A 57,308-nucleotide genomic window follows, 5' to 3' on the forward strand; every position below is an offset into this window, starting at 1 on the left:
CACACCTACGGTGACGATCTGCTGCGGCTGGTGTTCTTCGACCCGGACGCGCGGGACTTCTATCCGGACTGGGACCGCGTGGCGCCGACGCCGTCCCCGCGGACAGATCGCAGACGCCATCTCCTACGCCATCGGCCAGCCGAACGACGTGGACGTCAACGAACTCGTCATCCGCCCGACACGCCAGCGCTAGCCACTATCCGGGCCCGTCGCGCAGTGGCCTTCCGCTCTCAGCGGGGCGGGCCGACGACGATCTGGCCGTAGAGGTCGGCGGCTTCGGCCATCTTGGCGGGGTCGAGGGCGAAGTTCTCGGGGCGGGGGGTGGTGATGTCGCGTCCCGCGTGGCGGAACATGCCCTCGATGCCCGCGGGGGTGGCGATCATGAGGAGGTCGGCGGTGTCAGAGGTGATGCGGTAGCCGTGGGGGATGTTGCGGGGGAGGTAGACGATGCCGCCCTCGGTCATTTCCATCCGGTCGTCTCCGACCCACAGCAGGGCGCTGCCGCTGATGAGCATGAAGACCTCGTCCTCACGCGTGTGCATGTGGAAGGGCGGAGCCTCGCCCTTCTCGACGCGGAACCGGCCCACGGTCAGCTGTCCATCGGTGGCCTCGCTGTCGAGCAGGACAGAGAATGTGCTTCCGCCGATCCACTCCAGGGTCTGCTGCTCGTCCGCTTGCGCCAGGAACGGCATGCTCATGGTCATCATCCTCTTCCCAAGGCGAGTCGACTGCCTGTCGCCGGCTACATTGATTGTTCGAGCAGGTAGTTCGAGGATAGGAAGGCGTCTTGCGCAATACAAGAGGGAGAGGCAGGGAAGTTGCTCGGACAAGCTTTGTCTACTGCTGCTCCTTCTGTAGCGGGCTCAGGAGGAGCTGACCGGCACCTCGCCCTTCTCGTCCGTGACGCCCACTTCCAGGAGCGCGGTCTTGGTCGTTCCGAGGTAGGAGAGGCTCGACGAGTCGAAGACCCAGGCGTAACCCTCCGGGGAGCCATCGAACGTCAGGCCGACACCCGCACGCCCCGCGGCGTCCTTGGCGTGGTCCACCACGCGCGCGCCCGGGAGTTCGGCCATGGCGCGGTAGATCGCGGCACTGAGGTCGGCCAGCAGGGCGGCGCCATCGATGATGGCTCCGATGTTCTCCATGGCCACTTCCGCGCGGCGGCTCGGTTCGACGTTCTTGGCGTCGCCGTAGAGCCTGTTCAGCAGGGCGTCCGGATCCGTGGGCACGGCCTGGAGCTGCCGGTAGGTCAGGTATCCGACTTCGTGCATGGTCATGACCATCTGCTGGGAGGGTCGGCGATCGCGACGCCCTTCCGCAGACCGGCCCGACTGCCGTCCACCGACCGCCACTCCTCCTGGCGGACGGACCCCTTGTGCTGCGGGACCGTGGCGTCCGCGCCCCACTCCTCCTGCTGTCCGACTTCCTCGGAACCGGTGAAGTCGACGCCCAACTCCGCAGCCGATCCTTGGGACTTGGTGTAGATGTACTGGTCGTCACGTACCGTGACGGCGGGTCGTTCGGCCGCCGCCAGGGCGATCCGGTCCAGTAGCCGCGTGGCCTCGCGAGCGTCGTCCGTGGTGGCCCCCGCAGCTGTGTCGGCCTTGCCGTTCCGCGCACCGTCGACCGCCACCGCGCCCAGTCCCACCACGGCGACCAGCGCCAGCGCTGCCGCGACGAGGACGGGGCGCCGCCCGGGGCGGCGGCGTTCGGGGACCGTGGGGGAGGGGTGCGGCGAGCCGGACCGTTCAGGGCGGGACTCTTGGGTGATGTGTGCCATCAGGTGTTCCCTCAGAACGCGCCGGGCCGCCCGGTCCTGCGCGAGCACCGGGCGGCCCGGCGCGGGCAGCATCTCGGCCAGATCGTGGTCGTCGGTCGGCCGACCGCGTCGTCGCGGGTGGGTGTTCATTGCTTCTTCTCCTGCGTGGACCGAGCCGCCTGTTGGCGGCTGCACAGTGACTGTCCGACCGCGGCAGGGCGTTGCACGTCCCGCTGTCCGGCACCGCCTTCGGCACACCGCATGTCGCCTGTGCCGCACATGCCACCCGTGTTCGATCGTTGCCGTTGCCGTTGCCACTGTCGGTGCTCCCGCCACCGCCACCGCCGCCGTCGAGTTCCAGCTCGGTCAGCTTGCGCAGCCGTTTCCTCGCCCGCGAGAGCCGGGCCCGTACGGTGCCGACGGCCACGCCCAAGGCCCGGGCCGCCGTGGCCGAGTCCAGGCCCTCCCACACGCAGAGCGCGAACACCTCCCGCTCCCCGCGGCGCAGCCGGTACAACGCCCGGTGCGCGGCGGCCAGTTCCTCGGCGTCCGTAAGCCGCTGTGTCACGTCTTCGGCGAAGTACGGCACCGGGTCGGGGGGAGGGATTCTGCTGAGCGCGGCCTGGTGTCTTCGCGCCGCCCGCGTGGTGTTGCGCGTGACGTTCGTCGCGATACCCAGCAGCCACGGGCGCAGGCTCTCCTCGTCACCGCCCGGAAGCATCCGTTCGCGCAGCCGCCAAGCCTCCAGGAAGGTCAGCGACACGATGTCGTCGGCCACCACCCGGTCGCCGGTCAGCCGGAAGGCGTGCCGGTGGACCACCGAGGCGTGCTCGTCGAAGAGTTGCCCGAACGCATCCGGATCCCCGGCTCGCACGCGGGCGCGCAGTGAAAGCTCCACACTCCTTCCCTGCCCTCGGCGCCGACGGCGCTTCAGTGACCCGCGTCACACGCGGGCGAGGTGGTCGGGGGCGGACAGAACTGCTCACTTCTGCGACTGCGAAGCGTGACGCCTTCAGGAGCGGGACGCGGAGGAGGCGGGGGCGCCGGCACGGGAACGGTTGGCGCGGATCTCGTCGTGGTGGTCGGCCGCCCAGCCGATCATCTGCTTGACGATGTCGTTCAGGCCGCCGCCGAGCGGGGCGAGCGCGTACTCGACGCGCGGTGGCACCTCGGCGTAGGCGGTACGGCTGATCAACCCGTCCTCCGTGAGCTGGCGAAGGGTGTGGGTCAGCATGCGCTGGGAGATGCCCGGGATCTGGCGCTGCAAGTCGGTGTAGCGCATCGGGCCGCCCTCCAGGACGGCGATGATCAACATGCTCCACTTGTCGCCCACCCGGTCGAGCACCTGGCGGATGAAGTCCATGTGATCGGCGGGGATGCTCGCGCACGGCCCGACCGAAGCCGCCATCCCGATACCCGCGCTGTCCTGCATGGCGCCCGTTCCTCTCCGTCGCGCACACCGATGTGCCTTTTGTATCGCCTCCCATACTGGCTCACAATGGCGTTACGAACAAACAGTAGGAATTGGAGGTCAGGGCGTGAAGGTGGAGATCTGGTCTGAGGTCGCCTGCCCCTGGTGCGGTCTGGGCAGCCATCGGTTGGACCGGGCCGTGGAGCGGTTCGAGCACAGGGGCCACGTAGAGGTGGTCCACCGCTCGTTCCCTCTGGGCAGTGGCCTCCCCGAGCACCGCACGCTCGGCGTCCGAGACTTTCTGCCGGCCAAGTACGGCGTCATCCCCGGGCAGGCCGGCGCACCGGACATCGAAGGCATGGCCGCCGCCGAGGGCCTGACCCCCTACCGGGTCCTGGACAACCGAATCGGGAACACCGACCTCGCCCACGAGTTCCTGGCGCACGCCTCCGCCGAAGGCAAGAACGGCGAAGCCTGGAACATGATCTTCCGCGCCTACTTCGGCAGAGCCGCGTCGATCTTCACGCTCGACGACCTGCTCGGCCTGGCCGACGAGATCGGCCTGGACCGCGACGAGACCCGCCAGGTGCTCGCCGACCGGCGCTACCGCCGTCAGGTACGGGAAGACGCGCACGAGGCGCAGCGACTCGGGGCAACCGGCGCCCCCTTCACCGTCATCGACGGCCGATACGCCCTTGCGGGAGCGCAGGGCACCGACACCCTGCTCGGCATCCTGCGCCAGGCCTGGGACGAGACCCACCCGACCGTTCCCGACGCCGACGACGACGCGGCGATCTGCGGCCCGGACGGCTGCGCGGTTCCCGCCGCCCACGCCTGATCCGGACACCTGACCTAGACGCCTGACCCAGAACCTGACCCAGACACCTGATCCATACGCCGACCGGGCATCCAACCTCGCATGTCCCGGCGGTCACAACACGGAAGAGATCTCACTGTGCCCACTCTCGCCATCGTCGGCGCCGGCCCCGGCATGGGCCTGGCCATCGCGCGTACCTTCGGCAGCCGCGGCTTCGACGTCGCCCTGATCGCCCGTACCAAGGAGAAGCTGGAAACGCTGGTCGCCCAGCTGGGCCAGGAAGGCATCACGGCCGCCGCGTTCCCCGCCGACATCCTCGACCGCGCCTCCCTGACCGATGCCCTCGACGCGGCCAAGGACCGCTTCGGCGGCATCGACGTACTGGAGTACTCGCCGGCCCCGCACTCCCCGGTGCCCGGCCTCGCCATCGCCCCTCCCTCGGAGGTCACGGTGGACAATCTGCAGCCGTTGATCGAGTACGCCTTCTACGGCGCCGTCACGGCGTCCCGGACGGTGCTGCCCGCGATGCGCGAGGCGGGCGCCGGGACCCTGCTGTTCACCAGCGGCGGCGGTTCCGTGGACCCGGTGCCGATGTTCGGCAACGCCAACGCGGCGCAAGCGGCTCTGCGCAACTGGGTGATCAACCTGAACAAGGAACTTGCCGGCAGCGGCGTGCACGCCGCCCACGTGGTGATCAACGTCTGGATCGGCGGGGGCGGCCCGGAAGGCAGCCCGACGGCCACGCCCGAGCAGATCGCCCCCCTGTACTGGGACCTGCACGAAAACCGCGACCGCTCCGAGGCCGTCTTCAACGCCTGACCTTTGCTGCTACCACCCTGCTACCATGCTGTCATGGCTTCCTCGAAAAAGCAGACGCAGGTCCGGCTGGAAGAAGACGTGCTCGCGGCCGGAAAGGCGGCTGCCGCCGCCCGCCACCTGGACTTCAACAAGTACGTGGAGCGGCTGATCATCGAGGACACCACCGGCGCCCGCGCGGCCGGCATGGCAGCCGCCCAGCGTCTCATCGACGAGCACGGCGCCTTCCTCGACGATCTCGAGCAGCAGCTCGACGCCCCGTACACCGCGCGGCAGCCGGGCGCCGCCGCGTGATCCTGTACGTCGACGAATCCTGGATCCTCGAAGTGGCCGAACGGGCCGGGCACCGCGACCCGGCCCCCGACGACTACGGCGTCCCCATCGCCGCCGTCGCCCGCCACCGGGGCGAACTCCTCGACCACCCCGTCTACGACGGCCCCTACGCCCGCGCCGCCGCCCTGGTGCACACCCTGGGCCGCTGCCGCTGGCTGGAGCGTTCCAACCTCACCGTCGCGTGCGCCGTCGCCGTCATGTACCTCGAGGCCAGCAACATCTCCGTCAACCCCACCCGCGAACAGCTCACCGCACTCGCCCACGAACTGAGCAACCCACGCTGCACCACCGACCGGATCGCCGCCTTCCTGCACACCTGGAAACCCTGAAACCCCCGACGAGACACCGCGCTCCAGCCATCTGACCGTCACCCGGTGAGGGAGCACGGGCCGTCATTGGTCACCCCGCCCTTGGCTCTGGCCGCAGCATCCCCCGGTCAGCGCCCTGTCGGTGTCAGCCGGCCGGCCGCCGTCACAGCGGTGTGGCGCGACGGCGGCGTACCACGGCAGGCACCCATGGCAGGGCACCAAGGACGGCCAGGAGTGACAGCAACGGGACGCGCCACCACACCGGGACGGTCGCCGGCGGTGGGGGCGGTGTCTTGGTCACCCATGGGCGGGCGGTCTTCGACCAGGCCAGGAACGCGTCACCGACCGGAATCAGACCGAAGGCGTACCGTTTGCTCCACGGTGTGTCGATCGGAGCCCCGGCCAGTTCGCTGAGGCCTGCCAGGGCCGCGGCGAGTGGGGCGTCGCCGTGTACCTGCGCCGCGCCCAGGGTGACCACGCTCGCCGACAGGCTCACCCCCAGCGGCAGCGGGCCGGAGTCGACGTCGGCCGGGCCGTCCGTGCCGTGCGGATACTCCCGTACGGCCGGTCCGAGACCGAGCGGCTCGGTGAGGTACCACTCACGGAAGCGGAGGTACTGCTCACCGGCGAAGGCGGGGTCCACGTCGATCAGGAAACGCTGGATGAGGCTCTGCGAGGTGCCCCTTGCCACCTCGACGGGTTCCCCTGTGTCCGGGGCGGCCCGGTGCGGGAGCAGCCCGGTGCCGGGATCGAGCCGCCCGCGCACCTCCCGCAGCCACCGCTGTACGGTCCCCGCGAACCGGTCGGACAGCAGGCTGTCGTGCAGCCGCAGCGACGCGATCGCCACGGTCGAGTCGACCGGCCATGCCTGCCCCGGGTAGGCCTCCAGATAAGGCGACGCCGAGGCGTCGAAAGCCGCGCCCAGCTCGGCGGAGTCACGGGCGAAGCGGCGTACCTCCGCCGGATTGCGCCGCCCGGCCGGTTGCAGGCCGAGCACTCCGCCGCGCAGCCAGTTGCTCCAGCCGCGGTGGAAGACGCCGTACGGCGGGGTGAGGTCCGGGCTGAACGGGGCGCGGCCGTGGGGAGATTCCAGCCGCGCCAGAGCCCACCGTGCCTCGCGCAGCGCCGTCGACCGCTCGTCGGCCGGAGCCCGCATCCCCAGCTCGACCCAGCTCAGACCGTAGAGCGCGTGCAGGAAGAAGTAGCCCTCGGGGAACATGCTCTGCGCCTCGTCGCCGGCCCCGTCGTCCAGCGCCTCACGCAGGAACGCCAACTGGCGTGTCACCCCGGGCGGTTCGCCGTCCACGCCGGCGGTCGCGGGCACGACCAGCCGCACCGCACCCAGCAGGGCACAGACGCTGGCCAGAATGGCGGCCAGCTGACGCGACCGACGCAGCACCCGACTCCGTACCGACGGGGGTGCGGGACGGCCGGCCGTGCCGCCCGTGCCGTCCGTGTCGAACTCCGCGCCCGGGGCCCTGGCGACCACGGCATCGCTCTCCAATTCCTCGGCCTCCTCGTCACTGGCGGTATCCAGCACGACGCGAGCCACTGCACCCTGGTTCACTTGGACGGAGGTGGAGCCGCCGGTGTCCGATGCGCCGACGACCCTGACCTGTGCGGCGTGCACGCTGTCGCCGCCGCCGTGGTGCTCGCCTCGGACCGGACTCGGACTCGCGAGACCGCCGTTGCGCCGCCCGACAGTGACCAGCGCCGTGATCGAGGGCATCAAGGCCGGAGGCCGGTGCGTTCTCGCCGCGGTAGGGGCACGATCATCGGCCGGGCCGCGGTTGAAGCCCATTCCTTCCTATGGCCGCGGTGTGCTGACCCAGCGCCACGTGGTGAGACGAGGGTGCCCCGGCAGTTCGGCGCGGCCGGTGGCCCACAGCAGAGTGGGCCAGGGATCCGTGCCCTGGGGGGCTTCCGGGAACAGCCGGGCGAGCACCCGTGAGCAGAGAGCGGAGGGCGGGGTCCAGGCGAGCCCGAGGCCTTCCGCCACATCGTGCGTGTGGACCAGCGTCTCCACCACCCCCATCGCCGCGAAGCCTTCCGGATCCGACACCCCGGCGGCGTGGTGGGCGCGGACCCGGGGCGGTGTCGTACGGACCATGGCGACCAGCAGCGCGCCGCACGCCTCCAGCACCTGCACCAGGCCGGCCGGGCCCGCGTCACGCTCCGCGAAGAGGAAGTACGCGGGTCCGTCCGGCCTCTTCCGGCGCAACGCGAACGGCACATGGGTGTCCAGCGGCGGGCGCTGGGGCCCCAGCTGGACGGCGTAGTACAACAGGTCGTTGGCGAGGTGCTCGACGGTCTCCCAGCAGTCCCACTCCAGCGAACCGGCCTTGCCGCCCCACTCCTCCGGGGGTGCGTCCCGAAGGACGCCCACGGCGAGCCGCACGGCAAGGTCGACGTCGTCCGCGGTGACGGGAGACAGGACCGATCCGGTTTCGACTGATCGAGGCATGACAGCACCGTATCGCGGGGCGAGACGACATCCGCGTCACGGAGAGCTGTTCCGGCTCGGGTGAAGGCGCTGCTCAAGCCCCTCATCAGCGGTCCGTCGATGCCTTCGAACCGGGTGACACCGGATCATCAACAACTGCGGACGGCAAGGGCTTCGAGTTCCCTGAAGCACTCTCTGATGTGCTGCGTGAACTCTCGGGCGTCCGCATCGCCGAGCCACCGCTCGTAAGCGACCTTGAAGACGGCCAGCCCGGCCTCGGCGGCGAGGCCGGCGGCCGGTTGTGGGACTCCGCGGTCGCGCAGGGTGTCGGTGAGCGCCGAGGCGACCGCGGCGAGCTTGGTCAGCTCGCGCTCCTGGAGTTCGGGGTGCGCGGCGATGACGGCCTGCCGCCGGCGCACGAACTCCTGACGTTCCTGGAACTGTTCCGCGGCGGTCTCGAGGGTGGTGGCCACCGCTTCGAGCGGCGCCGTGCCGACGGGGATGGCTGCGAGGGCGGTGGTGAGCGCGTCCTGGAGGGCGTGCGTGGGGAAGAGCACTTCGCGTTTGTCGGCGAAGTGGCGGAAGAACGTGCGCTCCGTGAGGCCGGCGCGAGCGGCGATGTCCTTCACGGTGGTCTGCTCGAAGCCGCGCTCGCTGTACAGCTCCAGTGCGGCCTGCGCGAGTCGTCCGCGCGCGTTCGGCTCCCATCGTCCCATGCGCCGATCCTACGTGATGACAGTCTCTGACATCACGTGTTAGGTTGTTGATGTCAGTCACTGTCATTGGATTTGTCCTGCTGCCGCGTCCGGCGGCTACGGCAGTGGATCTACGAGGAGGTCACTTCCATGCGTGTCTTCGTCACGGGTGCATCCGGCTGGATCGGCTCCGCACTCGTCCCCGACCTGATCGACGGGGGACACCAGGTCCTCGGGCTCGCCCGCTCGGACCGCTCCGCCGAGGCACTCACCACCGCCGGGGCCGAGCCGGTCCGCGGCAGCCTCGACGACCTCGCCGCCCTGCGCGCCGCGGCCGCCGCGGCCGACGGCGTGGTGCATCTTGCGTTCAACCACGAACTCGCCTTTCAGCACGGCAACTTCAAGGCCGCGGCCGACGCGGACCGTGCCGCCGTCGAGGCGATGGGTGAGGCGCTCGCCGGCACCGGCAAGCCGTTCGTCCTCGCCTCCGGCACGCCTGTGGAGGCAGGACGGGCGGCCACCGAGCGCGACGGGCACCAGGTCCCGCCGCTCGACGCCGTGCCCCCGGAGGCCGCCGGCCCGATGACGCGGATGGCCACCGCCGAGTACGTGCTCTCACTCGCCGACCGAGATGTCCGCTCCTCGGTCGTGCGGCTGCCGCGAACCAACCACGGCGAAGGCGACCACGGCTTCGTCGCCACCCTGGTCCAGATCGCCCGCGAGAAGGGCGTCGCCGGCTACTACGGTGACGGCGGCAACCGCTGGCCGGCCGTCCACCGCCTGGACTCCGCCCACCTGTTCCGCCTCGCCCTGGAGACGGCCCCCGCCGGCTCCACGCTCCACGCGGTCGCCGATGAAGGCGTGGCCCTGCGCGACATCGCCGAGACCATCGGCCGCCACCTCGACGTGCCCACCGCCGCCGTACCGCCCGAGCAGGCGCAGCAGCACTTCGGCTGGCTGACCATGGTGCTCACCCGTGACCAGCCGGCCTCCAGCGCACAGACCCGCGAGCTGATCGACTGGCAGCCCACCCAACCGGGCCTGATCGACGACCTCGACAAGGGCCACTACTTCCGCACCGCGTGAAATCCGGCTCGTCTGTCTGTCCTCCCGTGGCGGGCAAAGAACTATGAAGGTCGGTGATGACCTGCACGCCGCGGATGCCGTCGACCTCGACGACAACAGCCAGGAGGTGTGAGCGGCGCATCCGCCGTTCTGGGCGGTCGTTGTACTCCGGCGGGCCCGCCGCCGACCGGCGGGGAGGGGGCACGTAGGTCGCGGCAGCTCAGGCGGCGGACATCTTTTCAGGCTCGGTCTCTCGGTACCTGCATAAACCGCCTCTCAAAGGAGCGTTTTGTCCCGGCAAGGCTGTTTGGTGGCGGCCTCCTGCCGTGGTTCGTTCGTTCTGATCGGTGTCCAGGACGTTGAGCTGGGCTGATCAGTTGGCTGGATGGGTTCGGCGGTGTGGTGTGTGCTGGCGGGATGCTTGGCGTTGCTTGCGGGTTCCGGCTGGGCGGGCCTGTGAACTGCGGAGTTCCTGTTCTGGACCGGTCCAGTGGGTGTTGATCAGTTTGGTTGGCTGACTGGTCTGGTTCGCTGGGCGGCTGTCGTAGCGGCATAGGGGTGGGGCCGTGGATGCCGATGGTGGTCATCAGGTGTTGTTGGTGGGGGTGGAGCGCCCGAAGTCCGGGACAGGCAGCCAGCTTCGCCAGACGTTCGTCGTCGGGGTCCTCGCTTAGGCCGTGTGAGATGTCGATCAAGGCAGGTCTTGATCGACATTTCGAGCACCGCATAGCGTCAGGACGGTGGAATCAACGCACCGGCCCGCCGCTCGGGTCATCTGCTTGGACGCTGCCTACCGCCTGCTTCTTCTGCACTGGCGGGATCCTTTCGACGGGACCTGGCTCTGGGAGCCGCCCGGTGGTGGCATCGAGCCAGGCGAGACACCGCTGGTGGCGGCGCGACGTGAACTGGCCGAGGAAACCGGACTCGACCCGGCTGCCGTCCTTGACCGGTCGGTGCTCGTCGACCGTGATGTGCAGTGGAACGGCAAGCGGTACACCGGGACGGAGCATTTCTTCGTCGCTCAGTTTGCCGACGAGCAACCATCCCTGGTGCGGACCGGCCTGCTCGCCGACGAGCAGGCCAACCTGGACACGCATGCCTGGATCGCGTGGTCGGATCTGGACTCGCTGCCGGACCAGGTTGAGCCGCCGCAGTTGCTGAGCGTGCTCGGCGCCCTGGTGCCGGACGGCCCGTGGTGTGATCGTGTATGAGGTGCGGTCACAGAGATCGCCGTATGAGGGTGAGTTGGACGGTCGCCTCGGAGCGGACGGCGAGCTTGTCGCATCTCGCGGCCACAGCCGGACGGCGCTCGAGCCGGTTCAACCCGCACTCAACGGCAGCCGCTCGCGGTAGCCGGTCTCGTCGGACGTCGGCGGCCGTCCGCCGCGGCAGGCGAGATCCTGGCGGTCGCGGACGCGGCCCGCAGGGAGGCTCGCCTTGATGCCGCGTCCGCGTAGGAAGGAGCGATTCCAGCGGGAGTCGTACGCCTTCTCGGCCCGCATCCGGTCCGAGAAGCCTGCAAGGCCGGCCCCGACCGAGCCAGCGCGTCGTCTCCTGCCGGAAGATGGATGTGCCCTGCTGGGACGCGATCGTCACCGCCTGGGCCAACAACGGCCCCCGCGCTCTCGAGGAGGCCTGGACCACCGGCGTCCTGCCCGACCTCGGCTGCCATTGGGGCCGGTACGCATACGTCTTGAGGTGATGTTCGTTAAGGCGGTGCTCGCCACCGCCTCCAGCCCCGCGCGTGGGCTTCCGGCGCGAAGCGAAGCCGAGCCCGGCGGCGTCCCCCGGTTCGTTCGCCAAGGTGAGCCGCGTTCGTGGACCGTACCGAGTTCCCCTCCCCGGTGACGAGGTCGCCGAGGCGCACCGCCGTCGCGGATCGAATGCGCGGCAAAGTACTCCTCATGCCGCGAGGCCTGTCGTCACGGCGAGGGGTTGTAGAACTCGAGTCCGCCCCGGTCGGTGAGGCGGACCTCCAGGTTCTTGCGCACGAGGGTCCCGTCCGACCCGCGCTCGGCGTACTGGCACTGGTAGCCGGTGGCCTTGCCGAGTTCGGCGAGCGAGATGTGCGGGATGTCGCTGCACCGCAGGTCCTCGTAGTCCTTCTGGTGGCCGTTCCAGAAGCGACCGTGGACGGCGCGGGCGAGCAGCAGGCCCTTCAGCGGCGCGGTGGAATAGGCGACGATGAGGTCGGTATTGCTGCCGGAGTCCACGTTGACTTGCCACGGCACGGTCACGTTGTCGTAGGTGACGTGGCACTTCGTGATCGCGTTCGGCTCCGTGCTCACCTCGCCGCCGTCGCAGTCGGCGCTGGTCGTGCCCATGATCGCCGCGTGCCTCACGGTCTCCACACGTATCTCGTGCAGGACCTTCTGGGTCAGTGACGGGTTTTCAGGCAGCCTCGGCAGCGTCTCCTCGATCTCCTCTTCGTCGAGGACCAGGTCCGACTCGGGCCCGGTGACTGGCACCGGGAGCGGATCGGGGTTGGGCGCGGGCGGCGGCTCGGGCGAACTGCCGCAGCCGACCAGAAGAAACAGGACTGGCAGCACCATGGCGACGCGCATGCACCCAGCATGACAGGTTGGCGGCGGGGATCGGACCGAGGCGAGGAACGTCCGCACGCGCTCCGGCAGCAGCCTGCACGCCTCCGCGTCGAAGTCCTCCCCGAACCCGGTGAGGGGCCGACCGCCACGACGGGGTTCACCACAGGGGACGGGTGCCGAGTCCCGCGACGTCCGGAGCGAGTTCGGCGTACATCGCGTTGGCCCAGGAGAACCACGGGCGGGTGAAGCGGCGGGGGCCGTCCTTGCGGAACGGCTCGTGCATCTGACCCGTGCCCGCGTCGGTCGACAGGAGTGTCCGCAGAGCCGTGCCGCGCTCCGTGCTGTCGTTGCTGGTCAGACCCTGCACGGCGTCGTCCTGGCCGCGCGCGCCCCAAGCCCTGGCTTATGGCCAGTTGAAGCGGTGCTTATCGCCTTGACCAGGTTGGTTGCATGGCGGACGTGTCCTCCACGGGGCAGAGGGAGGGGCGCGGCCTTCCTCCCCCTGCCTTCGGAAGGTGTTGAGGTTGAACTCGTCTGCTATGAACTGGTTGCGCTGTTCCACAGTTCGGTGCTGTGGGCATCGATGAGGGTGCTGATGTGGGTCAAGACATTGTTGGCCGGCTGCGGGTCGAGTCGGCGTCCGTCCCGCAGTCGCAGTGCGACGAGGTTGTCAGCCGCTTCCTTGGTGCCGATGACGGCTTGGTAGGGAACCAGGCGGGCTTCTCGGATGCGTGCGCCCAGACTGCCCCGTTCCGGGCCGGCAATCTCGGCGCGCAGTCCGAGGCCGGTGCAGCGTTGGACGAGCTCCGCGGCGTTCGGCATTTCGGTGTCGGAGATGGGGAGGATCGCCAGTTGAGTGGGGGCGAGCCAGGCGGGGAAGGCGCCGCCGTGCTGTTCGATGAGATGGGCGACGGCTCGTTCCACGCTGCCGATGATGCTGCGGTGAACCATGACCGGGCGGTGCTTGGCGCCGTCCGCGCCGATGTAGTGCAGGTCGAACTGTTCGGGCTGGTGGAAGTCGACCTGGACGGTGGACAGGGTGGACTCCCGGCCGGCCCCGTCGGTGACCTGGACGTCGATCTTGGGGCCGTAGAACGCGGCCTCCCCCTCAGCCGCTTCGTAGGGCAGGCCGGAGTGATCGAGGACGTCGGTCAGCAGGGCGGTGGATCGCTGCCACTTCTCGGGTGCGGCGACGTACTTGCCGCCGGGGCCGGGGAGGGAGAGCCGGTAGCGGGTCGCGGTGATGCCGAGTGCCTCGTAGGCCCGGCGGATCATCTCCAGTGCTGCCTGAGCCTCCTCGGCGACTTGGTCCAGGGTGCAGAAGATGTGCGCGTCGTTGAGCTGGATGGCCCGGACACGGGTCAGCCCCCCGAGCACGCCGGAGAGTTCGGAGCGGTACATGCCGCCGAGTTCGGCCATGCGCAGCGGCAGTTCGCGGTAGCTGTGGGAGCGGGAGCGGTAGATGACCGCATGGTGAGGACACAGGCTCGGCCGTAGGACGACCTGCTCGGCGCCGAGGTCCATCGGGGGGAACATGTCGTCGCTGTAGTGCGCCCAGTGCCCCGAGATCTCGTAGAGCTCCCGCTTGCCGAGCACTGGCGAGTACACGTGCTGGTAGCCCGCCTGCCGCTCGGCGGCACGGATGTACTCCTCCAGGGTGTGCCTCACGGCCGCGCCGTCGGGCAGCCAGTACGGCAGGCCGGCGCCGAACAGGGGATCGGTGTCGAACAGGCCCAGTTCACGGCCGAGCTTGCGGTGGTCGTGCACGGTGGTCATGGCGGTCTCCTTGCTGGTTGCGGAGCAAGTGACCGGGCGTACGACGAAGCCCCGGGGCACTTGCCCCGGGGCTTCGGATCAGGTCGTCTGTCAGCGCGCCGGGACACTCTCCGGCGTCGTCGTCATGGCAGCGCGCTTCATGTCGATCACGGTAGCAGGGGCCCCGGTCTCAGGACGGTCTTTTCTCGACCGTCGTGTGACGAGTTCAGGAAGGGACGTTGTTCTTGTGTTTCTCAGGCTCGAGCCGGCCGGAGTGGGAGAGGCCGCGCAATCTGCGGATCTCCCCGTAGGCCGTTTCCAGGCGGGTGGAGAGGTCGCTGCTCTCAGTCCGTAGCTGGAGCGAGGCGCCGCGCTAGCGGGGTCGCTGCCGCGGGTGCCGGTAGTGAGGCTGCATCTGTGCGCGTGCGAGTTGCGTCAGTGTGACCGCCGCAGCGACAACCCTGCCGACGGCCTCGTGGCCCGGCTCGAGCCTGCGAGACAGGCGATCCAGACCGTCGTCGATGCCGTTGGTTGCGGAGGCGACGTCGCGTGTTCGCGGAACCGGCTCCGCTCCGAGAAGCGTCCCGTGGTGGCCTGATCACGGGGTGGAGGACGGTCAGTGTCACTACGCTGAGCGCTTCGTACCTCGGGAGGTTCGGTTGGTACGGCGGAGCACGCTCGGGCAGGACTTCCGTGGTTGTGGGTCGGCTACGCGGTGAGCGCCGCGGGCAGTGCCGTCGGCATGGGGGCGTTGCCGTTGATTGCCCTTCTGGTGCTGGATGCCTCGGCGTTCCAGGTTTCTGTGCTCGCTGCGTTGTCTGCGGTGGCCAGTGCGGTGATCGCTCTGCCGCTCGGTGTGCGTATCGAGCACCAGTACAAGCGGCCAGTCATGATCACCGCCGACCTGGCCCGCTGTGTGCTGCTGGCGAGCATTGCCGTCGCCATGGCCTTCGACGGGCTCACCTTCACCCAGCTGTGTGTCGTCGGCGTTCTCCAGACGGCGGCTTCTGTCGCGTTCGACGCGGCGAGCGGCGCGCACCTGAAGGCACTTGTCCTGCCCGAGCATCGTCTTCGCGCCAACAGCCTGTTCGAAACGACCAACTGGATCAGCGTCAGCGCCGGCCCGCCCGTCGGCCGGAAGTGTTCCCGGGGGGTGCGGCCGCCGGAACGGAAGACCTCGAGCGCCTCGTGCGGTGGGGCGGCCGAGCCTGCGAACAGGACGGTCTCGTCCGCGGCGACGTATACGCGCCCGCCGCCACGCACGGTATGGGCGACCATGACGGCATCGTCCTCGGGCAGCGCGGTCACGGCGAGCGGCGCGTCGGGGCCCGCCGCCGACCGCATCAGCGCACGGCCGAGGTCGGCGAGCCGCCGCTGCCTGCCTGTGAGTGCCGCGGCAGCAGCCTGTGTCCGAAGCCAGGCGGGGCGTGTGCCGGCGTCCCGCGGGAACCGTTGCAGGTCACGCACGTACGCCTCCGGGTCGAGCGGCGGCGCGAACCGCGGCTCGCCGTCATGGTCGAAGGCGCTCTCGGCGTCGCCTGCCGCGGTGATGGTGAGGGCCATGCTGGACCATGTCCCGGCGCCGGGGGAGCACATCACGGACCGCAACTCACCGAGTACGTCCGACACCGCGCGGGATGTGGACAGGACCTCGCGGCCCGGCCTGCTGTCGCGCTCCACCTCGCATCGGGTCGCCGTATGCCCGCCTACCACGGATGCCTTCAACAGGATGCGGTCCCACCCGCCCGGGACCGCCGCCACCAGTTCCAGCCGTAGTGCTTCGGTCAGCCGGACCTGGGCACGCCCTGACGGTTCGCTCATGCTCCTATGGCCTCCGTGCTGCCTTCAGGCGACGCCTGCGAAGCCGAGGCTACCAATGAGCTCGAGCGCCGAAACGCGCACGGTGCGGGCGTCACTCCCCTCGGCGGCGCCCTGGCGGGCGATCGCGGGCCCGACGGTCCGAGTGGCCGGGCCGCGCCACTGGCTCGAGGCGTGGATGCGGCACTCGACGGCGTTGCGCTGCTTGTTCACCTCGCTGTCCAGGCGAGGTCGGGTGGGTGGCCACTGAGTCGGCCTCCCCGCAGAGGGGCGCCGACTCGGCCGGAAGGCTGCGGGATGGCCCGGCGCCGCTGGTGGCTGCGGTCGGCGCGCGAGGAACGCGCACGGTCGGGCGGAACGGCCGGGGCCTGCACCGACATGTTCGTTCTGACATGTCCCTGCTGGCTCCTGGCATGTTTCTGCGTACAGCCGACCCGGACGCGTCGGTCCTATCGATCAGGATCGAGCGCGACTACATCCGGGAGAAGACCCTCGAAGGCCAGGTCATCGCCGCGCCCAACGGCAACCACGGGCAAGTCCCCGTCGGTCGCCGCCCTCTACCGCGCGCTCGCCGAAGCCGAGCAGGCCGCCGCGGACGACGACGCGCCGCGGCGGCCCAGGCCGCCCGCATCCGCCGGCCCGAGGACCCGCTCACCCCTGAAGAGATCGGCCTCCGCGACCGGCTCCAGGCCCAGCCCCACCCAAACAGCGAAGTCGGCCCCCGTGGATGACGTGGCACGGCCTCAGTGAGCTACCGCTGATTGCTGTTGCGATACTTCCCGGAGGCCGAGCGTACCCGTGCGGTGGGCACTGCGACATCGGACGGCTCCACAGTCGAGATCACTCACGGTCCGGTGACGGCGCTTCTGTCACTTTGTTCCCGTGGTTTGCCGCGACCGGCCGAGGCTCCGTCGCGTCCGCCAAGTGGCGAACAGCCCACCACCCGTGCTGACGATGGCGGAGAAACCCGCTGGCCCGGCGAGTACGTACACCGCAGCGGCGACTGCGATGAGAAGCACCAGGGCAGCCAGTTCCAGGACCTCAGGCCTGAGCAGGTGTCGGGAATAGGACTGTGCGTTGCGGTCTGCCGCGCGACGGCTGGGCTTGTACATCACGGCGATGCCTCCCGTTCCGGCACACACACGGTGCCGTGACTGAGAGGATGGAGTTCGCAGTATTTGTTCCACCAGGAGAAAGAGAAAGAGGACGGGGTTCTTTCGCAGTGCGGGCAACTTGCCACCGGCGCAAGAATCCAGACGCAAGGGCCACACGGAACGGGGGGACATGATGGCTACGGAGCCGGACGGTTCCACGGCTCGCCGCCGTGGGCGCTCCATGGCGCCGTTGGACCCGAACATCTCGCCCGCCGAACGCGAATTTCTGGAACGCCTGCGTGAGGTGGCCTCGTCCATCGGGACCCGTGCCGTGGCGAGCGCTGGTCTCAGCCGTCTGGTTGACGAAGGACACGCCTCGGCCATGAGAGCCAGCGAGTCGGCCCTGTCCAAGATGCTGTCAGGCAACCAGCCCACTCGTCCCGCTGTGATCAGGGGCCTGCATATCCTCGCCGCACCGCACGCCAGCCCTGTGGAACTCAACCGGGAGATCGCGCTCACCACAAGGCTCTTCTACGGCTGGCTCCAGGCCCGGCACCCCGACCGGCTGCTCCTGTACCGGACGCAGGAGGAAGTGTTCCATCTCCGGGACCGGCTGGCAGACGCCGAACACGAGGCCACACGCCTCGCGGCGGAACTGGCCGACGCTCACCGTCGGCACGCCGTGAAGGTCGAGCAACTCAATTCCCTTCGAAAACAGGCCTTGGCGGCGCTCGGCCTGAGGCAGGAGGAAATACGTCAGCTCACCGAGGAGGTGAAGGGCCTGTCCCGCCGCATCGAGTGGCTGGAGGAGGCATTGCGGGAGGCGTGGATTGCTGTCGGCGACCAAGTGGCTGCCCTCGCCTCGGCCGTGGATCTCGTCGTTGACCTCGCTGGCCGACTCGTGGACACAGACGACGCAGATCCGGCCGTCCCGCCCGCGCACTGACGGAGTGGAGCTGCGAACAGCACAGGACTCCAGTGGCCCATCGGTTCAGGACGGTGAGCTCGGCGCGCACCTGGTTGAGATCCTGCTGCGCGCCGAGGAGATCGTCGGGAAAGTCGTACGTTACGACTTCCGCCGTCGGGAGCCCGACGTGTCGGGCCGCCCTGAAGGGTGTTGCAGAAGGCCGTGTTTCCGCAGGCCGGAGCGGTGGTCGGGCGTGTGCGGTCATGCGGCGAGGGCGAGGTTGTGCATGTGGGCGACGGCCTGGACGGCGTGGTGGAGGCCGTCGCCGCGCTGCCGGCGGTCGCGGAGGATCTTGTAGGTCTTCATGCGGGAGAAGGTGTGCTCGACACGGGCGCGGACCCTGCGATGCTGCGCGTTGTCCTCCTCCTTGCCTTTCAACAGCGGGCGTCCGGGGCCTTTGCGGTGCGGGACGATCAGTCGGGTGTTGATGCAGGCGCCGTCGCCGAGGACGGTCACGCCCTGGCAGTACCGATCGCACGTCGCTGCACTCACCGACACCGCGCCGCTCGGCCCCGACCGGCACACGCCGGTCGGGGCTGGTTGTCGGCGTACAAATGGACGTGCGTCGGGCGGCCAGTGCCGCACCGAGCCGTGCTCGCACCTGTCTTCCGCGAGGCGTCCAGTCAGCGTTTCGTCAGTACGAGGATGATGCCGAACACGGTGACGGGGACCGTGATCACGGTGGCCGCCGTTCCCAGGGGGATGGCCAGTGACGGGTGCTGCCAGGCCAGATACAGGACTGTGAAGTACCGCTGCGGTGTCACCAAGGAGATGTCGTTACCGTGCCAGCGTCAGTTCCTGGTGGCCAACCGTCTGACCGGTGCATGAGAAGCGATCCCGACTGTCGGCTGGTGACGTCTATCGGTGACATCACCTGGCGTTATTGCTGGAAAGATTGATGGCATTTCCCAGGCGGCACCCGCGCTCGCAGACAGCGGAATTCTCGCCTTGCACCTGTAGCGGCTGCTCTCTGTGTGGCCCGCCGTACCTGGCGCTGGCTGGCCTCCTGACTGTGCTGCGTGGCGGGGCCGGCGTGCGGCACAACAGCCGCGCGACCGTTACGGCAGACCCAAGGTCACGTCGGTGGTGTCGTCCAGACTGCGGCCGTAGTGGCCGGTGTGCGGGCCGGTCTCGGCGCCGTCGTTGGTGACGAACACCCCGCCGTGCTGGAAGGGGTTCATCGTCCCCGGTGTGACGTTGAGGTACGAGGCGAGCTTCTGCATCACGACGCGCAGACCGCAGCCCTTGAGCAGCATGCCCAGGCTGGAGCGATAAGCCCCTTACCGAGCGAGGAGGCGACACCCCCGGGGGCCTGCGGCGCGAGGTCTTCAGCCTTCGCCCTGGTCACGCCCGCTATTCGCATCTCAGCGCTGTTGAGCCGGTGGCTCACGGCTACTGTCCGCGCGTCCCGGACGCGCAGGCTGGAACGTCGCTGTTTCCTCACCCGGCGGTCACCCATTCGGCGGACCGGGGTTGTCCGGAGCGGCACACAGATCATCTACAGGCGTCGTACTCTTCTCGGCGTCAGCGGGCCCTTCGATATGACGAAGGGAGACCCGTAGGAGGCTCTTGCTTGGCGGCTGGCCTCTTTCAGGTCTCCCTCTCGTCTGTCGTGGGGTCACACATCCGATGGCGAGGAGAGCAGAACCCATGACATCTATCGACCGTACCCGGACGGAACCTGAGACGAGGCGTTTTCTCCGCTGGATCACAGCCGTCACGAGCTTACTGTCTGTTGCTACGGTGGCCCTCTTGGTGCTCATCGGCCAAGTCGAGGCGGCGGTTGTCGTCGCGGTCGCCGGCGGCACCGCTGCCAACGTGACGGTGAACATCCGCCGGTGAACCCCAGCAGGTCTCCGGCACTGGGATCTGTTTCGGCCAGGACCGCGGCGGCGCCCCATGAGAGATCGTCTTGCGTCATGGCTGTGCCGTGGGCCAGTTCCCACAGGCCTGCCGGCCCGAGGTCGTCGACCATGCGCCGGATGCAGAGGACGGCCGTGTCCGACGGGGCTGGGATTTCGGCGTTCAACAGGCCCGCGCGCACGTCCGTGGCCGCGCACACATCACCCGGCTCCAGCACGCCCGGCGGCACCGACCCCACTGCCTGGAGGACCAGCTCGTGGATGCGCCGCACGGGATGCGGCCCGCGGGGAGGTGCCGGTCGTCCAACCAGTGCGCACAGGGCGTCGGGTAGGTGCACCGGCGGAACCCGCAGGTTCGTGCACGCCCTCGTCAGACGACCGGCCATCGTGATCAGTCGTCCAGCACGGCCAGGGCGTCGATCTCGACGAGCAGTCCCGGTGGCAGCTGCATGTAGACGGTGATGCGGGCGGGGAAGGGCTCGCCGACGGCCGCCGCGTACACCTCGTCCATCTCGGCCATGTGGGCCGGGTCGGTGAGGTACACGCGAAGCATCACGACGTTCTCCAGGCTGGCGCCACCTGCCTCGAGGACGGCGGTGACGTTGCGCAGGACCTGCGCGGTCTGCTCGGCGACCGTGGTGCCGACGACCTCGCCGGTGGCCGGGGCGAGGGGGAGCTGCCCGGAGACCTGCAGGACGGGGCCCTTGCGGATGCCCTGGGACAGCGGGGCCGGCAGGGAGGGTGCGTTCTCGGTGAATATGACGCTTCTGGTCGTGATGTGTCCTTGAGAAGGGTCGGCCGGAGCGTCAGCTCCAGGCCTGTCGTTCCTGGCTGCGGGGGTCGTCGAGCTGGGTCCACTCCGCGTCGATGTGCATCGTGGCGCGGCGCTCGGTGTCGTACGGGTCCCAGCCGGGGTCGCCGGTCCTGGCGAATCGGATCCAGGTCTCGTGTACGCGGGTGGCGAGGTCTGCGGGGGGCTTGTCGGGGCCGAGCAGGGCGTCGGGGCCGTTGAACTCGGGCCGGTCAGCGAGGCCGAAGACGAAGGGCAGCTCGACCGCGTGGGTGGCGCCGAGTTCTCCATCCAGGGCCTGGGAGCGCCAGGCGAACTCGTAGGCGTAGGTTGCGGACTTCGGGTGGGCGGCATGGGCTCCGGCCAGGGCCCGGCTGCCCGCGCCGAACAGGGCGTCGGCCATGATGGCGGACCGCAGCTCGGCGAAGGACGCCTCGGGACGGGACTTGCGGTACGTCTCGACGAGCTGCGCCGGATCCGGGTGCGAGCGCGCCGCCGCGTCGTCGACGTCGGCGGCCGTCGAGGTGGCGTACTTGCCGACGGGGACCAGGTAGAGGTTGCCCTCTTCGGTGTTGGTGCCGACGAGCAGGTCGACGTCGGCGCTCAGGCCGGCGGCGACGGATTCGGCGGGCTGGGTGTTGAGGACGAGGCTGAAGGGGCTGAGCCCGATCAGCGGGTCGTGGTGGGTCTCGGTCCGCAGATCGATGCCCGTGAGGCGCGAGGCGGCCTCGACCAGGCGTTCGTCGGAGATGTCCGCGAAGGCGTCGACGTGGGGTTCGATGCCCAGGGTCTCGGCCGCCGTCCGGGTGACGCGGGCGGCCTGCTCGGTGGTGAACGCGCCCAGGCCGCTGCCGCTCTGGACGATCGCCCGGTGGAACAGGCCGGCGGCCTGGGGCGTGGCGAGGACGCTGCCGACGATGGTCGCCCCGGCCGACTGGCCGAAGAGGGTGACGTTGTGCGGGTCACCGCCGAAGGCGGCGATGTTCTCGCGCACCCAGCGCAGCGCGGCGACGACGTCGAGCAGGCCGCGGTTGGCGGGTGCGCCGGGGATGTCGAGGAACCCGGCGATGCCGAGCCGGTAGTTGAGGGTGACCAGGACGACGCCGTCACGGGCGAAGGCGGAACCGTCGTACATCGTGGACCGGGTCGATCCGGCGACGAATCCGCCGCCGTGGACGAACACCATGACCGGCAGTTCGTCACCGCCGACGGCAGGCGTGAAGACGTTGACGGTGAGGTAGTCCTCGCCCCGGCTCCAGCCAGTGCCGAAGTAAGGGGTCATCTCCACGTTGCCGAGCTTGCGTTCGGACTGTGGCGCGTTGGGTCCGGGCGCGGTGGCGTCCCGTACGCCGTCCCACGGCGCGTGCGGCTGTGGAGGCGCGAAGCGGCCGGCGCCGCTGGGCGGGGCGGCGTACGGGATGTTCAGGAAGGTGAGGGTGCCGTCCCGGCGCAGACCGCGGACGGCTCCTTGAGCGGTGGTCACGACGGGTTCGGGGTAGTGGCTCATGTCTCGTGTCTTTCCGCGGGCCTTCAGGCCTGCTCGGTGTACGGGGCGAAGGGCGCCCAGCCCTTGATGGCGAACTTGTTTCCCTCGCGGACGACTTCCGCGGCGCCGTAGCCGCCGAGGTGCGCGGGGAAGACGAGGGCGTTGCCGTCGACCGCCGAGCCCAGGAGCTTGCGGCGGGTGGCCCGGGCTTCGGCGGGGTCCTCGCAGAAGCAGCTGTTGGCGTCGGGCTCGTGGATCTGGATTGGGCTGTGCATCAGGTCGCCGACGAACATGGCCCGTTCCGATCCGGACTCCAGCCGCAGTACCGACGAGCCGGGGGTGTGGCCGGGTGCGAGGTCGAGGCGCAGGTTGCCGTCGATCTGGTAGCTGTCCTCCCACAGGTGAGTCAGGCCGGCCTCGTGCACGGGGGCGACGCTGTCCTCGAAGACGTTCTGGTTGCCGCGGCCGAGCAGCGTCTTGATCTCGTTGGCGGGGTTCCAGTAGTCGAAGTCCGCCTTGGCCATCAGGTAGGTGGCGTTGGGGAACGTCGGTACCCAGGACCGGCCGTCGAGGTAGGTGTTCCAGCCGACGTGGTCGATGTGCAGGTGCGTGTTGATCACGATGTCGACGTCCTCGGGGCGGACCCCGGCGCGGGCGAGGTTGCCCAGGAAGTCGGTGTTCAGACGGCTCCACACCGGCGCGTACGGCCGGTCCTTGTGGTTGCCGACGCCGGTGTCGACCAGGATGGTCTTGCCCTCGCTGCGCAGCACCCAGGTCTGGATCGCGGAATTCACGATGTTGGTCTCGCCGTCCAGGAAGTGCGGAACCAGCCAGGAACGGTGCTCCTCCCACGCCTCGGCCGGGCTCTCCGGGACGAATACTTCGGGCGTCATGTCAACAGGACCGAAGTACTCCCAGACACGGGTCACGGTGACGTCGCCCAGGGTGATGGTGTCCACGCTTCTCTCCAGTTCGATCGGTTCCGCGTGCCGGGCCGCAGGCGCGGGCGGGACACGGATGAGCATCTGCTCATGACGGGTACGAGTTGCTGCTGCGCCCCTGCAGGGCCGGGCACTGGTGGTGCCGTGACTGCGGTCGCGGCGTCCTCGGCCTCGGGGCGGTCCCGCTGCCGAGGCTGGTTTCGGGCATCGGACCGTGGGGTCCGCGTCGGTGGAAACGGGCCGCCCGGTACGCGTCCGTTCGGCGACGACCCCGCTCAGCCATGGTGCGTCTTGCCGGGTGTGGCGCGGTATGCGTCACGTGACTGCACCTGGACAGAGCGGCCCCTGCGCTGATCCGGCCTGAGCGAGCGTGGGAACAGCCTGCGGTTCATCACCGGCCGGCACCAACCGCTCAGGAGGCGACTGCTCGTCCCGGGCTGGGCGGCGAGGAGACCTCGCCGCCTGCGGACGGAGCCATGGTGTCGTCGTCGGCCGGTGCGGGCGGGTCCAAGGCCTGGGCGAGCGCGGTCAAGGTGAGGTCGAGGCGGTCGATGTGGAGCAGCAGGCGCCGTTGCGGCGACGGTCGTCCGTGACTCATGCGTCGTTCGCCGGAGAGCAGGGACAGTGCCCTGGTGACCTTGGGGCGTGCCGAGTGGGAGGCAGTGCCCGGCCGACGACTCGCGAGGCGGACCAGGTGCGTCACCCTCTCCTGGGCACGGTCGGCCGCCACGGTGACCTGGGTGGCGTATTCGGTGTCGTCATCCTGCGGGAGGCGCCCGGCCACGGCGGCCAGACTCCGTGCGTGGTAGGCCCCGGCTTCCAGCAACTCCAGCAGGTGGCGGGCGCGATCACGACGGCCGCGCTGGGGATTGAGCGGGTGGGTGAGCGGCAGACAGGCCTTGCGGAAGGACGCCAGTGACTGGTCGAGATCACGGGCCGCGCGTATCAGGCTCGTCGTGGTGTCGGTGCTCAGGCTCCGTGTCGTCGCATCCAGGAGGCGCCTGAGGACCAGCAGGAAGTGGACCAGTTCCTCGTCGCTGGCCTGGCGGACCGTGAGGGGCACCACGACCACGGTGGCAAGGACGCCGCAGGAGACTCCCAGCGCGGTCTCCTGCACGCGCAGGACGAGCACGTCCGTCGAGAAGGTGTCCAGCAGCGCCAGCAGCATGCTCAGCCCGCCGGTGATGAAGAACGTCACCACCCAGTAGGCGCCGGGCGGAGTGTAGAAGATCCCGAACATGCACAGCAGCAGCAGTACCAGGAGCAGCGGTCCGTGGGGTCCGGCCAGAGTGGCGAGGCCGTAGCCGAACACCGCGCCGAGGACTGTGCCCACCAGCCGGCGGACGCTTTGCAGCAGGACCTCGCCGGTGCTCTCGGTGTTGATGAACACGACCCAGGTGGCCACGACCGCCCAGTACCAGTGGTCCGGGGACAACAGGTGACCGCCGAGGATGGACAGCGCGGAGGCGGCGGTCACCTGGACGGCCTGCCGGGTCGTTCCTCGCCTGCGGTCCTCGGAGTCCGCTTCGCAGTACCGCCTGATACTGAAGGCCCGTGTCCGCGGTGTCGCGGGCGGGTGCGGAGCCGTCCCGGTCGACGTCGGGGAGCTGACGCGCGGACCGAGAGGGCGCATGGCCGCGGCCAGTTCGTCGAGCCCTTGGAGACAGTCCTGCAATGGCGCCGACGCGGTCGGCGGGATCGCCGGGGCGTCTTCCCGTGCGGTGACCGTTCCCGGGGTGAGCCGGCGCTGGAGAACTCGGATCCGTGCCGCGAGCTGGTGCCGTGCAGCCAGCTCCGCGAGATCGTTGGCGGCCGGTGGTGTACGGGCCGCGCGGACCGCGAGTACGGTGAGCCGCTGGGCAGCCACCTCCGCGCGTGAGACGTGCCGCAGGATCTGGCCATCGGTGGCCTCGTCGACCGCGCGCTCACCGAGAAAATCCTCGATCAGGAGCACGGCCGCGTGCAGCCTGTCCAGACGGCGCTCCAACGACAGCCTCAGCGTGTCGGCGTCCTGTCCGGCGGTGAGCAGGGCGGCCGTGTCCCGCAGGACGTCGCGCAGATGCCCGTCGAAGGTGCGCTGCAGCCGGGCGAGAACACGGGACGCCGTCATGAATCCCGAGCAGTAGCAAACGGCCACGACGGACCCGAACGCGACGAGGACGGCCGCGCCCATCTGCGGCAGTTGGACCACTCGTGCCTCGGTGAACTGGGCCAGGAAGAAGGCCATGAAGCCGAAGATGCCCACGCCCTGCCCCCTGGCGCCGTAGCGGCGGGCGTGGACGGCGACGTAGATCAGCAGCAGGAACGCGATCCCCGCAGCGACCGGGTACGGCGTCAGCACGGCTCCGGTGGTCAGGGCCGCGAGGGACAGCGGAGCCCCGAGGCCCAGCGTGATGAGCTGGTTGCGCGGGTGCAGGTCGCTGATGGCCAGCGAGGTCACCATCGCGGTGAACCCGCCGACCAGCAACGCTGTGTCGGACTGCCCCAGGGCCGCCAGGACAGTCAGCGACGCGGTGGCGCCGAGGACGGCGCGCATGGCGGAGGCCAGACGCATCAGCCCGGGATCGACAGCGGCGAAGCGGTCCCACAGCCACGCCGTCTTCCTTGCCACCATGACGGTCTCCGTACGTCCTTCCTTGAGCGGACGCGGCGATCGCCGGCCGACGGCGTGGAGCCGACGCCCCCGTGATGTCCGCCCGGGGTCCTTCGTCGCCGCGGCAAACCGAGTGCCGATGAGGGGGAAGCACCGGAGGCCCGACGGGCCGATGCCGCGTCACCAGTCTCGACCGTTCGGCAATCCGTCCGGTATGCGTCAGGTGACTGCTCTCTAGGAAGCCATCTCAATTGGTCCGGCATCGCGCCTGAATGTGGGTGGTCTTGAAGGAGGGCTGTGCCGCATGATCACGCCATGACGAGTCCTGCCGCCTTCCGGGACCAGACCAACTGGTCCGGTGGCTACTACGAGTTGGCCATAGAGGTCGGGTCGAGTGACGATGCCCAGATCCAGGCCGTCCTGAGTGCTCTGTGGTCCGCCGCCGACGTGCACGGGTGCTTCGGGCAGAGAAACCATGAACCTGAGGAACAGGATTCCGTGCCCTGCACAGTTGGATCACTGGCCGAGTTCGGACACCTCCACGGTCAGGTCCGCCTGCCGACAGGCCAACTGGTCGTCTGCGGTTGTGTGGCTATCCGGGGCGGTGATGAAAGCAGTGACTGGCTGGACTTTTACGTCCCCGTCGGTGCGTTGGACAACGCCGGTCTGGCCTACTGGGACGGCCGGCCCTTCTTCAGATCCGACGTGATGGACGACTGGCTGGCTGCTATCGGCAAGGAGACGTTCACCAGAGCGGCCTTCAGCTTGGGGGTCGTCGGGTTCGAGGTCTCCGGCTGCTCGGACGCTGCAACCCTGGCAGGCCAGATGCCGCAGGAGCGAGACATCGGATACCTGCTTCCCGTAGATGGCACCCTCCACTACGGGGCTGCCAACACCTGAGCGCCCGCGCAGCTCCTCCTGGACTCGAGTCTGCGGTGGCAGATGATGGTGCAGGCGATACTCGCGAAGGCGAGGAAGTGAGCGGCTTTGCGTTCGTAGCGGCGGTGGAGCCGGCGGTAGCCGGAGAGCCAGGCCATAGTGCGCTCGATGTCCAGCGGTGTCGGCCCAGTCGCTGCGAGGACTCGACACCCTTGCGGGCGATGCGGTGGGTGATGCCACGCTCGCGTAACCATCGCCGCAGATGGTATGCCCTTCACCAGCGAGATCAGCGTCTGGCTGTCATGCAGGTTCGCCGCCGAGATTCCGACAGAGACGGGCAGTCCGGTCCGCTCGGTGATCAAGTGAATCTTTGAGCCGTACTTGCCCCGGCCGACAGGATTCGGATCTGTCAGATCCCCCTTTTCAAGGCCCGCATGTTCGCCGAGTCGATCGCGCAGCGAGACCAGTCCAGCTCACCCCGAGACCCGAGTGGTCCCGGATCGCGTCCTGATCTGTTCCGCACGCGGGTGATCTTGCTGGTGTTTGGTCGCCTCTGAGGTTCCAGAGACCAAGCACAGATCACCGGTCCAACCTCGGTTGAGGGCCCGGCCGACTGGGACCGGTGGGTCGTGCTGTCGGCGATGGTGCTGGTGGTGGCTCGTGGTGGCGCGCTATGGATGGTAGTGATGGGCTTCTGTGCCGAGGATGTTCAGCAGGGATAGGGCCTGGGCGCTGGGGGATCCCGGTGGCGCGCTGTAGAGCACGAGGTGCTGGTCGCGGTCTGTGAGGGTGAGGGTGTCGCAGTCGACGGTGATTTCTCCGACGGCCGGGTGGTTGAAGGTTTTGGTGAGCATCGGCGCGGCCTGTACGTCGTGGTGGTCCCAGAGCCGGGCGAAGTCGCGGCTGGTGTCGCGGAGTTCGTCGACGAGGCCGGTTATCGCGGGGTCGGTGGGGTAGCGGGCGAGGGTGGTGTGGAGTTGCATCACGACGCTCAGCCGGAACTCGGCGGCGTCCAGGATTCCGTAGAGCGTCTCATCGGCGGGCTGCGGCCCGGGGAAGGCCCGGCGGGCGAGGTTGCGGTCCTTCGGGGCGAGCGGGGCGAAGTCTTCCATGAGGGCGGCTGCGAGGTCGTTCCAGGCGAGGACTTCGAACGCGGCGGACATCACGAAGGCGGCCGTCTGCGGCAGCCGCTCGAGCAGGGCGAGGATGCTGGGGCGGACGTCGCGCCGGTGCAGCCGGGTGCGGTTGGGTGCGGTGCCGGCGAGGACGTGGAGGTGGTCGGACTCGGTGTCGGTGAGCCGCAGCGCGCCGGCGATCGCGGCCAGGACGTCGCCCGAGGGGCGGGGCGCCCTGCCCTGCTCGAGGCGGATGTAGTACTCGGTGGAGATGTGTGCGAGGACGGCCACTTCCTCGCGGCGAAGACCTGGTGTGCGGCGTCGCGGGCCTGAGGGGAGGCCGGCGTCCTGCGGGCGGAGGCGTTCGCGGCGGCTGCGGAGGAATGCCCCGAGTTCCTGTTTGTCCATACGCCCAGTGTGCGCGCCGCCGGGCGGCGGATCCTGGTACAGCCTGTGCCTGTATCCGGCCGGCAGCCGGTCGGACGCTGTTGCCATGACGAACGACACGAACACCACCGGCAGCGCACCCGTCGGCCTGCTCATGGGCAAGGTCCTTTTCATCACCGGCGCCAGCCGCGGCATCGGGGCTGCCGCGGCCCGGCTTTTTGCCGCCGAGGGCGCCACTGTCGTGCTCGCCGCCCGCAGCACCGGCGCACTCGGCCGCATCGTGAAGGAGATCCGCGCCGACGGCGGCGTCGCCGACGCCGTCACCATGGACCTTGCCGACAGCGCGAGTATCCGCGCCGCGGTCGCCCACGTCGAAGAGCTGCACGGACGGCTCGACGGCGCCTTCAACAACGGCGCGGTCCCCCAGCGGCAGTTCGGCCCGGTCGATACGACCCGCGAGCAGGACATCGACGAGCAGTTCGCCGTGAACTTCCGCGCGCACTGGACCGCCATGACCGCCGAGGCCGCGCTCATGCGGCGGGGCGGCGGCGGGGCGATCGTCAACACCTCGAGCATCGGCAGCCGCCGCGCGAACCCCGCCCTGCCCGCCTACGGCGCCATGAAGCGCGCGCTCAACAGCCTCACCGAGACCGCCGCGGTGAACTGGGCCGGTGACCGTATCCGGGTCAACGGCATCACCCCCGGCGGCACCTCCACGGAGATGATCGACACCTGGGAGGCGGCGACTCCTGGCATCGTCGAGCAGATGACCGCGCAGATCCCGCTGGGGCGGATGGCCGATCCCCGGCAGATCGCCGAGGCCGCCGCGTGGTTGCTCAGCGACCGGGCCTCGTACGTGACCGGCGCGATCCTCCCGGTCGACGGCGGCGCCGGCGCCTGACAAACGCGGCCCGGTTCCTGATCCGCGCTCCACTGCCGACAGCCGCTGACGCGGAGGTCATGCGGCCGTGGCCGGGGTGGTGCCGCAGCAGTGTGGGCGTCCCAGGTCCGCCGTGCCTGTCGCGGCGGCCCGGTGGGCCCGGGCGCGCTTGCTGCGCAGGAAACTCCAGGTGAGGTCGAGTCCTTCGACCTCACCGCGCCGGCCTTCGTCGCTCGCGCGTCGGCGGCGGGCCGGCGAGCGGGCTTCCAGCTCAATCGGACAGGTCACTTGGATACGCGCGGCGCCTGGCCGTGACCAGGTGATACAGGCGGTCAGGGGCCGTGCGCCCCGGGCGTGTGCCCCGGGCGTGTGCCCCGGTGTTGGGAGCCTGGCCCAGGTGGCCTCGTCACAGTGCTCCTGCCGCGGTCTTCGGACGGCCACATGGTGAAGTCCCGGCTTGACGGGAGCTCGATTTGAGTAGCCGTACTCAGGCGCGTGGCTGTCTGCCCGCTTCAGCATGGTGCACATGGTGACGTGGGTCCTGGACCTTGGCCTGGCGGTCCTGTGGTCCGGGCTCGAAGTGGCGGCGCTGGTTGCCTTCTGGTTCGTCGAAGGCATGAAGAAGTGGGCTGTCAAGGGAGGGCCGGTTCCCGGGGAGACGGGTCGGCGCTTCCTGGTACTGGGCGTGGGGTCGACATCCTCGGCGCTGATCAGCTACGGCCTCTCGTGGGCTGATCTGCCGGTGGCCTGCGCGTCTCAGGCGGTCATGGCGGCACTTCTCACGCTGCTGCTCATTCTGGGCGCAGGAACTGAAGGCGGCGTGCGGATCAGCAGATACCGGTTACGGCGCCGTCTGCGCCGAGAACGTCGGCGCCGGCATGAGTCCCAGCGCGAAGGCAGTGGACACACATCGGCTCCGGTCCGCCGGTGGCGGTGGCGGTGGCGGTGGTGACCCGTCGTGCGCTGCTCTGCCTGCAGGGCCTGTCCTGCGGCGATTTCGTCCCGGCCCTGGAGCGGTACCTCGGCAGCTCGGCCGGGCTCTTGCCCGCCACCGTCACCCGGATGACGAAGCAGTGGCAGGCCGACCACGCCGCGTTCATGGACCGCGATCCCGCGGAGGCCGGCTACGTGTACGTGGGGGCCGGCGGCATCCGCCTCAGCGTCCGCCTGGAGGAGGCCGAAGCCTGCGTCCTGGTGCCGATCGGGGTGCGCGGCGACGGCTTCCAGGAGCTGGTGGCGCTCGAGGACGGCTACCGCGAGTCCGCCGAGTCCTGGGCCGACCTGACGGGCGACTGTGCCCGCCGGGTCATGCGCGCCTCCGTCCTGGCGGCCGGCGACGGCGCCCCGGGTTTCTGGAAGGCTCTGGCCGAGGTGTTGCCCGAAACCCGCGAGCAGAGGTACTGGATGCCCAAGACCGCACATGTGCTCGACTCCCTGCCGAAGGACGCGCAGCCCGGCGCGAAGAAGACCATCCAGGACATCTGCAACGCCGAGGACCGCGACCACGCCGAGGCGGCGGTCAAGACGTTCGCCGAGCTCTGCGGAGCGAAGTGTCCCAAGGCCGTCAAGAAGATCACCGACGACCAGGAGCGGCTCCTGGCCTTCTACGACTACCCGGCCGAGCACAGGAGCCACCTGCGCACCACGAACCCCATCGAGTCCACCTTCTCCACCGTCCGGCTGCGGACCAAAATCACCCGCGGTGCCGGCTCCCGCACCGCCGCCCTGGCCACGGTCTTCAAGCGCGTCTCCTCCGCCCGGCAGCGGTGGCGGGCCGTGAACGCACCCCACCTCGCCGCCCTCGTCCGCGCCGGAGCGCGCTTCGAAGACGGCCGGCTGACCGAACGGCCCCAGGAGCGGGCGGCGTGACGGCCATCGGCCTGCGGCCGGCCACCTCTGCGGACAGCGAGTACTGCTTCCAGCTGCACAAGGCCGCCATGGGCGCCTACATCACGGCCATCTGGGGCTGGGACGAACAGGCCCAACGCGACTTCCACGCCCGTGTATTCACTCCGGACCGATGGCAGATCATCACCGTCGACGGCACGGAGGCCGGCATGCTGCACGTCGAGCACCGGCCCGCCGAGACCTACCTGGCGCGGATCGAGCTCCACCCCGACCACCAGGGACACGGCATCGGCGGTCAGCTCATCCGCGGCCTCCTGCACCAGGCCCGCCAGCAGGGCCGGGACCTCACCTTGGACGTCCTCGTCGTCAACCAGCGGGCCCAGGCCCTCTACCGGCGACTGGGCCTGCACGAAGTCAATCGTCACGGCGAGAACAACATCAAGATCAGGATGTCCACCACGCCGCCCCGGCCCGGCCCGATCCACAGATCTTGACGATGACTCGCTCCGTAACCGGGTTCTGGCCAGGCTGTTTGAGGCAGGAGTGTTCCTGGTCTCGCCAGGTTGCGCAGGTGAGGCGGCACAGTGGGTGTGGGAGAACTCTGGTACCTGCGCGGCTCCGATCCGAGGCTGCTGACCTGCAACTTCCTCGGCAGCCCAGCTTGAACGGCACTCAGGCCGCACCCGGTCCGGTAGGCCCCGCACACGGTTGATGGGGTGTGTTCAGGCGCGGGGGCGTTGTCGGCTGCTGCCGGGCTCGGCGCCGGCCTCCCCGGAGTGTCAGGTCAGCCCTCTTGACCGCATGGCCGGCCGGCAGCCGGCCGGGGGCACTTCAGCGGGCGGCCTGCGGCGCCGGCACGCAGTACGGCGTGAGCCGTACGACGGTCCGACGCCGCCGGAAGAACAGCGGACTGCCCGGGGCCGTGCTCGAGACGACCGCGGCCGCCTTATCCCGTGGACGGCCTGCTTGCCGCCGGGTTCCGGCTCAACGCCCCCGTCCCGCCCGGCGAGAAGGCAGCCGGCGACCGGGCGCGAGCCCCGGCCGCGGCCGGACACCGCTCCCTCGGCGAGGTGTACTTCCGTGACGGCGGTCGCCGCGCGCACTGCCTGGTAGTGCGGTTCACTGACGTCGAGCACCTGGAGTTCGACCTGTAGGGCGTCGGTGTGGTGAGGCATGGCCCCTCGCCTGTGACTGAGCATTCGACAGAGCGAGTGAGCGCGTGTGCTGGCGACGTGTGTGGATGCTTCGGCTCGTCCTGGAAATCGCGTGTCAGCGGTGTGGATGGGTCGGTTGGCGTGGGCGTCGAGCAGTGGCTTCTTCTGCCGGGGAGTAGGACTGCTTGTTCTGCTTGAGCCGGTGGACGGTGTCGTGCCGGTCCTGGCTGGATGTGCGCCGGCCGAGCCTCTGCTGCATGTGCGGCGACCGTGCGCCTGGCCGTCGCCGCCTGCGTCTGCGCCACGGGCCGCCCACGGCGAACCGTGATTCTCCCCATGTCCTTCCGGAGCCCGGCGCGGTTCCGGCCACGGGGTGTCAACGGGCCGCTGCGGGTGCGTGTGTCGGTGGGATGACCGATGTGCGGGAGGCGGGGGCGGGGCCATAGTCCTCGGGAGATCGTTCGTGGGTGGCCGTGGTGCGCCCAGTTGTCGAAAGGGACCTTCTGTGGACGTGTATGCGGATCTGGTGTTTGTTGGCGGGCGGGTGGTCACGGTCGATGCGGAGTTCTCCGTCGTCTCGGCCCTGGCGGTGACCGGTGGGATCATCAGCGCCGTCGGCGGGCGGGACGACGTCGCGCCGCTCGTCGGACCGGGCACCCGCGTCGTCGACCTGCGGGGGGCGACGCTGCTGCCCGGCATCAACGATTCCCATCTGCACGGATGCGCTTTCGGCATGGCGACGCCGCCGCTCTCCCTGGACCTCGGCCATCCCGCCGTGTCCTCCCTCGCGGACATGACCGAGGCGGTACGGGAGGCCGTCGGGCGGGCTGCGGGCGGGCAGTGGATCACGGGGCACGGCTGGGACACCGGTTACCTCGACGAGTGCCACTCCGATCCGTCACGGCTGCCCTCGCGGCACGATCTCGACGCCGTGAGCCCGGACCACCCCGTTGTCCTGTACTCCTTCTCCGGGCACGCCACCTGGGTCAACACCAGGGCGATGGAGCTCACCGGGATCGACCGGCATACCGTCGCGCCGCCCGGCGGGGCCATCGTCGTGGACAGCGCCGGGGAACCGACCGGGCTGCTCCACGAGGGGGCCCAGGCCCTCGTCCAGAACGCGCTTCCGCCGCTCAGCCGGCAGGAACGGACCGACGCGATCAGGTCGGCCCTCGCCACGCTCGCCCGGCTCGGCGTGACCAGCTACACCGAGCCCGGCCTCGGCCCCGGCGGCGACGGCATCATGCGGGGCGCGCTCGGCACGCAGACCCTCGACGTCTACCGCCGGCTCCTGGCCGACGGAGAACTGACCGCCCGCGTCGGCGTCCTGCTCCTGCCCACCGGAATGGCGAGCACCGCCGAGGAATTCACCCGCACCCTCACCGCCCTCGGCGAGTCCGGCGGCGCCGATCCGCGCCGCCTCGCGATCCACGGGGTCAAGATCTTCGCCGACGGCATCGTCCCCAACAAGACGGCCTGGATGCACGAGCCGTACGCCGGCGGCGGCTGCGGCTCCCTGTGCGTCGGCGGCGGGACCGACGCCGAGCGGACCGCCGGGATCGGCGCCATGATCCGGCATGCCCACGCCGCCGGGCACCAGCTGGGCGTCCACGTCACCGGCGACCGGGCCATCGACACCGTCGCGGACGCCTTCGCCGCGGCCATGGCCGAACACCCGCGGCTTGATGCCCGCCACTACCTCATCCACGGCGACTTCCTCACCGCGCACAGCATGAAGGTGCTGGCCGCGCACGGCTTCGGCGTCAACATGAACCCCACCATCAAGTGGACCGTCGCCGACATGGAGGAGGAGTTCGTCGGCGCCGAACGGGCCGCGTACGCGTGGCCCTACCGCGACGCCATCGACGCCGGCGTGCGGGTCGCGAGCGGGTCCGACGCCCCCGTCACCTTCCCGGACTGGCGCCAGGGCGTCGCCACCATGATGCTGCGCGAGTCGAAGGCCGCCGGCCGGGTCAGCGGCCCCGGGCAGCGCATCGGCCTGGCCGAGGCGATCCGCACGTACACGATCGACGCGGCCTGGCAGGACTTCGCCGACGACTGGAAGGGCTCCCTGGAGCCGGGCAAGGCCGCCGACCTCTGCGTGCTCGACGGCGACCTGCTCGCCGCCGACCCCCACGACATCCCTCAGATGCCCGTCGTCCTCACGGTCATGGACGGGCAGATCGTGCACGACACCCTTCCCGATTGACGTATTCCGGGCACATGATCATCCTTGGGGGATGGCAGCGGAGCGGAGCACAACGGACATCCTGGACGCGGCCATCCACGTCCGTGAGGCCGCCAGGAGCGCCACGAGCGGCGCGACCGGCGTCGACAGGGTCCTGGCGGCGCTGTCGGAGGTGATGGAGTACGACCACGCCTCCCTGGCCCGGTGGGATCCGCTGCGCCGACGCCACACCACCCTGGCCGGGAGCTACCCGGACGGCGCCACGGCCTACATCGAGACCCGCCTGCACCACGACCCGGTGTTCCCCGTGCTCCGCAGCCCGGCCCGAGGCGGGCTCTGGCTCAGGGACGTCCCCGGGCAGCTCCTGGCAGCATCCCCGGGCTTCAAGGAGGTGCTGTATCCCCTCGGTATCCAGGACGGCGTGGCCCAGTGCCTGTTCGCCGCCGACGGCCGGTACGTCGGCATGCTGAACGTCAGCACCCGCCGGCCGCGGCGCACACCCGACCCGGCGCGCGCCGTGCTCACCCTGCTCACCGAGGCGCTCACCGCCGCCGTCGGCACCCGCGCAGACCCGCCGCCCGAGGAGCTCGCCGCGGCCGACCCCGCCGCGGACGCACGGCGGCCCGGCGGACTCTCACCACGGGAGCTCCAGGTGCTGGCCGAACTGACCGCCGGCCGCACCAACCGGGAGATCGCCGAGCGGCTGCACATCACACCGCGCACCGTAGGAACCCATATCGAGCACATCCTCGCCAAGCTCGGCCTCCCCAACCGCGCGGCCGCCGCCGCCCGGGCCGCCACCTGGGGAATCAGGGCGGCACACGAGGGTTGAGGCAGGACCAGTGAGCCTCTTCCCACCTGAAGTGCCCTCTCAGAGCCGTCAGCTGACATAACCTCAACACTGAAGACGCCTTGAGCAGGACCAACGACCCAGTGCGGGTCAAGACGCGGCCGCAGTCTTCAAACGGGAGAGGCCCATGCTGAAGCAGGTCGCCGAGGGTGTACTGATCCACCAGAGTGAGTTGCTCGAGAACAACACCGTTGTCGTGCATGGCAGGGACGGCGTGCTACTCGTGGACGCCGGGATTACCGGCGCCGAAATGACCTGCCTGGCGAACGACCTTCGTGAGCTGGGCCGGCCCGTGGTGGCAGGCTTCTCCACGCATCCTGACTGGGATCACGTGCTCTGGCATGCCGAACTTGGCGAAGCGCCTCGTTACGGCACAGCCCGCTGCGCGGCCTTCATGCAGGACGTGTTGTCGAACGCGGACTGGAAGGCCGGCGTCGCCGAGGGGCTGCCGCCGGAAATCGCCGAGGACACACCACTGGCCTTGTACGGCCTCATCACTGGTCTGCCCGCTGAAACCGCGCAGCTTCCTTGGGACGGCCCCAAGGTGCGGATCATTGAGCATACGGCGCATGCCCCGGGCCATGCGGCGCTGTTGATCGAAGAACGCCGAGTTCTCATCGCCGGCGACATGCTCTCCGACGTCTTCGTTCCCATGTTCGACGACACCGACAACCCGATTGAGGACTACCTCGCCGGGCTGGCAGTGCTCGAGGGCGTAGCGGACGACGTCGATGTCCTCATCCCCGGACACGGATCCGTCGCCAGGGACGAGGAGGTACGCGCAAGGATCAAACTGGATCGAGCGTACGTGGAGGACCTGCGCGACGCCCGGGTTTCCAGCGACCCACGGGTCGTATCGCCCAAGCCCGGCTGGGAGTGGGCAAGCGACATTCACGAAGGCCAGGCCCGAAGCCTCGCCCGAGGAAGCGAGCGCGAGGGGACGCCTGACGAGAGACCCGCTTCCGCCACAGGACGTAGGGCTTGTTGCGAAGGGTGCGGCTGTTGATTCCGGTCGCCGGCGAGAGCTGAGTCGGTTGTGGGCGGGTCGCGTGGACGCCGAAGATGGGGTCATGTCTGAGGCCCCCGATGTTGCGACGGCGTGGTGCTGGCTCTTGGAACGCAGGCCCGGTACCCGGGGATCCACGCATGCCTCCCTATCTGCCGTCGTTGAGGCCGCACATGCCGAGCCGCGTCTGCGCGGCCTCTATCCATTCCCGACACACGGAACACTGCACTTCCTGCGCAGCGCCCCGCCGTGGCTTGAGCCGGGCCACGACGACCTCCCCTTCATCTTGTACGGCGGCCCGCCGTACAAGGTCTATTCCTCCGGCTACGCCGCCCTCCTCGGCGAGGTCGCGACGTCGGAAGAAGCCGCTGCTCTTGTGGTGGCCCACTTGCCGACGAACGTGGCCGTGGACAGTGACGGACAGTGCGGGCGGGACGCCCGCTCCGGGTGACTGAGTCAGGGGTTCACAGCCACTCGTTGAGGACTGCGATGAGCACCGTGGCTTCGTGGCGGACGACGAGTTTGTCGTATCTGGTGGCCACCGCCCGCTGCCTCTTGAGACGGCTGATTCCGCACTCGACGAGAACCTGTGAGACGAGTGCCGACAAGGAAACTGATGCCGAGCTGAGCACATCCGCGCCTCCACACTTATCCGAGACACCCTGAATCGGTAGTGCTCTGCGACGGGTCTTACCCGTTTGACGCCGCAGGTCGAACTCACCCCGGCCACCCACCGGGAGCGCTCCCGATCCGGTGACGGATCTCCCGGACCGGCTCGGGCACCGCCCCTGTGGCTGGGATCGCTGGTGGCCGGGACCGTCTCGACATGGGCGGGTCGGCCAGCGAATCCGGCCGGGCCTCGTGTCGTGGTCGACGTGGTCTCACTAAACCGGTTGGGGGGCTGCGTGGCTTTTCCTGGTGCATGCAGGGAGCGTGCGCGGTGAGGGGAGGTGCGGTCGTGGCGGGTGTTGGAGGGACGGGACCGGGAGGCAGTGGCCAGGAAGGGCTGCTGTCTCTGCGGGCAACGCTGGTTCTGGCGCTGTCCGTGTTGGTGGGCATTGGCGCTGGGGTGCTGTCGTGTCTGGGCGGTGCGCCGCCGGCCGTGGGAGTGCTGGCAGGATGCGCGGCGTTCGCCAGCGCGGTCGCCTTCTTCCATCACCTCATCGTCTGACCCCCGGCCGTGATGCTGGAAAGGGCGCGGGGCGAAAGCGGTGGCGGCCTCGGCGGGCAGCCCCGCTCCCGCCCCGCATTGCCGTCTGGTGTGCCGTGAATCCCAGGTGACATGCCGATGCCGGGAGCGGCCCCTGCGCAATGGCCGCGGCCTGCCGCGGCAACGGCGCGCGGGTGATGGGGGAGCAGGGGATCACAACTTTTCCGGTCGGGCTAAACCTTTTGAGGCCCTGAGAGCTTCTCCTTGAAGAAAGTCCACCGCGCACCGTCCCGTCGTCTGCACAAGACCCTGGGACGGCGGCAGGGGACACGGCTTGGCCGCGCCCAGGGGGAGAAGCGGCCGGCCCGGCGCCAACACCATGCGCCGGGCCCATTGACGAAGGGGTACGAAGTGGAACGGCTCGGAAGGAGTCCCACGGTTGACCAGCGAGCAGGAAGCCACTGCTGTGGCACAGACGATCTCCCAGGCGCGGACGCTCGACATCCGCGTTACGGCGACCGACGGACATCCCGCCGATGACCCGGCCTTCGCTTCCCTTGTACACGGGCACTACGAAAGACTGGTACGCGTGGTGACCGCGATGACCGGTGACCCGCACCTGGCCGAGGACATCGTTCAGCGGACCTTCGAGAAAGCGGTCCGTTCCTGGCCCACGATCCACGGCTATCAACGCCTGGACAGCTGGCTGTACAAGGTCGCCCTCAATGACACCCGCCGCCATCACTCACGCGCTGCCCGCGAAGCACAGGCCATCAACGATGCCGGTTACATCAGCGGCTTAACCTTCGACTCCATCCATTCGGCCACAACCCACCTCGACCTCGTCAGGGCGTTGGCCCAGTTGCCGCCGCGGCAGCGGGAGGTGGCCGCCCTGGTCCTGCTCGGTGAGCGGACCATTGCACAGATCGCCAAGGAGATCGACCGGGCCCCGGGCACCGTAAAGGCCACGTGGCACAACGCCCGCGCCCGCCTGGCGCAGATGCTCAGCGGATACGCCGCACGACACCACGGAAAGGGGGACGCACATGAGCGATAACCACACGCGCGGACACCAGGGCCCGCCGATTCCCGAAACGGCCGGCCTGGACGCGCGCGGGAACGACGAAAACCCGGCAGCGGAGCTGGATCTGCGTGCTGCCGTTGACGGCTTCACCCGGTCTCTCACTCCCACTGATCCCGCCGCCGTACTCGACCGGCTGCGCCGCGTCCCTGTGGGAGGTGACCTGACGGCCGCAGGCGGACTGGCCGCTCACGCGATCCGATCGCCGGCCCCCAGGCCGGAACCCGGACCACGTCCCCTGCCGGGTGGGCCATGCATGCAACAGCACACAACGCTGCTGTCCGGCTTCAACGGAGGAGGCAAGACGGTCCTCGCCGCGTACCTGCAAGCGCTCGCTGCTCGTCCAGTCGCTCATGACACCCGGGTCTGGCTCGTCGATGGTTGCTCAGCCAACGGTGCGCCTGCAGACGCATCCGCTCTGCACAGGGTGCTCGACGTGCTGAACGACCTCGCGGCATGCCCGGCCCTGGCAGCACATCTCCCGGGCCGCACCCATCACACGCTGGACCAGTTCACCCTGCAGACCGACAGTCTGCGGATCCCCACCGAGCGCGACTCCAGCGGGCACACGTGCCCGCAAACAGACGCGAGGAAGCAGGACGTGGAGATCCTGACCGACATCATCGCCGGCGCTCGTCCCTTCACCGGCCGGGCCGTCGCCGCCAACGTGCGCTCCACCCTCAGCACCCTGCAAACCGCGTTCTCCCGCACGAACCTTCACTCCCACAGTGAGGCGCCATGGGTACGGTTCTTGGACTTCACCTGGCCCGCACCGGTCGTCGGCCGCTCACTCGCCGAGCTCCTGCAGTGCCAGGCCCCGGACATCGCCGACGCATGGCGTGTCTGGAGCACAGGCCACAGCAACGAGCTCAGCCGTCAAATGGCCGGAGTATGGGACAGGCACACAGACCTCCGTCAGAACACTCCGACAGGAGCGGTATTCGTACTCTTGTCCGCCGACGCCTGCCGTACCTTGCGGGTCCCGCCACCCTCAGCTCAACGCCGAACCGGAGAAATGGCCCCGGTCGACCAGACCCGCCAGGACACCGACGAAACTGTGCCACCCGCCGACGCAACTCGCACCACGACCACGAATGGCGCCGAGCCGTCCGGCACCAAGAGGCCCTCACCAGGCGCTGCCGCTAGTGGACGACAGACAGCCGAGCCGGACCCGCACCATCACACCAGCCAGCACGTCGACGATCTCCTGAGCACCCTCCCGAACAGCGAAGGACCGTCCGGACGCGCATGGTCGGACGACGGTGAGCACCGGCAGACATATCGTGCCGGCGCACTGGAAGGCCTCCCACCCATCCTCGACGAGCGCACCGTCCAAGCAATCAAAGCCTTCGAACCGAGCGAGGACACGCTTCCCGACATCGAACGTCTCCTGCTCAGCGCCGCGCGCTGAGGCGTGCCCGCGCCACTCAAGGGCAGCCCTGGCATCCGCAGGACCGCTGCCGTCGGCCGGTGGGTGCAGAGGAGATGGTGCAAGCGGAGTCGGAGCAGGGATGGAGCTATGGCTACGGGTCTGTCTGCGCCGAACGCGTCGATGACAGAACACAGCCGACGCCCATGAGGACGAGGCCTGCGACTGCTCTTCGCGCACGCCGGCCGCCCCCATCGACACCCTTCGGGCCAGGCCGACAGGACGCCTACGAGTGCCAGACACCGCTGGTAGCGGCGTCGATGCGGTCGAAGCGGCGCAGGAGGCGCGTCAGCTCCTGCGCGGCCCCGCACAAGGTGAACAGTCGGGTGCCCGGATACTCCGCCACGTCCAGGGCGCGCTCCACACCGAGCCGCGGCGCCTCCTCGCAGTTCGGCGCGCGCAGGACGCCTCGGTCCGGGCCGCGGCCGCCGCCCAGTTTGTGCAGTGTCCACCCCGAAGGCCGGCGCTTCGAGGATCTCCCGGAATGCACGACAGGCGCGGCGCAGTTCCGGTGCGAAGAAGTTCCACATGGACTCGTCCGCGGTGAGGAACGGCAGAGAGGCGTCCTCGGCGGAGCACGCAGCGGTCCTTGAGCAGCCCTGCCAAAGGGGCCGTGCGGCGTGTCGCCTCAGCCGCCGAACCGGGCGGTCACCCGGTGACGGCGCTGGCGACCAGTGGGCGCTGGCGACGCAGGAGACGGTCGAGGAGGCGGATTAGTCGATACATGACGAAGCGCTGCTTCAGCACTGTTGCATGCCGGTGCATGCGCCGTCCGTTCCGCATCCGTTCGTTCACCCGGGATGGCAGGGGATCTGTGACCGGTTGCCTCGTCCTTGGGTTGACGTCATCTCAGACGCCCACTAGATTGCATGCCTAATCAGATATCTAAGTACGCTTGTAGGTGGGATGTGCTGCTGACCACCGGCCAGGCCGCAGACGAGCTCGGGTGCGCGATCACCACCTTCCGGCGACTCGTCCAGGCCGGACTCCTGCCCGGCCTGTCCCGGCGCGGCGTGCGGGTCATGATCCCGCTCCCCGTCGTGCAGGCGCTCAGCACACGTAAGCCCGCAGCCCTGGACCGGCTGAGCGTCAACGAGATCGCTGTCCTGAGAGTCGACACCGCGCAACCAGCCGACGAACCCGACCGCGACTGGCTCGGATTCTCCGCCTCCCTGACACCCGAGGACCTCCTCAAGGCACTGCGCGGCTGGTGGCGCTGCGACCCAGCCAGCGTCGCGGCCGGGGGAGTACTCCCCGTAACCCTGTCCGGCTACGTCGTAGCGGTCCTGACCGGCCTGGAACGGTGGGAGAAGAACGACACGGGCCGTCACGCCTTCCCTGACGCGCGCCTGGCCGGCTACGTCACCGATCTTGCCACCCCGACGGCCACTGTCACCTCCCGCATGGACGACGACCAGAGGCTCGCCGAACTGCTCCTCGGTACCCGGCTCGCCTCGTATTCCGGCGGCGCGATCGCCTACGTTCCCACCCGCACCGCCGGCTGAACGCCAGGCCCGGACAAGGAATCCCTCATGGACGCACAGAGCTACAACACCGCGCTCGCTGACCTGCGCACCGTGCGGGACCAGATCAAAAGGGCCCGGGCGGCGCTGGCGAAGCTGGAAGGCGACCGGGACAAGCGGATCGCCCAACTGGCCTCCTACGAGAAGGCGAAGGCGGAGCGGATCGCCCCGGCAGCCGGGCTGAGCGTGGCCGACGTCGTCACCCTCGCCCCGTCCCTGGCCCCCGACAGCCTCACCGAAGAACACACCGAAGCCCTGGCGCAGTCACCGGCTCCCGCCCCACACGCGCCCCCCAAGGACGCCGAGCCGAAACCGGCCGCGCAGCCCGCAGCAGCGGCACCTGCCATGCGCACCGCGCAGCCACAGGCTGTCCCAGCCGATACCCCGGCCGTGACGGCCGCACCGGATGAGCCGCGGACCCTGCCCTCCATCCCCGAAGGAGAAGCAGGCGATGCCTGGCTCGCCCACACACCCGGCCTGTCCTCCACCCGCCCGAACTTCACCCAGCAGGCCCGCTCCACCGTCTTCCTCGACACCACCACCGGCGTCCTGGTCCACCGCAACCAGACCCACCACCTCGACCTCGGCAGCAGGTCGGCCGCCGACATCCTCACCGCCGTCTCCCACACCGTCCCCGAGGGAGTGGAGCGGATCTACATCACCGCCGGTGACCCCTGGCACCGCGACGCCGACCGCTACCCCTACCTGCGCGACGCGGTCGCCGCCTGGCTGAACGCCCCCAACCCGGGCTGGCGCACCGACACCGGCCGCGGCCGCGACAGGATGGCCGGCCACTTCGTCCACGCCCGCAACCCCGTCGGCCGCTACCAGCGCGACAACGGCGACAGCCACGTGGAGATCCGCTCGGTGGGGGAGTGGTTCGACACCGACGCAGACGATCCCGCCACCATCCGGGACGCCTTCGTGCTGCTGTGGCAGGCCCTGCGCCGCCACTGGAACGACGCCGTCATCATGGGCTCTCCCTCCCAGACCGGCCGCGACCTGTGGACCCGCACCATCCCCACCCGCGGCCAGTACGCCGACGGCTACCCCGTCCTGTCCGAAGAACTGCGCGGTCTGCTCCACGCCACCGCAGGCCAGGGGCGCAACGAACTCATCACCCCGCCCCGCGTCCCCGAACAGCTGCCCCAACTCGTCGAGTACGACCGCACCTTCGCCTACGCCAAGCACACCTGGAAATCCCCGGTCGGCACCCCCCGCCGCATCACCGCCCACACCTTCGCCGCCTGGAGCGAAAAGGAACAGATCCGCGCCCTCTACGGATGCGGCCACTGGAACGTGCGCGTGACCGTCCCCGATGCCTGGAACCACGTCGGCCTCCTCCCCGCCCCCGCCCCCGGCGACCGCGCCTGGCACTACCCCGCCCGACCTGGCACCACCTTCACCACCTGGGCCGGCGGCCCCGAACTCCACGCCGCCCTGACCAACCCGCTGCAGCCGTGGAAGATCGAAATCCTCGACGGCATCCTGTGGGACGACGGCAAGCCCCTCGACGACTGGGCCAAGAAGCTCAAAGACACCTGGACCAACCTCTCCGCCCAAGCCCACTTCCAGGGCGACGCCCAGCAGGCCCGCGCAGCCCACCTCGCCTCCCGCGCGGTACGCGCCATCCTGCTCTACGGCATCGGATCCTTCGCCCAGCGCCCCCGCATGGTCACCGGCACCACCCCCCGCACCATGGAACGCGACGTGCCGCCCGACGCCGAAATCATCGGCTTCGACGACGAGCAGATCACCTGGCAACGCCCCAGCGGCTACAGCCGCGATCCCAACGCCCACCCCGAATGGGCCGCCGCCATCTGGTCCGGCGCCCGCGCCGCCCTGCTCACCCAGCGCCACCGCGACGACGACACCTACGCCGGAGCCCTTCACACCCCGCCCGGCACAGTGATCGCCTTCCGCACCGACGCTCTCTACCTCACCCAGCCCCAGAACTGGCCCTACCACCACCAGCCCGGCGACTACCTCCTCAAGGGCCGGCTCACCGGCCCCCTGCCCGCACCCACCACCGAAGAGGAACTCCTCACCCTGCGGGATGCCGGACGCACCGCCCTCACCAGCGACCAGGAGACCTGATGCCGCCCCGGTCCCGCCGTAACGCTCCAGGCCCCCAGGATCAGTTGAACGAGGCCGCCCGCTTGGCCGACCGACTCCAGCAATCCGGCTACACCAAACGCGACATCGCCCGCATCATCAACCGCGACCCCTCCCTCGTCTCGCAGTTCTACACCCGCAACAAAGGCGCCGCCTTCGTCACCGCCCTGCGCGAAGTCCTCGCAGCCGTCGAAACCGGCGGCATCACCGACCTGCCCGAACTCACCGCCATCGCCGCCCGCCACACCCACCGCCGCACCACCGCCTCCGGCGCCCGCGCCCGCGTGCGCACCAAAGCCCTGATGATCACCCCCACCGGCTCCGGAACCGGCCGCGTCGGCGCCCAGGCCATCGCCTCCGGCTCCGCCCGCCTGCGCCCCCTGATCGCCGAGGCCGCCCGCCGCAATCTGCGCCTGGCCTTCACCGTCCGCCTCGCCAAGACCAGCTACCTGCACCCCTCCGGCAGCCGCACCGACTCACCCGGTATCCGCCGCGACGTCATCCAGCGCACCGACCACACCGAGGAACGCTCCTACGGCTCCGCCCAGACCGGCGGCTTCGACGCCGCCGACTTCGCCCGCCGCGTGGACGCCGCCGGCGGCGACGTCACCACGGCCGTACATCAGTGGATGGTGGAAACCGGGCGCATCCGCCCGGACGCTCAGATCCTCCACCTCGAAGTACGCACCTGGCGCCCCCGCTGACCACTCAGCGTCAGCCAACTCCCCGCAAACACACGTGAACCAGATAACCCGGCTCGTGGGAGACCTCGCGGCGGGCAAGCAGACACGCCGCCCGACGATGTGCGCCCAACCGTGGGAGCCACGCGCGACCTGACGCTGCGCGCTGGGATGAGCAGCTACGCGTATTCAGGTGTCTAGGACGGTCTTCTTTGGCCCCGCTGTGACGGCTTCGTCTGGCCCCGGGTAGGAACGGTTTGAATTGGCCCCACCTGGCTTCCAGGAGGCCCCGTAGACGTCAATGTCGGTGGCGGCACCTACCTTTTGCTCATGACTGATCAGCAGTGGGCGGGCATCCTTCAACGGGTCGAGGCTTTGGGGACGTCCCCCGCGAGCAACGACGTATTCGGGGCCTTGGGCCACAAATGGGTTCTGGAGCAGCCGCTCAGCCACGCCGAGCTCGCAGAGCTCGAGGCACAGATGAAGGTGACGCTGCCGGAGGACTTCCGAACCTTCCTCCTGTGTGTCGGCGCGGGTGGCGCTGGGCCCGCCTATGGCGTGTTCCCGGTGCGGCGAGTGCAAGGCCGCTGGCGGTGGGAGGGCGACGGCGCCGAGCTGGCAGATCTTTCCCGGCTTGCCGAGCCGTTCCCCGAGCAGGGTCCGGACCCGAAGCTACTGGAGGAACTGGCGGCCCAGTGCCCCGAGGAAGAGGACTTCGACGAAATCGAAGAGTTCGACAACGCCATCGAAGCGTGGGACGCACGCTGGGACGCTGTCATGTTCAACCCTGATCGCACCGTCGGCGCCATCGTCATCTCCCATCGCGGCTGCGCCCTGCGTAACTGGCTGGTGATCAGCGGCGCCCACCGAGGCACGATATGGACCGACGATCGTGCGGACGAGGCTGACCTGGCCCCCCTTCAGAGCGACGACGGGACTCCAATGGCCTTCGCTCGCTGGTACACTGACTGGCTGCGTCACGCCGAGCGCACAGCACTGCAGGCAATCTGAGCACCCGGAGTCGACCCACCGCGCACGGGCGCTCAGAGGCTCGTGCACTCGTTTGGAGTAGTGCGGTATTGACCCGGATTCGCGACCGGTATCACGCTGTGTGAGTTCTTGATTACGGCCGTGTCAGGAGGCCGGGCTTTGCAGCGTGTTGAGTTGTTCGAGCGGATCCGTCGCGACCGGCGGTTGGAGAACGCCTCCATCCGCGAGCTGGCCCGCCTACGCTGCCACGGCGCCGCAGGTGGAGCAGTGGCAGCCGCTGCCCAAGGAACTCCAGGAGCGTCTGCCGCGCCTGCTGCCGTTCGGAGGCAAGGACGAGAAGCCCGATGACGCGGTGCGTACCGCGCTGAGCAGCTGCTACGAGACCTACCTGGAGGACGAAACGCTCCAGGGCAGGGTCAGGGAGATCGAAACGGAGATCACCCAGCGCCTGGAGAAGGAAGCCGACTCCCTGTGCCGGCACATCCGCCAGCACTGCCGGGAGTTCGTCGGCGTGCAGGTCAAGCCCGAGGTTTCCTTCAAGGGCGGCTTCAAGCGCGCTCCTCTGGAAGTCTCCAAGGCCGACGGTGAGCCGGTGGACCTCACCCGCTCCGGGCAGGGCAGCAACCGCCGGATCGCGCTCGCGGTATGGGTGTGGACCAGCAACCTGCTCGAGAACAGCGAACTCGCCACGGGGGAGGGGGATGCGGAGCCGACCCAGACGATCGTCGTCTACGACGAGCCCGACACTCACCTGGACTACCGCCACCAGCGCACCGTCATGGACATCATCCGCAAACAGTGCGCCCTGCCCCACGTCAGCGTCGTCGTCGCCACCCACTCGATGAACCTCATTGACGGTGTCGACATCGCCGACGTCGTCCACCTCCGCCTCGGCGACAGCGGCCGCACCATCGTCGAACGCCTCACGGACGAATCCCACGAAGGGATCGACTTCCACCTCGGACAGATCGCCTCCGCCGTGGGGCTGCGCAACTCCGTCCTGCTGCACGAACGGTGCTTCCTCGCCGTCGAGGGCCCCACGGAACAGCAGTGCCTGCCGCTGCTGTTCCGCCTCTCCCAGGGCCTGCCCCTCCAGGCGGCGGGCATTGCCCTGTGGGCCTGCGGCAACAACGAAGGCGCCCTCCACCTGGCCGGGTACCTCGTCAAGAACCGCCGCACCGTCATGCTGATGGTCGACGCCGACAGCCGCACCAACAAGCACTTCAGGACGGAAAGACTGATCAAGGCCGGACTCGACCTCGACACCCAGGTCACGTGGATCGGCGAGGCAGACGGGTTCAACGAACTCGAGGAACTCTTCACCGACGCCCAGTGGGCCACAGCCGCCAACACCCACTGGCCCCGCCCCGAAGGCGTCCAGTGGACCGCCGAGGACTTCGCCGCACACCGCGGCGGCAAGTTCAGCGCCCACGTCCTGACGATGATCAAAGAACAGGCGGAGCACACCAGTCCCGACGGCAAGGACGACATGCTCTACGGCCTGGTCACCACCCTCACAACCCGCGAAGACGTCCCCTCGCAGCTGACCAAGGCCTTCAGCGACCTCCGGGCCCTGGCTGCCTGACCGGCCTCACGGCGCGCCGCTGCAGCATCCGCTCCTTGCGCTGCTGCAGCGTCGGCGCCGTCCAGACATGCCAGCCCACCCCCACGATGTGCTGCCGGCCATGCCCGCGCGCCTCAATCCCACACCAGCGGCACCCATTCGGTGCAACGGTGGACCCAGTACCGGTAGAACGCGATAACGACATCACATCCTCCTTCCCCCACCACCTATCTTGCCGCCTGCCACTGACAATCACCCGCTGGCACAGCAGCCGCAAGCGCGCGGCGCGGCAGGCGAGGAAACCGTTCACCATGGACACCGCGCACCAACTCCGGAACACCGTTTATCAGGAAAACCACCCACAGCACCCCCCACAGTAGTTACCTTCTGTGTTCATGCGGTTTCTGCACACTTCGGACTGGCACCTGGGCCGCCGGTTCCACGGAGAAGACCTGATCCCTGCCCAACGTGCCTTCCTCGACCACATGGTCGCCACAGCCCGTACCGAGGCCGTCGACGCCATCCTCGTGGCCGGTGACATCTACGACCGAGCCATCCCCAGCCTGGACGCCGTGCTCCTGTTCAACCGCGCCCTGCACCAGCTCGCCGACCTCGGCGTGCCGATCATCATGATCAGCGGAAACCACGACTCGGCCCACCGCCTCGGCGTCGGATCCGGCCTCTTCGCCCGCGCCGGCATCCACCTGCGTACCGACCCGGACACCTGCGACGTCCCCGTCGTCCTCAACGATCCCGACGGCCCCGTCGCCGTGTACGGCATCCCCTACCTCGAGCCGTCGATGGTCCGCACCCAGCTCGAGGCAGAGACCGCATCCCACCGCGCAGTGCTGACCGCCGCCCTGCACAAGATCCACGCCGACCTCACCAACCGCCAGCCGGCCGGGACCCGTTCCGTGGTCCTCGCCCACGCCTTCGTCACCCCCGGCACCGGCCAGAGCGAGGAACCCCGGGTAGAGGAGTCGACCAGCGAACGCGACATCAGCGTCGGCGGTGTCGCCCACGTCGGCGCGGACGTCTTCGACGGCATCGACTACGTCGCCCTCGGCCACCTCCACGGCCCCCAGAAGATCACCGACCGCGCCCACTACAGCGGCTCCCCCCTGCCCTACTCCTTCTCCGAAGCCGCCCACACCAAGTCCTTCACCCTGGTCGACCTCACACCCGGCACGGCCCCCGCCATCACCCGCCTGCCCTGCCCAGCCCCCCACCGCCTGGAACGCATCCAAGGCCTCCTCGAAGACCTCCTCAACGACCCCGCCCACGAAACACTCAAGGACGCCTGGCTCGAGGTCACCCTCACCGACCCGGCCCTGCCCTTCGAAGCCATGGCCCGGCTGCGCCGCCGCTTCCCCCACACACTCAGCCTCAAGCACCAGCGCGCCTTCATCCCCGCCCAGACCACCGACACCCCCACCTACACCGAACGCCTCCAAGACCGCACCGAACTCGACATCGCCTGCGACTTCATCACCGACCTGCGCGGCAGCGCCCCCACGCCCGACGAACACGCCCTGCTCCAGCAGGCCGTCGACGCCGCCCGCGTGAACGAACTGCAGAAGGAAACCGTCTGATGCGCCTGCACCACCTCACCCTGCAGGCCTTCGGCCCCTTCGCCGGCACCCACACCGTCGACTTCGACGCTCTGTCCGCCGACGGCCTGTTCCTCCTGCACGGCGACACCGGCGCCGGAAAAAGCACCCTGTTCACCGCCATCTGCTTCGCCCTGTACGGCGAACCCCCGGTCGACCGCACCCTGGAGCTGCGCAGCCACCACGCCCCAGCCGACCTGCTCACCCAGGTCACCCTCGACGTCACCATCTCCGGCCACCGGATGCTCATCGACCGCGTCCCCCAGCAGATGCGCCCCAAGAAGAACGGCACGGGCGAAACCCTCCAGAAGGCCGAGACCCGGCTCAGCCGGTGGACCACCGACTCCGCGGGAAAGGGCCACTGGGAGGCCTCCAGCAAGTCCCACCAGGAGACAGGCAAGGAGATCAAGGACCTGCTCGGCATGAGCCGGACCCAGTTCTGCCAGGTCGTTCTCCTGCCCCAGAACGAATTCACCAAATTCCTCTACGCCGACGCCAGCAAACGCCGCGAACTCCTCGGCAAGCTCTTCCACACCGACCGCTACGCCTTCATCGAACGCTGGCTGAGCGACCACAGCCGCACCACCCAGAAGAACCGCGACGCCGCCCGCGACGAGGTCCTGCACCTGGCGGCCCGCATCCACCAGGCCGCCGGCCCGGACCTGAAATCCCAGCACGACGCCCCCACGCCCGATGCCGCGCACGCCCTGACCGACCCTGCTCTGACCTGGGCAGGCGACCTCATCCAGGCCAGCCAGGCCGACGCCCTCACCGCCCAGGCAGACGCCGAGAACACAAAGAGCAACCAGCTCGCCCAGCAGAAGCTGGAAGCCGCCGCCCGCGAACTGCACAGGCAGCAGACCACCTACGCCACCGCCCGTGAACAACTGGACCGGCTGGACGAGCAGACCCCACACCAAGAAGCCCTCGCCCGGCGCCGGGAACAGGCTCGAAGGGCCCAGCGACTGGCACCCCTGCTGCACACTCTCAGCACCGCCCGCACCGACCACACCCGCGCCCAGAGTCGTGAAAGCGACGCCCGAACCCTGCTCCTTCCCGAGCATGCCGCACTGGAGGCCGCCGGCCTCGCCGCGGCCGGACAGCGCATCCGCGACGACATCGCCGTGCTGAACACCCTCCTTCCTGAGGAAACCGGACTCCACCAGCTCACCGCCGAACTGAAGCAGATCGACGCCGAGCGGCAGGACTTCGCCGTCCAGCAGCGCACCGCACGCGACTGGCTCGAGAAGGAGACCGCCCAGCGAGCCGCCCTGGAGATCCGCCGGGAGTCGGCCCGCCAGGCCGAGGAAGAAAGCCGGCGCCAGCAGACCCAGCTGGAGAGCCTGACCGGCCGCGTGACGGCCGCCGAACGACGCGACGCCCACCGTGCACAGATCACCGCCACCGAGCAGCACCTGGCCGCCGCCGAGGAGGAGACCGAGAAGGCTGCCCAGGCCCACATCGGCATCCGCCGCCGACGCACCGAAGGAATGGCCGCCGAACTCGCCACCGACCTCACCGACGGCGCACCGTGCCCGGTATGCGGCTCCTGCTCCCACCCGAACCCCGCCCAGGCACCTGACGGGCATCCCACGCGCGAGGACGAACAAGCCGCCGAGAAGACCCACCAGCGTCTCCAGCAGCAGCGCGACAAGATCGAGGCTGAGCTGCATAAGCTGCGCGAGAACGCCGCCGCTGCCACAGGCGAAGCCGGCGACACCCCGCTGGCCAGCCTCAAAGCCGACCACGACACACTCACCCAGCAGCTGGCCGACTCCCTCAAACGTGCCGCCGACCGCAGGAACGTCGAGGAGGAACTCTTCACCCTCGACCGGGAACACACGGCCATGACCCAGCAGGACAGCACCGCCACCGCAGGGCTGTCCGACCGCAACGCCAACTACGACAACCTGTCCCAGCGGCACGCAGAACTCACCGCGAAACTCGACGCCGCCCGCGGCACCGCCCCCACCCTCGCGGCCCGCATCGACGACCTCACCCGCACCGCCGACCAGCTCGAGCAGGCAGTCGAAGCCTCCCGCACCGCAGCCACCGCCAGCCACACCCTGCACACGCGCACGGGCGAAGCCACCGACGCTGCCACAACCCAGGGATTCGGCACGCTCACCGAAGCCGAACAGGCCCTGCTCAGCGAACAGGACCTAACCAACCTCGAGGAAGAAATCAACACATGGCGGGAGGCCCGCGCCTCCCATCAAGCCGTCCTCGACGACCCCCTCCTACAGCAAGCAGCCGCCCAGCCGGCCGCCGACATCGAAACGGCGGCAACCCTGCGCGCCGCAGCAGACGACCAGCACGCCCAAGCGGTCACCGCCTCCAACACCGCCCAGACCCGCACCACGCAACTCACCGACCTCACCAGCACTCTGGCCGAAGTCGTCGAGCGCCTGAAGGCACTCGAGCAGGCCCACAGCACCGCCCGCCACCTCGCCGACCTCGCCACCGGCAACGCCTCCGGCACCCGCGTCCGCATGCAACTGGAGGCCTACGTCCTGGCCGCCCGCCTCGAACAGGTCGTCGCCGCCGCCAACACCCGCCTGCACCTGATGTCCGAAGGCCGCTACGCCCTGCGCCACTCCGACCACCAAGCCGCCCACGGCGCCCGCTCCGGCCTCGGCCTGGAAATCACCGACGCCTGGACCGGCCACCCCCGCAAGACAGACACCCTCTCCGGCGGCGAATCCTTCTTCGCCTCCCTCTCCCTCGCCCTCGGCCTGGCCGACGTCGTCACCCACGAAGCCGGCGGCAACCCCCTGGACACCCTCTTCATCGACGAAGGCTTCGGCACCCTCGACGACGACACCCTCCACAACGTCCTCGACGTCCTGGACTCCCTGCGCGCCCACGACCGCACCGTCGGCGTCATCAGCCACATCCCCGAACTACGCCGCCGCATCACCCAGCGCCTCCACGTCCGAAAAGGCCCCACCGGCTCCACCCTCGCCCACCTGACCGAAGCAGCCGAATAACCTGCTCAGGAGAGCGGAGCTTTTGCCACGCCCTCCTGAGCACCCAGCCGACCCTCACGGAGCGCTGCACCTCCATGGCCCCCGACATCGAGCTACGGCCCCACCAAAAAGAAGCCGTCGCCGCCGCTGCCGCCACGCTCCGCCGCCACACCCGCGCGAGCGTCATCGCCGCCTGCGGCACCGGCAAAACCCTGATCGCCGCCCGGACCACCTCCCGCATCGCCCCCCGCGGCCGTGTCCTGGTCCTCCTGCCCACACTGGACCTGCTGTCGCAGACGGTCCGCTCCTGGCACATGGCCGGCCGTAAAGGGATCGCCGTGGCGGTGTGCTCGGCCCGCCAAGCCCTCGACCACGAGCCCCTCGGCGCCGACATCCCCCTCACCACCGACCCCACAGAACTCACCCCCCTCACCGCCACACCCCGCCCCGGGCCGGTCACCGCCTACGCCACCTACGCCTCGCTGCCCGCCGTGATCGCAGCCCACCGCGACCACCGCCTGCCGCCCTGGGACCTGGTCGTCGTCGATTTTACCAACCGTGACCTGGGTGTGTGGGACGTTCGCGTGGAGTGGTCCGGGGACGCGGGGAGGGGTGTGGACTCGGGGCCGGAGGGTTCCGCCAGCGGGGCGGCTCTGGGTCTGGAGGAGGCGCCACATGGTGGGTGGTCGGTTGGTGGTGGGCGAGTTACGGGTGCAGGAGATCGTTCGCGGGGACGGGCGGGTTTCCTACACGGTCGTGGATACGGACTGCTCGGTGGTGGCGGAGGCGGACGGATTCCTGCGCACCTGCCGGGCGGGTACGGACCGGACGTATGCGTATGCGCTGGTGGATCATCTGCGGTGGCTCCGCTTTGCGGGCCTGACGGTGGAGTCGGTGTCGCTGGAGGATCTGCGGCACTACATGGCGGCTTTGGGGGCGGATTATCCGGGGCCGTTCGGTCTGCCGTGGCGGGAGGGCAAGCGCCCCTACGGGCACAGCGCGTTGAAGACTGCGGCGGCCTGTCTGAAGGGCTTTTACCTTCACCTGGGCATCCGGGGCGTGAACGCGCCGGTGGCGGAGGCGCTGCGTGTGACGAGGTTGCCGACGCGGGCGGATCGGCGGCGGGCGATGCTCGGGCACGTCCTGCACAGCATGCCCGCGAACCCTCTGGCTCCGGCGGAGCGGGTGCGTCGGCATCCGAAGATGCTGCCCGAGGGCGCCCGGGATTTGCTGCTGGGGGCGGTGTCGTGCGCGCGGGACCGGATGGTGGTCACGTGGCTGGCCGACGGCGGTTTCCGGATCGGCGAGCTGTGCGGGCTGGGCCTGGTCGACCTGCACCTGCGGGAGCAGGCCACGTGTGGTCAGTGCCGGGGGCCGCATGTGCACATCTGCCACCGTGAGGACAACGCCAACCGGGCCCGGGTCAAGACCAAGACACCCTGGACCTGGCAGGACAACGCCGTAAGCGGCGGGACAGTGCGCCGGGCGAGCCCGGCGATGATCCACACCTACTTCGAGTACATCACCACCCAGTACCCCGCCCAGACCGCTCACGGCATGCTCCTGGTCAGCCTGCACGGCCCCACCCGGGGCCAGCCGTGGACCACTGCTGCGGCCCGCGGCATGCTGCGCCGGGCCGCAGCCCGGGTGGAGATCGGACGGGTGGTCCCGCACGCCTTCCGGCACAGCTTCGCCACTGCGGTGCTGGACGCCGCACGGGGTAACGCGGTGATCGCGCGGGAGGCCGGCGGCTGGGCCTCGGCCGCGACCGTCGAGCAGGTCTACGGCCACGTAGACGTCCACGACCCGATCTTCACCGCGGCGCTGGAGCAGGTGTGGGGGACACGGCCGTGATCCCGCTGACGCTGTTGCCCGGCCGCACCGACACCACCCGCATCGGCCGCGACCGGCTCGAACTGCTCACAGCCCTCATAGAGGCCCCCGCATTCGACCCGCTCTTCCGCGACACGCTGATCTTTATCCCGCCTCACCACCCGGTCTACGCCTGGCAGTGCGGCGTCGACGGCTGTGAACGCATCCGCCGCGTCAGCCACAACCTGTGCGGTTCCCACTGTCAGGAGTGGGAACAGGCAGAGCGGGCCGGCCAGTCCAAGCGCGCTTTCATGCGCGCCGCAACGCCTCTTCCGGCCGCGCGGGGAGTGGACTACGGGCGCTGCCGGATCTGCCCGGACCGCCCGGCCCTCAGCCCCACGACCCAGTTGTGCCAGCAGCACCAGAACCGCTGGCAGTATGGCTCGGCGGCGCCTGTCGACCGGAACCACCTCGGACGATGGGCTCTGGACCAGCACGCGTTACCCGGCTTCGGCCTCTGCAAGGCCCGCTGTCCGTTCTTGGCCTGCAGCTCGGTGGGATTGTGCATCCAGCACCAGACCCGCTACCAAACCGAGCAGCGTCCGGGAGGAGCCCGGTCGGAACGCATCCACGGCCGCATCGCAGACGGACGCCCGCTCCCCGTGACCTACGACGACGAGTCCGCCTTCCACGCATGGTGTGCCACCACGGAACCTGTGTCACAGCCGGGACTGGTCAACCTCCACCCGCTGCCTCCTCTGCTGCGGGCCGAGATCCAGTGGGGCCTGCACACCCATGCCCAGGCCGCACAGCACTCCGAGTGGACCACCAACGGCATCAGGAATCTCGTCAGACATTGCCGGCGAGGCGGCATCACGTCCCTGATGGACCTGCACGACGATGGCTACAAAGACCTCACGCGCAAGCAGATGGACTCCGAGGTCCGCAAGATCGTCTGGGAAATCGTCAACGGCCTGCGCTGCGTCTACTACAGCCCCTCCGACACCAAGGACGCCGGCTTCCTGGAGACCGATCACTTCGGGCGGCGCTTCAAGAACGCCCAGAGCCACTTCAACATCACCGCCGTACCGCAGCGGTGGCTGCGTGACCTGCTCTGGGACCATCTCGCCGAGTGGCTCAGATCCCCGCAGTGCCCCCGCACCAGAGGCCCCTTCGACCAGATGCGCCGCGCCGCCGTCGAACTGGGCGTCTTCCTCGAAACCGACGCCCCCGCCGCCGGCCACGACCCGACCGTGCTGCGCCGTGAGCACGCCGAGCGGTTCGTCGCCGACCAGCGCCACCGCGCCCGCCACGGCCTGCCGTCCCTGGGCATGGTCCTGGTCGACGGACGATCTCCCACCGTCACCGATCTGAGCTGCCAATTCGTCTTCAACGGGGCACGCAAGCTGCTCTACAGCGCCATCACCGCCGGCCACGCCGAAGGCCTCGGCATGGACACCGGCTTCCTGACCGCCATCCCCTTCGGTGGCGCCGGCCTCAAGCAGCGTTCCCGCAACCCCTTCAGCGACGACGTCGCCCGCGCGCTGACCGACGAGACCAACCTGCGCCGCCTGGAGGAACTCGACCTCAACGACCGTGGCCTGCGGGACATCTGGGAGACCATCGTCGCCACCGGGCGCCGCTGCAGCGAGGTCGTCGGACTGCGGCTGGACTGCACCGGCCGCTACCGCGGTCTGGCCATGCTGTGGCACGACCAGACCAAGGTCGGCAACTACAACGAGGGCATCCGCATCCCCGAGCCCATCTACCAGCGCCTCGATGCCCGCCGCACCAAGACACTCCAGCTCTTCGAAAAGCGCTACGGCCGCACCCCAGCAGCTGCCGAACGCCCCGGCCTGGCCTTGTTCCCCTCCCGCATCCGCAATCCCAATGGCCGGCAGCCGATCTCCTACGGACACTTCAACGAGCGTTTCAGGACCTGGATCGCCGGCCTCGACCTCGGCGGCGCCTACGTCGCCCACCAGGCCCGCCACACCCTGGCCACCAACCTGCTGCGCGCCGGCGCCACGCTTACCCACATCCGCCGCTACCTCGGCCAGCTCTCCGAACGCATGGCCGAGCACTATGTGAAGATCACCAACAGCGACCTCGAAGACGTCCTGAACACCGTCTGGGTAGCCGGCCCCGGCGCACCCCACCCAGGCAAACTCCTCTCCGGCGACACCACCCCCATGGACCGCGAGACAGCCCTCGCCCTGGCCCTGGACCTCTCCCGCCGCAGCACGCCCGCCGACGGCGGATTTTGCACCTACCAACCCGTCGTCGACGGCGGAGCCTGCCCCTGGAAACTCGACTGCGAGAACTGCGACAACTTCGTCCTCTCCGGCGCCGACCTCCTCTACTGGCGACGCAAAGCCGAACAGTGGCGTTCCATCGCCGAGAACGCCCCCGATGACGCCACCGCCGACTACCTCCACACCGTCTTCGAACCCACCGCCAAGGCGATCAAAGGACTCGAGCAGGCCCTGGCCGCCCTCGGCGTCCTCGACGAAGCCCTCACCCTCGACCTGCGGCGCCCCCAGGACTACTTCCACCGCACCTGGAGCACCGCTTTCCGCGCCCGCGACCTCGCCGCACTGCAGGCCCCCGACGACGCCACAGGGCAGCCATGAGCACTTCCCGCACCGACGCGGCCGTACGAGCCCGCCGCCAAGCCACCCAAGAGATGCTTCAACGCCTGCAGACCGCCCTGGCGGCCATGGCGCGCGACCATACCCCTGTCACCGTCGCAGCCCTTGCCCGTACCGCCCGCGTCTCACGCACCTTCCTCTACCAAAACCAGCAGGCCAGAGCCCTTGTCGAGCAGGCCACCCGTACAAGCAGACCTCATCCCGCAATCTCCAACAGCCGCAGCCGCACACAGGCCGCCTGGAGGGAGCGCGCCCTCAACGCCGAAGAAGCACTCGCCCAGACCCAGCGCGAAATCCTCACTCAGCGCACCCGTATCGCAGAACTCCTCGGCAAGATCCGCGACCTCGAACACGATCTCCCCGAAGGATCACTTCAGCGGATCGTCACCGAGAACACCAGCCTGAAGCACCACGTACGACAGCTCACTCAGGACAACCAACGCCACCAAGAACGACTGGCCAGCGCCCGCCAGAACAATCGCTTCCTGGACAAACGCGTCGCAGACCTTGAAGCCCAACTCGCGCCGTATCTCACCACCCCACCACCGCCACCGTGACCCAGCCTCGGTGCCCCGCCAGGTGGGGACGGCACGCTTCCTCCCTCAGGCCCATTTCACGCCCAGCTCGGTGAGCGCGGCACGCTGTTCGATGGTGAGCTTGTCACGGCGGCTCTTGGTGTTGGAGACCCATACCCCCAGCTTCACGACCACCGGCTCCGCTTCTCCGTCGACCGCGATCTCCTCTGCGTGGCCACGCGGCACAGGCCGCTGACCTTCCCGTTCGACCCACTGCGCCAAGGCGGCCAACCCGCGCTGGAAGGCCTGCTGGGCCTTGCTCGGCCCCTTCGCTGCGCCCCTGGGCGCCGGGGGCGAAGACGGAACCTCAGCGGGCTTCACACCGATCCTGGACATCCGCTTCTGCTGGTCGCTCGACAGCAACTTCCAGGTGCCCGGCTGTTTCTGCCGCTTCAGCCATCGTCCGAGGTCGTCGCCGTCGAACGTCACGCCGGGCTGGATGTCGGGCAGTATCCCGCCGGGCTCGTCCTCCGCGAGGTGGGCGAGGACGCGGTAGTGGCGTTGCCAGTCCAGGGGCCAGGGGCAGTTCCAGTCGGGGTCGATCTCGGCGAGTTGTGCGGCCCGTGTCTGCGCGCGTTCGGGGTTCTTGCCGAGGCCGCCCTTGCGACGGAGATTGGCGAGGTGCTGTCCGATGGGGACGGGCTTGCCGTCGGCGGGGTCGTCCCACAGGGCGTCCTGCCTCGGGGCCATGTGCCCGTGCGCGCGGTGGTACGAGCGCAGGACAGCCAGTTTCTTCTCCCAGGCTTCTTCGCCTGGTTCCCAGACCATGCCGGCTTCCGGGGCGTCGAGGAGTTCTTTGCGCCGAGGCTCCAGCTCACCCGTCCGCAGTGCCTTGCGCTGCTGGTGCACCCACCTGCCCAGCGGAAAGGACTTCGTGACGCCGACCTCGGTCTCAACGTCGTAGGGCACGGCGTAGAGGCCCGTGATCCCGTTCTCCGCCCGCCAGCGGACCAGGGCCTGGTAGCCCTGCAGCCAGACCAGGCTTTCGGGCCGGTAGACGCGGGTGCGCAGGAACGCGGCGATGGTGGCGGGGTCACGAGGGCTGGAGAACTGCAGCAGGTCGGACTCCACCATGCCACCGCCCTGCGTCTCCTGCCCTTCTTGGCCGGTGGCGGCGATGATGTGGCCTTCCTCGTCCCGTTGGACGTGGACCTTCCGCTTGCCGCTGCTCAGGGCCCGGTTGGCGAGCTGCTCCACGAGGTGCTCGGAGTGGGAGCGCAGGCCCTGGAGCACGGCCACGAGCGGGGCATAGGAGGCGCTGGCGACCATGTCGGTCGGCTCTTCGCCGGGCTGGAGGAAGACGGGCACGATGATGCGGGCGACCTTGGTCGTGCCGTCGAGATTGGGCCGCAGCGC

At 69.4% G+C, this 57,308-nt stretch carries 51 protein-coding genes and 7 pseudogenes (2 of these 58 cut by a window edge); 33 read left to right on the top strand and 25 right to left on the bottom strand.

Translation table 11 applies throughout. The annotated features are described in order from the left end of the window. A protein-coding gene (locus ACZ470_RS19075; RefSeq protein WP_468428669.1) for an MmyB family transcriptional regulator crosses the window boundary here: on the top strand, positions 1–264 show its 3' portion. The gene continues 42 nt to the left of window position 1, outside the view; the window shows 264 of its 306 coding nt (coding positions 43–306); its start codon lies beyond the left edge, outside the window; its stop codon occupies positions 262–264. On the opposite strand, the gene ACZ470_RS19080 is transcribed toward ACZ470_RS19075, so the two are convergent. The 5 genes from ACZ470_RS19080 to ACZ470_RS19100 all read right to left on the bottom strand — a co-directional run bounded on the left by ACZ470_RS19080 (position 231) and on the right by ACZ470_RS19100 (position 3,191). Further along, positions 231–698, bottom strand: coding sequence for a cupin domain-containing protein (locus ACZ470_RS19080; protein WP_468428558.1), 468 nt, complete (start codon positions 696–698; stop codon positions 231–233). The two genes, ACZ470_RS19075 and ACZ470_RS19080, sit on opposite strands and share 34 nt — an antisense overlap. Positions 699–863: 165 nt before the next feature. Beyond that, complete coding sequence (locus tag ACZ470_RS19085) at positions 864–1,277, bottom strand: CU044_5270 family protein (protein WP_468428559.1); 414 nt, start codon at positions 1,275–1,277, stop codon at positions 864–866. After that, complete coding sequence (locus ACZ470_RS19090) at positions 1,274–1,780, bottom strand: hypothetical protein (RefSeq protein WP_468428561.1); 507 nt, start codon at positions 1,778–1,780, stop codon at positions 1,274–1,276. The genes ACZ470_RS19085 and ACZ470_RS19090 overlap by 4 nt, the downstream gene beginning before the upstream one ends. Beyond that, complete coding sequence (locus ACZ470_RS19095; RefSeq protein WP_468428563.1) at positions 1,749–2,657, bottom strand: RNA polymerase sigma factor; 909 nt, start codon at positions 2,655–2,657, stop codon at positions 1,749–1,751. Before ACZ470_RS19095 ends, ACZ470_RS19090 begins: the two co-directional genes overlap by 32 nt. Before the next feature lie 114 nt (positions 2,658–2,771). Then, positions 2,772–3,191 (bottom strand): winged helix-turn-helix transcriptional regulator, encoded by a 420-nt coding sequence (locus ACZ470_RS19100; protein WP_468428565.1) that lies wholly within the window; start codon positions 3,189–3,191, stop codon positions 2,772–2,774. A 106-nt stretch (positions 3,192–3,297) separates the two neighbouring features. On the opposite strand from ACZ470_RS19100, the gene ACZ470_RS19105 reads away from it, so the two are divergent. The 4 genes from ACZ470_RS19105 (at position 3,298) to ACZ470_RS19120 (ending at position 5,465) form a co-directional block, all read left to right on the top strand. Next, the gene (locus ACZ470_RS19105; RefSeq protein ID WP_468428566.1) at positions 3,298–4,008 is read left to right on the top strand and encodes a DsbA family oxidoreductase; all 711 of its coding nucleotides are present in this window, start codon (positions 3,298–3,300) and stop codon (positions 4,006–4,008) included. Positions 4,009–4,125: 117 nt separating this feature from the next. Continuing rightward, positions 4,126–4,806, top strand: coding sequence for an SDR family NAD(P)-dependent oxidoreductase (locus ACZ470_RS19110; RefSeq protein WP_468428568.1), 681 nt, complete (start codon positions 4,126–4,128; stop codon positions 4,804–4,806). Positions 4,807–4,839: 33 nt separating this feature from the next. Further along, entirely contained in the window at positions 4,840–5,097 is a 258-nt protein-coding gene (locus ACZ470_RS19115) for a hypothetical protein (protein WP_468428570.1), read from the top strand. Next, on the top strand, positions 5,094–5,465 hold the full coding sequence (locus ACZ470_RS19120; protein WP_468428572.1) for a fic family toxin-antitoxin system, toxin component: 372 nt from the start codon (positions 5,094–5,096) through the stop codon (positions 5,463–5,465). The genes ACZ470_RS19115 and ACZ470_RS19120 overlap by 4 nt, the downstream gene beginning before the upstream one ends. A gap of 142 nt (positions 5,466–5,607) precedes the next feature. On the opposite strand, the gene ACZ470_RS19125 is transcribed toward ACZ470_RS19120, so the two are convergent. From ACZ470_RS19125 to ACZ470_RS19135, 3 genes are all read right to left on the bottom strand, one after another. Continuing rightward, positions 5,608–6,984 (bottom strand): hypothetical protein, encoded by a 1,377-nt coding sequence (locus ACZ470_RS19125; RefSeq protein WP_468428573.1) that lies wholly within the window; start codon positions 6,982–6,984, stop codon positions 5,608–5,610. Positions 6,985–7,251: 267 nt separating this feature from the next. Next, positions 7,252–7,908, bottom strand: coding sequence for a hypothetical protein (locus tag ACZ470_RS19130; protein ID WP_468428575.1), 657 nt, complete (start codon positions 7,906–7,908; stop codon positions 7,252–7,254). Positions 7,909–8,036: 128 nt separating this feature from the next. After that, positions 8,037–8,603: a TetR family transcriptional regulator gene (locus ACZ470_RS19135; protein WP_468428577.1), complete on the bottom strand. Its 567-nt coding sequence runs from the start codon at positions 8,601–8,603 to the stop codon at positions 8,037–8,039. 129 nt (positions 8,604–8,732) lie between these two features. On the opposite strand from ACZ470_RS19135, the gene ACZ470_RS19140 reads away from it, so the two are divergent. Together ACZ470_RS19140 and ACZ470_RS19145 are read left to right on the top strand one after the other, a co-directional pair. Continuing rightward, positions 8,733–9,668, top strand: coding sequence for an SDR family oxidoreductase (locus ACZ470_RS19140; protein ID WP_468428579.1), 936 nt, complete (start codon positions 8,733–8,735; stop codon positions 9,666–9,668). A 719-nt stretch (positions 9,669–10,387) separates the two neighbouring features. Next, positions 10,388–10,858 (top strand): NUDIX hydrolase, encoded by a 471-nt coding sequence (locus ACZ470_RS19145; protein ID WP_468428581.1) that lies wholly within the window; start codon positions 10,388–10,390, stop codon positions 10,856–10,858. Between the two features lie 108 nt (positions 10,859–10,966). Here the strand turns inward: ACZ470_RS19145 and ACZ470_RS19150 are convergent, their stop codons facing one another. Then, positions 10,967–11,149 (bottom strand): hypothetical protein, encoded by a 183-nt coding sequence (locus ACZ470_RS19150; RefSeq protein WP_468428583.1) that lies wholly within the window; start codon positions 11,147–11,149, stop codon positions 10,967–10,969. A 62-nt stretch (positions 11,150–11,211) separates the two neighbouring features. Here ACZ470_RS19150 and ACZ470_RS19155 point away from each other — a divergent pair, with 62 nt between their 5' ends. Beyond that, positions 11,212–11,349, top strand: a complete 138-nt coding sequence (locus tag ACZ470_RS19155) for a hypothetical protein (protein WP_468428585.1) — start codon at positions 11,212–11,214, stop codon at positions 11,347–11,349. A 220-nt stretch (positions 11,350–11,569) separates the two neighbouring features. On the opposite strand, the gene ACZ470_RS19160 is transcribed toward ACZ470_RS19155, so the two are convergent. The 3 genes from ACZ470_RS19160 to thrS form a co-directional block, all read right to left on the bottom strand. Continuing rightward, a complete protein-coding gene (locus ACZ470_RS19160; RefSeq protein WP_468428587.1) occupies positions 11,570–12,211 on the bottom strand; it encodes a hypothetical protein in 642 nt (213 codons plus the stop codon). 136 nt (positions 12,212–12,347) lie between these two features. Beyond that, positions 12,348–12,557 (bottom strand): glycoside hydrolase family 125 protein, encoded by a 210-nt coding sequence (locus tag ACZ470_RS19165; RefSeq protein ID WP_468428589.1) that lies wholly within the window; start codon positions 12,555–12,557, stop codon positions 12,348–12,350. A 170-nt stretch (positions 12,558–12,727) separates the two neighbouring features. After that, positions 12,728–13,957, bottom strand: coding sequence for a threonine--tRNA ligase (gene thrS / locus ACZ470_RS19170; RefSeq protein WP_468428670.1), 1,230 nt, complete (start codon positions 13,955–13,957; stop codon positions 12,728–12,730). A gap of 730 nt (positions 13,958–14,687) precedes the next feature. Between thrS and ACZ470_RS19175 the strand changes: the two are divergent. After that, positions 14,688–15,020: pseudogene (locus ACZ470_RS19175) on the top strand (MFS transporter); the annotation flags it as partial. A gap of 770 nt (positions 15,021–15,790) precedes the next feature. Here ACZ470_RS19175 and ACZ470_RS19180 read toward each other — a convergent pair. Continuing rightward, entirely contained in the window at positions 15,791–15,976 is a 186-nt protein-coding gene (locus ACZ470_RS19180) for a hypothetical protein (RefSeq protein ID WP_468428674.1), read from the bottom strand. A 1,131-nt stretch (positions 15,977–17,107) separates the two neighbouring features. Here ACZ470_RS19180 and ACZ470_RS19185 point away from each other — a divergent pair. Beyond that, positions 17,108–17,803 (top strand): hypothetical protein, encoded by a 696-nt coding sequence (locus tag ACZ470_RS19185; RefSeq protein ID WP_468428591.1) that lies wholly within the window; start codon positions 17,108–17,110, stop codon positions 17,801–17,803. Positions 17,804–18,025: 222 nt separating this feature from the next. On the opposite strand, the pseudogene ACZ470_RS19190 reads toward ACZ470_RS19185, so the two are convergent. From ACZ470_RS19190 to ACZ470_RS19220, 7 genes and pseudogenes are all read right to left on the bottom strand, one after another. After that, positions 18,026–18,289, bottom strand: a pseudogene (locus ACZ470_RS19190) (transposase family protein); the annotation flags it as partial. Positions 18,290–18,447: 158 nt separating this feature from the next. Beyond that, the gene (locus ACZ470_RS19195; RefSeq protein ID WP_468428593.1) at positions 18,448–18,591 is read right to left on the bottom strand and encodes a hypothetical protein; all 144 of its coding nucleotides are present in this window, start codon (positions 18,589–18,591) and stop codon (positions 18,448–18,450) included. 300 nt (positions 18,592–18,891) lie between these two features. Continuing rightward, positions 18,892–19,187: pseudogene (locus ACZ470_RS19200) on the bottom strand (hypothetical protein); the annotation flags it as partial. Between the two features lie 890 nt (positions 19,188–20,077). Beyond that, on the bottom strand, positions 20,078–20,464 hold the full coding sequence (locus tag ACZ470_RS19205; protein WP_468428672.1) for a Rid family detoxifying hydrolase: 387 nt from the start codon (positions 20,462–20,464) through the stop codon (positions 20,078–20,080). A 28-nt stretch (positions 20,465–20,492) separates the two neighbouring features. Further along, complete coding sequence (locus tag ACZ470_RS19210; RefSeq protein WP_468428595.1) at positions 20,493–21,983, bottom strand: carboxylesterase/lipase family protein; 1,491 nt, start codon at positions 21,981–21,983, stop codon at positions 20,493–20,495. A gap of 23 nt (positions 21,984–22,006) precedes the next feature. Beyond that, positions 22,007–22,921 carry an MBL fold metallo-hydrolase gene (locus ACZ470_RS19215; RefSeq protein WP_468428597.1) on the bottom strand — a complete coding sequence of 305 codons (915 nt, stop codon included), beginning with the start codon at positions 22,919–22,921 and terminating at the stop codon, positions 22,007–22,009. Positions 22,922–23,315: 394 nt separating this feature from the next. Continuing rightward, complete coding sequence (locus ACZ470_RS19220; protein ID WP_468428599.1) at positions 23,316–25,517, bottom strand: FUSC family protein; 2,202 nt, start codon at positions 25,515–25,517, stop codon at positions 23,316–23,318. A gap of 294 nt (positions 25,518–25,811) precedes the next feature. Between ACZ470_RS19220 and ACZ470_RS19225 the strand changes: the two genes are divergently transcribed. Then, positions 25,812–26,396, top strand: a complete 585-nt coding sequence (locus tag ACZ470_RS19225) for a hypothetical protein (RefSeq protein WP_468428601.1) — start codon at positions 25,812–25,814, stop codon at positions 26,394–26,396. Here ACZ470_RS19225 and ACZ470_RS19230 read toward each other — a convergent pair. Next, a pseudogene (locus ACZ470_RS19230) lies at positions 26,375–26,865 on the bottom strand (transposase); the annotation flags it as partial. The gene ACZ470_RS19225 and the pseudogene ACZ470_RS19230 overlap by 22 nt on opposite strands. A 181-nt stretch (positions 26,866–27,046) precedes the next feature. Continuing rightward, entirely contained in the window at positions 27,047–27,898 is an 852-nt protein-coding gene (locus tag ACZ470_RS19235; protein ID WP_468428603.1) for a helix-turn-helix transcriptional regulator, read from the bottom strand. An 85-nt stretch (positions 27,899–27,983) separates the two neighbouring features. On the opposite strand from ACZ470_RS19235, the gene ACZ470_RS19240 reads away from it, so the two are divergent. Beyond that, a complete protein-coding gene (locus tag ACZ470_RS19240; protein ID WP_468428605.1) occupies positions 27,984–28,778 on the top strand; it encodes an SDR family NAD(P)-dependent oxidoreductase in 795 nt (264 codons plus the stop codon). Positions 28,779–28,835: 57 nt separating this feature from the next. Here ACZ470_RS19240 and ACZ470_RS19245 read toward each other — a convergent pair whose 3' ends face one another. Next, positions 28,836–29,045: a recombinase gene (locus ACZ470_RS19245; RefSeq protein WP_468428607.1), complete on the bottom strand. Its 210-nt coding sequence runs from the start codon at positions 29,043–29,045 to the stop codon at positions 28,836–28,838. 238 nt (positions 29,046–29,283) lie between these two features. Here ACZ470_RS19245 and ACZ470_RS19250 point away from each other — a divergent pair, with 238 nt between their 5' ends. From ACZ470_RS19250 to ACZ470_RS19295, 10 genes and pseudogenes are all read left to right on the top strand, one after another. Then, positions 29,284–29,709 carry a hypothetical protein gene (locus ACZ470_RS19250; RefSeq protein WP_468428609.1) on the top strand — a complete coding sequence of 142 codons (426 nt, stop codon included), beginning with the start codon at positions 29,284–29,286 and terminating at the stop codon, positions 29,707–29,709. A gap of 11 nt (positions 29,710–29,720) precedes the next feature. Beyond that, positions 29,721–30,626 (top strand): annotated as a pseudogene (locus ACZ470_RS19255) (IS256 family transposase); the annotation flags it as partial. Further along, the gene (locus ACZ470_RS19260) at positions 30,623–31,099 is read left to right on the top strand and encodes a GNAT family N-acetyltransferase (protein ID WP_468428610.1); all 477 of its coding nucleotides are present in this window, start codon (positions 30,623–30,625) and stop codon (positions 31,097–31,099) included. The pseudogene ACZ470_RS19255 and the gene ACZ470_RS19260, both read left to right, overlap by 4 nt. 513 nt (positions 31,100–31,612) lie before the next feature. Beyond that, positions 31,613–31,759: pseudogene (locus ACZ470_RS19265) on the top strand (telomere-protecting terminal protein Tpg); the annotation flags it as partial. A gap of 505 nt (positions 31,760–32,264) precedes the next feature. Continuing rightward, a complete protein-coding gene (locus ACZ470_RS19270) occupies positions 32,265–33,968 on the top strand; it encodes an amidohydrolase (RefSeq protein ID WP_468428612.1) in 1,704 nt (567 codons plus the stop codon). 31 nt (positions 33,969–33,999) lie between these two features. Then, entirely contained in the window at positions 34,000–34,779 is a 780-nt protein-coding gene (locus tag ACZ470_RS19275) for a helix-turn-helix transcriptional regulator (RefSeq protein WP_468428614.1), read from the top strand. A 145-nt stretch (positions 34,780–34,924) separates the two neighbouring features. Further along, complete coding sequence (locus ACZ470_RS19280; protein ID WP_468428615.1) at positions 34,925–35,803, top strand: MBL fold metallo-hydrolase; 879 nt, start codon at positions 34,925–34,927, stop codon at positions 35,801–35,803. A gap of 64 nt (positions 35,804–35,867) precedes the next feature. Continuing rightward, on the top strand, positions 35,868–36,254 hold the full coding sequence (locus ACZ470_RS19285; RefSeq protein ID WP_468428617.1) for a DUF6193 family natural product biosynthesis protein: 387 nt from the start codon (positions 35,868–35,870) through the stop codon (positions 36,252–36,254). A 1,138-nt stretch (positions 36,255–37,392) separates the two neighbouring features. After that, positions 37,393–38,010 (top strand): RNA polymerase sigma factor, encoded by a 618-nt coding sequence (locus ACZ470_RS19290; RefSeq protein ID WP_468428619.1) that lies wholly within the window; start codon positions 37,393–37,395, stop codon positions 38,008–38,010. Between the two features lie 280 nt (positions 38,011–38,290). Further along, on the top strand, positions 38,291–39,445 hold the full coding sequence (locus ACZ470_RS19295; RefSeq protein WP_468428620.1) for a hypothetical protein: 1,155 nt from the start codon (positions 38,291–38,293) through the stop codon (positions 39,443–39,445). 244 nt (positions 39,446–39,689) lie between these two features. Here ACZ470_RS19295 and ACZ470_RS19300 read toward each other — a convergent pair whose 3' ends face one another. Continuing rightward, positions 39,690–39,953, bottom strand: coding sequence for a hypothetical protein (locus ACZ470_RS19300; RefSeq protein ID WP_468428622.1), 264 nt, complete (start codon positions 39,951–39,953; stop codon positions 39,690–39,692). A gap of 418 nt (positions 39,954–40,371) precedes the next feature. On the opposite strand from ACZ470_RS19300, the gene ACZ470_RS19305 reads away from it, so the two are divergent. From ACZ470_RS19305 to ACZ470_RS19355, 11 genes and pseudogenes are all read left to right on the top strand, one after another. After that, positions 40,372–40,968, top strand: coding sequence for a helix-turn-helix domain-containing protein (locus tag ACZ470_RS19305; RefSeq protein ID WP_468428624.1), 597 nt, complete (start codon positions 40,372–40,374; stop codon positions 40,966–40,968). A gap of 27 nt (positions 40,969–40,995) precedes the next feature. Further along, positions 40,996–43,083: a hypothetical protein gene (locus tag ACZ470_RS19310; protein WP_468428625.1), complete on the top strand. Its 2,088-nt coding sequence runs from the start codon at positions 40,996–40,998 to the stop codon at positions 43,081–43,083. Continuing rightward, the gene (locus tag ACZ470_RS19315; protein WP_468428626.1) at positions 43,083–43,805 is read left to right on the top strand and encodes a helix-turn-helix domain containing protein; all 723 of its coding nucleotides are present in this window, start codon (positions 43,083–43,085) and stop codon (positions 43,803–43,805) included. The genes ACZ470_RS19310 and ACZ470_RS19315 overlap by 1 nt, the downstream gene beginning before the upstream one ends. Positions 43,806–44,111: 306 nt before the next feature. Further along, the gene (locus ACZ470_RS19320; RefSeq protein ID WP_468428628.1) at positions 44,112–44,792 is read left to right on the top strand and encodes an SMI1/KNR4 family protein; all 681 of its coding nucleotides are present in this window, start codon (positions 44,112–44,114) and stop codon (positions 44,790–44,792) included. Between the two features lie 238 nt (positions 44,793–45,030). Further along, positions 45,031–46,356: an ATP-dependent nuclease gene (locus tag ACZ470_RS19325; RefSeq protein ID WP_468428629.1), complete on the top strand. Its 1,326-nt coding sequence runs from the start codon at positions 45,031–45,033 to the stop codon at positions 46,354–46,356. 374 nt (positions 46,357–46,730) lie between these two features. Next, on the top strand, positions 46,731–47,927 hold the full coding sequence (locus tag ACZ470_RS19330; RefSeq protein ID WP_468428631.1) for an exonuclease SbcCD subunit D: 1,197 nt from the start codon (positions 46,731–46,733) through the stop codon (positions 47,925–47,927). After that, on the top strand, positions 47,927–50,935 hold the full coding sequence (locus ACZ470_RS19335; RefSeq protein WP_468428633.1) for an AAA family ATPase: 3,009 nt from the start codon (positions 47,927–47,929) through the stop codon (positions 50,933–50,935). The genes ACZ470_RS19330 and ACZ470_RS19335 overlap by 1 nt, the downstream gene beginning before the upstream one ends. Before the next feature lie 74 nt (positions 50,936–51,009). Then, positions 51,010–51,213: pseudogene (locus ACZ470_RS19340) on the top strand (DEAD/DEAH box helicase family protein); the annotation flags it as partial. Between the two features lie 376 nt (positions 51,214–51,589). Further along, positions 51,590–52,768, top strand: a complete 1,179-nt coding sequence (locus ACZ470_RS19345; RefSeq protein ID WP_468428634.1) for a tyrosine-type recombinase/integrase — start codon at positions 51,590–51,592, stop codon at positions 52,766–52,768. Continuing rightward, positions 52,750–55,359: a tyrosine-type recombinase/integrase gene (locus ACZ470_RS19350; protein ID WP_468428636.1), complete on the top strand. Its 2,610-nt coding sequence runs from the start codon at positions 52,750–52,752 to the stop codon at positions 55,357–55,359. The genes ACZ470_RS19345 and ACZ470_RS19350 overlap by 19 nt, the downstream gene beginning before the upstream one ends. Then, positions 55,356–55,934: a DUF6262 family protein gene (locus ACZ470_RS19355; protein WP_468428638.1), complete on the top strand. Its 579-nt coding sequence runs from the start codon at positions 55,356–55,358 to the stop codon at positions 55,932–55,934. Before ACZ470_RS19350 ends, ACZ470_RS19355 begins: the two co-directional genes overlap by 4 nt. 45 nt (positions 55,935–55,979) lie before the next feature. Here the strand turns inward: ACZ470_RS19355 and ACZ470_RS19360 are convergent, their stop codons facing one another. After that, positions 55,980–57,308 carry the 3' portion of a helicase associated domain-containing protein gene (locus tag ACZ470_RS19360; RefSeq protein WP_468428640.1) on the bottom strand. Its footprint extends 1,332 nt past the window's final position, so only the last 1,329 of its 2,661 coding nucleotides appear in the window; the start codon falls outside the window, past its right edge; the stop codon is at positions 55,980–55,982.

Source organism: Streptomyces sp. NPDC031111, from assembly GCF_055570675.1.

Bases quoted from the DNA above. Each gene is read 5' to 3' on its own strand.
- ACZ470_RS19080 (WP_468428558.1), bottom strand. From the start codon at position 698: ATGAGCATGCCGTTCCTGGCGCAAGCGGACGAGCAGCAGACCCTGGAG.
- ACZ470_RS19085 (WP_468428559.1), bottom strand. From the start codon at position 1,277: ATGACCATGCACGAAGTCGGATACCTGACCTACCGGCAGCTCCAGGCC.
- ACZ470_RS19090 (WP_468428561.1), bottom strand. From the start codon at position 1,780: ATGGCACACATCACCCAAGAGTCCCGCCCTGAACGGTCCGGCTCGCCG.
- ACZ470_RS19100 (WP_468428565.1), bottom strand. From the start codon at position 3,191: ATGCAGGACAGCGCGGGTATCGGGATGGCGGCTTCGGTCGGGCCGTGC.
- ACZ470_RS19115 (WP_468428570.1), top strand. From the start codon at position 4,840: ATGGCTTCCTCGAAAAAGCAGACGCAGGTCCGGCTGGAAGAAGACGTG.
- ACZ470_RS19130 (WP_468428575.1), bottom strand. From the start codon at position 7,908: ATGCCTCGATCAGTCGAAACCGGATCGGTCCTGTCTCCCGTCACCGCG.
- ACZ470_RS19135 (WP_468428577.1), bottom strand. From the start codon at position 8,603: ATGGGACGATGGGAGCCGAACGCGCGCGGACGACTCGCGCAGGCCGCA.
- ACZ470_RS19140 (WP_468428579.1), top strand. From the start codon at position 8,733: ATGCGTGTCTTCGTCACGGGTGCATCCGGCTGGATCGGCTCCGCACTC.
- ACZ470_RS19150 (WP_468428583.1), bottom strand. From the start codon at position 11,149: ATGCGGGCCGAGAAGGCGTACGACTCCCGCTGGAATCGCTCCTTCCTA.
- ACZ470_RS19155 (WP_468428585.1), top strand. From the start codon at position 11,212: ATGGATGTGCCCTGCTGGGACGCGATCGTCACCGCCTGGGCCAACAAC.
- ACZ470_RS19160 (WP_468428587.1), bottom strand. From the start codon at position 12,211: ATGCGCGTCGCCATGGTGCTGCCAGTCCTGTTTCTTCTGGTCGGCTGC.
- ACZ470_RS19210 (WP_468428595.1), bottom strand. From the start codon at position 21,983: ATGAGCCACTACCCCGAACCCGTCGTGACCACCGCTCAAGGAGCCGTC.
- ACZ470_RS19220 (WP_468428599.1), bottom strand. From the start codon at position 25,517: ATGGTGGCAAGGAAGACGGCGTGGCTGTGGGACCGCTTCGCCGCTGTC.
- ACZ470_RS19225 (WP_468428601.1), top strand. From the start codon at position 25,812: ATGACGAGTCCTGCCGCCTTCCGGGACCAGACCAACTGGTCCGGTGGC.
- ACZ470_RS19235 (WP_468428603.1), bottom strand. From the start codon at position 27,898: ATGGACAAACAGGAACTCGGGGCATTCCTCCGCAGCCGCCGCGAACGC.
- ACZ470_RS19240 (WP_468428605.1), top strand. From the start codon at position 27,984: ATGACGAACGACACGAACACCACCGGCAGCGCACCCGTCGGCCTGCTC.
- ACZ470_RS19250 (WP_468428609.1), top strand. From the start codon at position 29,284: ATGGTGACGTGGGTCCTGGACCTTGGCCTGGCGGTCCTGTGGTCCGGG.
- ACZ470_RS19275 (WP_468428614.1), top strand. From the start codon at position 34,000: ATGGCAGCGGAGCGGAGCACAACGGACATCCTGGACGCGGCCATCCAC.
- ACZ470_RS19280 (WP_468428615.1), top strand. From the start codon at position 34,925: ATGCTGAAGCAGGTCGCCGAGGGTGTACTGATCCACCAGAGTGAGTTG.
- ACZ470_RS19285 (WP_468428617.1), top strand. From the start codon at position 35,868: ATGTCTGAGGCCCCCGATGTTGCGACGGCGTGGTGCTGGCTCTTGGAA.
- ACZ470_RS19295 (WP_468428620.1), top strand. From the start codon at position 38,291: ATGCAACAGCACACAACGCTGCTGTCCGGCTTCAACGGAGGAGGCAAG.
- ACZ470_RS19310 (WP_468428625.1), top strand. From the start codon at position 40,996: ATGGACGCACAGAGCTACAACACCGCGCTCGCTGACCTGCGCACCGTG.
- ACZ470_RS19315 (WP_468428626.1), top strand. From the start codon at position 43,083: ATGCCGCCCCGGTCCCGCCGTAACGCTCCAGGCCCCCAGGATCAGTTG.
- ACZ470_RS19320 (WP_468428628.1), top strand. From the start codon at position 44,112: ATGACTGATCAGCAGTGGGCGGGCATCCTTCAACGGGTCGAGGCTTTG.
- ACZ470_RS19330 (WP_468428631.1), top strand. From the start codon at position 46,731: ATGCGGTTTCTGCACACTTCGGACTGGCACCTGGGCCGCCGGTTCCAC.
- ACZ470_RS19335 (WP_468428633.1), top strand. From the start codon at position 47,927: ATGCGCCTGCACCACCTCACCCTGCAGGCCTTCGGCCCCTTCGCCGGC.
- ACZ470_RS19345 (WP_468428634.1), top strand. From the start codon at position 51,590: ATGGTGGGTGGTCGGTTGGTGGTGGGCGAGTTACGGGTGCAGGAGATC.
- ACZ470_RS19355 (WP_468428638.1), top strand. From the start codon at position 55,356: ATGAGCACTTCCCGCACCGACGCGGCCGTACGAGCCCGCCGCCAAGCC.